Source organism: Herbaspirillum sp. alder98 (assembly GCF_020179755.1).
Taxonomy (GTDB): domain Bacteria; phylum Pseudomonadota; class Gammaproteobacteria; order Burkholderiales; family Burkholderiaceae_D; genus Herbaspirillum.
This window is the reverse complement of the sequence record NZ_JAIUCY010000004.1, coordinates 229750-286466: the sequence shown is the minus strand read 5'-3', so window position 1 is coordinate 286466 and position 56717 is coordinate 229750. Positions and strand designations below refer to the sequence as shown.

At 60.6% G+C, this 56717-nt stretch carries 52 protein-coding genes and 1 tRNA gene (2 of these 53 only partly in view); 27 read left to right on the top strand and 26 right to left on the bottom strand.

The genetic code is table 11. The annotated features are described in order from the left end of the window. From nadD to LBW87_RS11755, 5 genes are all read right to left on the bottom strand, one after another. A protein-coding gene (gene nadD / locus LBW87_RS11775; RefSeq protein WP_225201655.1) for a nicotinate (nicotinamide) nucleotide adenylyltransferase crosses the window boundary here: on the bottom strand, positions 1 to 215 show its start. 460 nt of this gene lie to the left of the window's left edge; 215 of the gene's 675 nt are visible here — the first part of the coding sequence; its start codon is at positions 213 to 215; its stop codon lies off the left edge, out of view. Next, on the bottom strand, positions 215 to 1135 hold the full coding sequence (hemF, locus tag LBW87_RS11770) for an oxygen-dependent coproporphyrinogen oxidase (protein WP_225201654.1): 921 nt from the start codon (positions 1133 to 1135) through the stop codon (positions 215 to 217). The genes nadD and hemF overlap by 1 nt, the downstream gene beginning before the upstream one ends. A 115-nt stretch (positions 1136 to 1250) precedes the next feature. After that, on the bottom strand, positions 1251 to 2081 hold the full coding sequence (locus LBW87_RS11765; RefSeq protein ID WP_225201653.1) for a mechanosensitive ion channel family protein: 831 nt from the start codon (positions 2079 to 2081) through the stop codon (positions 1251 to 1253). A 212-nt stretch (positions 2082 to 2293) separates the two neighbouring features. Next, positions 2294 to 3562: a phosphoribosylamine--glycine ligase gene (gene purD, locus LBW87_RS11760; RefSeq protein WP_225201652.1), complete on the bottom strand. Its 1269-nt coding sequence runs from the start codon at positions 3560 to 3562 to the stop codon at positions 2294 to 2296. 27 nt (positions 3563 to 3589) lie between these two features. Further along, positions 3590 to 4315, bottom strand: coding sequence for a YebC/PmpR family DNA-binding transcriptional regulator (locus tag LBW87_RS11755; RefSeq protein ID WP_225201651.1), 726 nt, complete (start codon positions 4313 to 4315; stop codon positions 3590 to 3592). A gap of 163 nt (positions 4316 to 4478) precedes the next feature. Here LBW87_RS11755 and LBW87_RS11750 point away from each other — a divergent pair, with 163 nt between their 5' ends. The 4 genes from LBW87_RS11750 to LBW87_RS23905 are packed head-to-tail and all read left to right on the top strand — an operon-like array spanning position 4479 to position 8180. Then, a complete protein-coding gene (locus tag LBW87_RS11750) occupies positions 4479 to 6074 on the top strand; it encodes a helicase HerA-like C-terminal domain-containing protein (RefSeq protein ID WP_225201650.1) in 1596 nt (531 codons plus the stop codon). Between the two features lie 50 nt (positions 6075 to 6124). Beyond that, positions 6125 to 7039 carry a DMT family transporter gene (locus tag LBW87_RS11745; RefSeq protein WP_225201649.1) on the top strand — a complete coding sequence of 305 codons (915 nt, stop codon included), beginning with the start codon at positions 6125 to 6127 and terminating at the stop codon, positions 7037 to 7039. Between the two features lie 40 nt (positions 7040 to 7079). Next, positions 7080 to 8054 (top strand): quinone oxidoreductase family protein, encoded by a 975-nt coding sequence (locus tag LBW87_RS11740; protein ID WP_225201648.1) that lies wholly within the window; start codon positions 7080 to 7082, stop codon positions 8052 to 8054. A gap of 3 nt (positions 8055 to 8057) precedes the next feature. Then, complete coding sequence (locus LBW87_RS23905) at positions 8058 to 8180, top strand: hypothetical protein (RefSeq protein WP_265112926.1); 123 nt, start codon at positions 8058 to 8060, stop codon at positions 8178 to 8180. A 7-nt stretch (positions 8181 to 8187) separates the two neighbouring features. Here LBW87_RS23905 and LBW87_RS11735 read toward each other — a convergent pair whose 3' ends face one another. After that, positions 8188 to 8850, bottom strand: a complete 663-nt coding sequence (locus tag LBW87_RS11735) for a DUF4136 domain-containing protein (RefSeq protein ID WP_225201647.1) — start codon at positions 8848 to 8850, stop codon at positions 8188 to 8190. Positions 8851 to 9136: 286 nt separating this feature from the next. Between LBW87_RS11735 and pepN the strand changes: the two genes are divergently transcribed. Beyond that, on the top strand, positions 9137 to 11830 hold the full coding sequence (gene pepN / locus LBW87_RS11730; protein ID WP_225201646.1) for an aminopeptidase N: 2694 nt from the start codon (positions 9137 to 9139) through the stop codon (positions 11828 to 11830). Positions 11831 to 11912: 82 nt separating this feature from the next. Continuing rightward, on the top strand, positions 11913 to 12914 hold the full coding sequence (locus tag LBW87_RS11725; RefSeq protein WP_225201645.1) for a class 1 fructose-bisphosphatase: 1002 nt from the start codon (positions 11913 to 11915) through the stop codon (positions 12912 to 12914). 84 nt (positions 12915 to 12998) lie between these two features. On the opposite strand, the gene LBW87_RS11720 is transcribed toward LBW87_RS11725, so the two are convergent. The 3 genes from LBW87_RS11720 to LBW87_RS11710 form a co-directional block, all read right to left on the bottom strand. After that, the gene (locus tag LBW87_RS11720; RefSeq protein WP_225201644.1) at positions 12999 to 14555 is read right to left on the bottom strand and encodes a GGDEF domain-containing protein; all 1557 of its coding nucleotides are present in this window, start codon (positions 14553 to 14555) and stop codon (positions 12999 to 13001) included. A gap of 130 nt (positions 14556 to 14685) precedes the next feature. Further along, complete coding sequence (gene rarD, locus LBW87_RS11715; protein ID WP_225201643.1) at positions 14686 to 15582, bottom strand: EamA family transporter RarD; 897 nt, start codon at positions 15580 to 15582, stop codon at positions 14686 to 14688. Positions 15583 to 15675: 93 nt separating this feature from the next. Next, positions 15676 to 17265 (bottom strand): diguanylate cyclase, encoded by a 1590-nt coding sequence (locus LBW87_RS11710; protein ID WP_225201642.1) that lies wholly within the window; start codon positions 17263 to 17265, stop codon positions 15676 to 15678. 218 nt (positions 17266 to 17483) lie between these two features. On the opposite strand from LBW87_RS11710, the gene LBW87_RS11705 reads away from it, so the two are divergent. After that, a complete protein-coding gene (locus LBW87_RS11705; RefSeq protein ID WP_225201641.1) occupies positions 17484 to 17816 on the top strand; it encodes a hypothetical protein in 333 nt (110 codons plus the stop codon). Between the two features lie 17 nt (positions 17817 to 17833). On the opposite strand, the gene LBW87_RS11700 is transcribed toward LBW87_RS11705, so the two are convergent. The 3 genes from LBW87_RS11700 to LBW87_RS11690 form a co-directional block, all read right to left on the bottom strand. Then, complete coding sequence (locus tag LBW87_RS11700; protein ID WP_225201640.1) at positions 17834 to 18130, bottom strand: hypothetical protein; 297 nt, start codon at positions 18128 to 18130, stop codon at positions 17834 to 17836. A 365-nt stretch (positions 18131 to 18495) separates the two neighbouring features. Further along, entirely contained in the window at positions 18496 to 19266 is a 771-nt protein-coding gene (locus tag LBW87_RS11695) for a molybdate ABC transporter substrate-binding protein (RefSeq protein ID WP_225201639.1), read from the bottom strand. Between the two features lie 156 nt (positions 19267 to 19422). Continuing rightward, on the bottom strand, positions 19423 to 19716 hold the full coding sequence (locus tag LBW87_RS11690; protein WP_225201638.1) for a hypothetical protein: 294 nt from the start codon (positions 19714 to 19716) through the stop codon (positions 19423 to 19425). A 222-nt stretch (positions 19717 to 19938) separates the two neighbouring features. On the opposite strand from LBW87_RS11690, the gene LBW87_RS11685 reads away from it, so the two are divergent. From LBW87_RS11685 to LBW87_RS11675, 3 genes are all read left to right on the top strand, one after another. Beyond that, on the top strand, positions 19939 to 20514 hold the full coding sequence (locus LBW87_RS11685) for a DUF3455 domain-containing protein (RefSeq protein ID WP_225201637.1): 576 nt from the start codon (positions 19939 to 19941) through the stop codon (positions 20512 to 20514). Between the two features lie 149 nt (positions 20515 to 20663). Further along, positions 20664 to 21224 carry a sigma-70 family RNA polymerase sigma factor gene (locus LBW87_RS11680; RefSeq protein WP_225201636.1) on the top strand — a complete coding sequence of 187 codons (561 nt, stop codon included), beginning with the start codon at positions 20664 to 20666 and terminating at the stop codon, positions 21222 to 21224. Continuing rightward, the gene (locus tag LBW87_RS11675; RefSeq protein WP_225201635.1) at positions 21221 to 21928 is read left to right on the top strand and encodes an anti-sigma factor domain-containing protein; all 708 of its coding nucleotides are present in this window, start codon (positions 21221 to 21223) and stop codon (positions 21926 to 21928) included. Before LBW87_RS11680 ends, LBW87_RS11675 begins: the two co-directional genes overlap by 4 nt. A 12-nt stretch (positions 21929 to 21940) precedes the next feature. Here LBW87_RS11675 and map read toward each other — a convergent pair whose 3' ends face one another. Together map and LBW87_RS11665 are read right to left on the bottom strand one after the other, a co-directional pair. Continuing rightward, positions 21941 to 22708, bottom strand: coding sequence for a type I methionyl aminopeptidase (gene map, locus LBW87_RS11670; protein ID WP_225201634.1), 768 nt, complete (start codon positions 22706 to 22708; stop codon positions 21941 to 21943). Beyond that, positions 22705 to 22917: a ParD-like family protein gene (locus LBW87_RS11665; RefSeq protein WP_225201633.1), complete on the bottom strand. Its 213-nt coding sequence runs from the start codon at positions 22915 to 22917 to the stop codon at positions 22705 to 22707. The genes map and LBW87_RS11665 overlap by 4 nt, the downstream gene beginning before the upstream one ends. A gap of 248 nt (positions 22918 to 23165) precedes the next feature. Here LBW87_RS11665 and LBW87_RS11660 point away from each other — a divergent pair, with 248 nt between their 5' ends. Together LBW87_RS11660 and LBW87_RS11655 are read left to right on the top strand one after the other, a co-directional pair. Beyond that, positions 23166 to 24626 carry a DUF1800 domain-containing protein gene (locus tag LBW87_RS11660; RefSeq protein WP_225201877.1) on the top strand — a complete coding sequence of 487 codons (1461 nt, stop codon included), beginning with the start codon at positions 23166 to 23168 and terminating at the stop codon, positions 24624 to 24626. A gap of 34 nt (positions 24627 to 24660) precedes the next feature. Next, a complete protein-coding gene (locus LBW87_RS11655) occupies positions 24661 to 25929 on the top strand; it encodes a DUF1501 domain-containing protein (RefSeq protein WP_225201632.1) in 1269 nt (422 codons plus the stop codon). 42 nt (positions 25930 to 25971) lie between these two features. On the opposite strand, the gene LBW87_RS11650 is transcribed toward LBW87_RS11655, so the two are convergent. After that, entirely contained in the window at positions 25972 to 26133 is a 162-nt protein-coding gene (locus LBW87_RS11650) for a hypothetical protein (RefSeq protein ID WP_225201631.1), read from the bottom strand. A 49-nt stretch (positions 26134 to 26182) separates the two neighbouring features. Between LBW87_RS11650 and LBW87_RS11645 the strand changes: the two genes are divergently transcribed. After that, positions 26183 to 26326 carry a hypothetical protein gene (locus tag LBW87_RS11645; protein ID WP_225201630.1) on the top strand — a complete coding sequence of 48 codons (144 nt, stop codon included), beginning with the start codon at positions 26183 to 26185 and terminating at the stop codon, positions 26324 to 26326. 826 nt (positions 26327 to 27152) lie between these two features. Here the strand turns inward: LBW87_RS11645 and LBW87_RS11640 are convergent. Both LBW87_RS11640 and LBW87_RS11635 read right to left on the bottom strand, forming a co-directional pair. Beyond that, on the bottom strand, positions 27153 to 27311 hold the full coding sequence (locus tag LBW87_RS11640; RefSeq protein WP_225201629.1) for a hypothetical protein: 159 nt from the start codon (positions 27309 to 27311) through the stop codon (positions 27153 to 27155). 133 nt (positions 27312 to 27444) lie between these two features. Further along, positions 27445 to 36189, bottom strand: a complete 8745-nt coding sequence (locus LBW87_RS11635; protein ID WP_320442725.1) for a GH36-type glycosyl hydrolase domain-containing protein — start codon at positions 36187 to 36189, stop codon at positions 27445 to 27447. A 427-nt stretch (positions 36190 to 36616) separates the two neighbouring features. On the opposite strand from LBW87_RS11635, the gene LBW87_RS11630 reads away from it, so the two are divergent. Both LBW87_RS11630 and LBW87_RS11625 read left to right on the top strand, forming a co-directional pair. After that, positions 36617 to 36910, top strand: coding sequence for a hypothetical protein (locus LBW87_RS11630; RefSeq protein WP_225201628.1), 294 nt, complete (start codon positions 36617 to 36619; stop codon positions 36908 to 36910). 48 nt (positions 36911 to 36958) lie between these two features. Next, positions 36959 to 37468 carry a ferritin-like domain-containing protein gene (locus LBW87_RS11625; protein ID WP_225201627.1) on the top strand — a complete coding sequence of 170 codons (510 nt, stop codon included), beginning with the start codon at positions 36959 to 36961 and terminating at the stop codon, positions 37466 to 37468. A gap of 120 nt (positions 37469 to 37588) precedes the next feature. Here LBW87_RS11625 and LBW87_RS11620 read toward each other — a convergent pair whose 3' ends face one another. After that, on the bottom strand, positions 37589 to 39850 hold the full coding sequence (locus LBW87_RS11620) for a phosphocholine-specific phospholipase C (RefSeq protein WP_225201875.1): 2262 nt from the start codon (positions 39848 to 39850) through the stop codon (positions 37589 to 37591). 553 nt (positions 39851 to 40403) lie between these two features. Here LBW87_RS11620 and LBW87_RS11615 point away from each other — a divergent pair. Together LBW87_RS11615 and LBW87_RS11610 are read left to right on the top strand one after the other, a co-directional pair. Further along, complete coding sequence (locus LBW87_RS11615) at positions 40404 to 40817, top strand: hypothetical protein (RefSeq protein ID WP_225201626.1); 414 nt, start codon at positions 40404 to 40406, stop codon at positions 40815 to 40817. Positions 40818 to 40825: 8 nt separating this feature from the next. Then, positions 40826 to 41032, top strand: coding sequence for a helix-turn-helix transcriptional regulator (locus tag LBW87_RS11610; RefSeq protein WP_225201625.1), 207 nt, complete (start codon positions 40826 to 40828; stop codon positions 41030 to 41032). A 121-nt stretch (positions 41033 to 41153) separates the two neighbouring features. Here LBW87_RS11610 and LBW87_RS11605 read toward each other — a convergent pair whose 3' ends face one another. The 3 genes from LBW87_RS11605 to LBW87_RS11595 all read right to left on the bottom strand — a co-directional run bounded on the left by LBW87_RS11605 (position 41154) and on the right by LBW87_RS11595 (position 43581). Further along, positions 41154 to 41384 carry a hypothetical protein gene (locus LBW87_RS11605; protein WP_225201624.1) on the bottom strand — a complete coding sequence of 77 codons (231 nt, stop codon included), beginning with the start codon at positions 41382 to 41384 and terminating at the stop codon, positions 41154 to 41156. Positions 41385 to 41948: 564 nt separating this feature from the next. Then, positions 41949 to 42539 carry a hypothetical protein gene (locus LBW87_RS11600; protein WP_225201623.1) on the bottom strand — a complete coding sequence of 197 codons (591 nt, stop codon included), beginning with the start codon at positions 42537 to 42539 and terminating at the stop codon, positions 41949 to 41951. A gap of 478 nt (positions 42540 to 43017) precedes the next feature. After that, positions 43018 to 43581 carry an FxDxF family PEP-CTERM protein gene (locus tag LBW87_RS11595; RefSeq protein ID WP_225201622.1) on the bottom strand — a complete coding sequence of 188 codons (564 nt, stop codon included), beginning with the start codon at positions 43579 to 43581 and terminating at the stop codon, positions 43018 to 43020. Between the two features lie 754 nt (positions 43582 to 44335). Between LBW87_RS11595 and LBW87_RS11590 the strand changes: the two genes are divergently transcribed. After that, positions 44336 to 45076: an OmpW/AlkL family protein gene (locus LBW87_RS11590; RefSeq protein WP_225201621.1), complete on the top strand. Its 741-nt coding sequence runs from the start codon at positions 44336 to 44338 to the stop codon at positions 45074 to 45076. A 205-nt stretch (positions 45077 to 45281) separates the two neighbouring features. On the opposite strand, the gene LBW87_RS11585 is transcribed toward LBW87_RS11590, so the two are convergent. Then, a tRNA-Thr gene (locus tag LBW87_RS11585) sits at positions 45282 to 45357 on the bottom strand. A 642-nt stretch (positions 45358 to 45999) separates the two neighbouring features. Here LBW87_RS11585 and LBW87_RS11580 point away from each other — a divergent pair. Beyond that, positions 46000 to 46920, top strand: a complete 921-nt coding sequence (locus LBW87_RS11580) for a site-specific integrase (protein WP_225201620.1) — start codon at positions 46000 to 46002, stop codon at positions 46918 to 46920. 104 nt (positions 46921 to 47024) lie between these two features. Next, positions 47025 to 47552 carry a GNAT family N-acetyltransferase gene (locus LBW87_RS11575; RefSeq protein ID WP_225201619.1) on the top strand — a complete coding sequence of 176 codons (528 nt, stop codon included), beginning with the start codon at positions 47025 to 47027 and terminating at the stop codon, positions 47550 to 47552. 404 nt (positions 47553 to 47956) lie between these two features. Here LBW87_RS11575 and LBW87_RS11570 read toward each other — a convergent pair whose 3' ends face one another. Continuing rightward, positions 47957 to 48295: a hypothetical protein gene (locus LBW87_RS11570; RefSeq protein ID WP_225201618.1), complete on the bottom strand. Its 339-nt coding sequence runs from the start codon at positions 48293 to 48295 to the stop codon at positions 47957 to 47959. A gap of 169 nt (positions 48296 to 48464) precedes the next feature. Here LBW87_RS11570 and LBW87_RS11565 point away from each other — a divergent pair, with 169 nt between their 5' ends. Further along, positions 48465 to 49652 carry a sensor histidine kinase gene (locus tag LBW87_RS11565; RefSeq protein WP_225201617.1) on the top strand — a complete coding sequence of 396 codons (1188 nt, stop codon included), beginning with the start codon at positions 48465 to 48467 and terminating at the stop codon, positions 49650 to 49652. Positions 49653 to 49673: 21 nt separating this feature from the next. Here the strand turns inward: LBW87_RS11565 and LBW87_RS11560 are convergent, their stop codons facing one another. After that, positions 49674 to 50186 carry a hypothetical protein gene (locus LBW87_RS11560; RefSeq protein ID WP_225201874.1) on the bottom strand — a complete coding sequence of 171 codons (513 nt, stop codon included), beginning with the start codon at positions 50184 to 50186 and terminating at the stop codon, positions 49674 to 49676. Between the two features lie 212 nt (positions 50187 to 50398). Here LBW87_RS11560 and LBW87_RS11555 point away from each other — a divergent pair, with 212 nt between their 5' ends. The 3 genes from LBW87_RS11555 to LBW87_RS11545 all read left to right on the top strand — a co-directional run bounded on the left by LBW87_RS11555 (position 50399) and on the right by LBW87_RS11545 (position 51393). Beyond that, complete coding sequence (locus tag LBW87_RS11555; RefSeq protein ID WP_225201616.1) at positions 50399 to 50659, top strand: hypothetical protein; 261 nt, start codon at positions 50399 to 50401, stop codon at positions 50657 to 50659. 24 nt (positions 50660 to 50683) lie between these two features. Next, complete coding sequence (locus LBW87_RS11550) at positions 50684 to 50917, top strand: hypothetical protein (protein ID WP_225201615.1); 234 nt, start codon at positions 50684 to 50686, stop codon at positions 50915 to 50917. Positions 50918 to 51066: 149 nt separating this feature from the next. Continuing rightward, positions 51067 to 51393, top strand: a complete 327-nt coding sequence (locus LBW87_RS11545; RefSeq protein ID WP_225201614.1) for a plasmid stabilization protein — start codon at positions 51067 to 51069, stop codon at positions 51391 to 51393. 259 nt (positions 51394 to 51652) lie between these two features. Here the strand turns inward: LBW87_RS11545 and LBW87_RS11540 are convergent, their stop codons facing one another. Further along, positions 51653 to 52795 (bottom strand): branched-chain amino acid ABC transporter substrate-binding protein, encoded by a 1143-nt coding sequence (locus LBW87_RS11540; RefSeq protein WP_225201613.1) that lies wholly within the window; start codon positions 52793 to 52795, stop codon positions 51653 to 51655. A 205-nt stretch (positions 52796 to 53000) separates the two neighbouring features. Here LBW87_RS11540 and LBW87_RS11535 point away from each other — a divergent pair, with 205 nt between their 5' ends. The 3 genes from LBW87_RS11535 (at position 53001) to rpiA (ending at position 56369) form a co-directional block, all read left to right on the top strand. Then, positions 53001 to 53513 carry an Lrp/AsnC family transcriptional regulator gene (locus tag LBW87_RS11535; protein ID WP_225201612.1) on the top strand — a complete coding sequence of 171 codons (513 nt, stop codon included), beginning with the start codon at positions 53001 to 53003 and terminating at the stop codon, positions 53511 to 53513. A 404-nt stretch (positions 53514 to 53917) separates the two neighbouring features. Beyond that, entirely contained in the window at positions 53918 to 55681 is a 1764-nt protein-coding gene (locus LBW87_RS11530; protein ID WP_225201611.1) for a cation:proton antiporter, read from the top strand. 16 nt (positions 55682 to 55697) lie between these two features. Then, positions 55698 to 56369: a ribose-5-phosphate isomerase RpiA gene (gene rpiA / locus LBW87_RS11525; RefSeq protein ID WP_225201610.1), complete on the top strand. Its 672-nt coding sequence runs from the start codon at positions 55698 to 55700 to the stop codon at positions 56367 to 56369. Between the two features lie 78 nt (positions 56370 to 56447). Here the strand turns inward: rpiA and LBW87_RS11520 are convergent, their stop codons facing one another. Next, positions 56448 to 56717 carry the end of a M16 family metallopeptidase gene (locus LBW87_RS11520; protein WP_225201609.1) on the bottom strand. It continues 2538 nt past the right edge of the window, so the window shows 270 of its 2808 coding nt (coding positions 2539-2808); its start codon lies beyond the right edge, outside the window — the gene reads right to left on this strand; the stop codon is at positions 56448 to 56450.

The window sequence follows — 56717 nt, the reverse complement described above, 5'->3', positions numbered from 1 at the left end:
TGCTGGGAATCGAAGGCACGGCGCACCATCTCGACCCGCTGTGCCGGTTCTGCCTGCAAACCGTGTTTCTGCCACGGGTTGCCGGCAGGAATCACGCGCAACTGGTCAGGCTGCAGCAGGCGAACGAAATGTTCTGCCAACTGGACATGGCCGCTATGCACCGGGTCGAAGCTGCCACCCAATACTGCCACGCAACGTTGTGCCGGCGCCGCCATTACAGCCAGTCCCGATGCACCAGGAAGTCGGAGTATAACCGCGCTTCGGCGCTGCCGGGCTCCGGATGCCAGTCATAGCGCCACTTTACCAGCGGCGGCATCGACATCAGGATCGATTCGGTACGACCACCCGACTGCAGCCCGAACAGGGTCCCGCGGTCGAACACCAGGTTGAATTCGACATAGCGACCGCGTCGATATGCCTGGAAATCACGTTCACGTTCGCCATAAGGCGTGTCGCGCCGCGCCGCCACGATCGGCAGGTAGGCCGCCAGGAAGGCGTCGCCCACGCTGCGCACCATGGCAAAGCTGTCGTCGAAGGGCAGGGCATTGAAGTCATCGAAGAAAATGCCGCCGGCGCCGCGCGGTTCCTGCCGGTGCTTCAGGTAGAAGTATTCGTCGCACCATTGCTTGAAGCGCGGATACAGGGTGTCGCCAAAGGGTTGCAGGGCGTCGCGGCAGGTGCGGTGAAAATGCACCACATCGTCCTGCTCGCCATAGTAGGGCGTCAGGTCGATGCCGCCGCCGAACCACCAGACCGGTTCTTCGCCTTGCGCATGGGTGGTGAAGAAGCGTACGTTCATGTGTACCGTGGGCACGTGCGGGTTGCGTGGATGCAGCACCAGCGATACGCCCATCGCCTCCCAGGCACGGCCGGCGATCTGCGGTCGGTTGGCGGCGGCCGACGGCGGCAGGTTCTGGCCCATCACATGCGAAAAGCCGACACCGGCGCGTTCGAACAGACCGCCTTCTTCGAGGATGCGCGAAGTGCCGCCGCCGCCTTCCGGGCGCTGCCACGAATCGGCGACAAACGACTTGCCATCGGCCGCCTCGAGGGCGGTCACGATACGCTGTTGCAGGTCCTGCAGGTAGGCTTTGACGGAGGTCGGTGCGCTGGGCGCGGCAGTAGTGGTGGTCACAAGGGTGTCGCTCGGGGCACAGTAACGGAATTCTTAACCCCGCGATTGTACCCTGCCAGCGCGCCACTGGGGCGCTGGCAGGGCCAACCCGGCGCGGGGCAGGCCGATGGGTGACTCAATTCTGCGGCGGCTGCGCCACGGGTACCGCCACCTGATAGGTCGCCGGCGCCGGCCAGCCTTCGTTCAGGCAGACTTCGGCGATGGCGCCGTTGACGTCGTTGTAGACCTGGCCGAAATTGGGCGTGGCGGCGTGCACGCGCAGCGCCAGCAGGGTGCCGGTGGCGTTGAATTCCTGGATCGCCACTGCCGGCGCCGGTGTCTCAAGCACGTTGGGGATCGCCTTGATGCGGGTCAGCAGCTTGGCGATCGCTTCCTGCGGGTCGACGCCGTAGGCGATCTGGCAACGCAAGTCGGTACGGCGGGTCGGATTGACGTTGTAGTTGATGATGTTGTCCGAGAACAGCTTGTTGTTGCCGACGATCACGCGCAGGTTGTTGTCGGTGGTGATGATGGTGGTCACCAGGCCGATATCGCTGACGGTGCCGGTCTGGCCGGCGGCGGTGATGTAGTCGCCCAGCTTGAACGGACGCAGCACCACCAGGAAGATGCCCGCCGCGAAGTTCGACAGCAGCCCCGACCAGGCCACGCCCAGCGCCACGCCGACGGCGCCTATCATGGCCGCAAAGGAAGTCGTGGGAATGCCGCACACCTCCAGAATACCCATCACCAGCATGATGCGCAGGATCACCTGGATGGCCGAGGTGGCGTAGTTGATCAGCGTCTTTTCCAGCTGGCGCGCGGTGAGTACGCGCCGCACCAGCTTGGCCAGCGTGTTGATGAACATGCCGCCGATGATCCAGATGGCGATCGCGGCGACTACCTTCAGGCCGAACGGCACCAAGTAGAGGTTGATCAGCGTCTCGAAATTGACCATGTGAATGTCCATGCAGAGAATCCTTTTCTTTAGTGCAACGTTGTTGTTTTGATAGCGTGACGGAAGCCGGGCAAAGTTAGTTTGCCGGAGACAGATTTTGTTGCAGGAAAGCCGCAATTTTATGGCCGAATCGATCCGGCCGGGCTTCGCTGAAAAAACAATCCCCCGCAAGACGCCAGGTTTTGCGGGGGATTCTCATCTCGCCTGCCGGCGAATGGCCAGGATCAACGCTTGAGCGCGCGCCAGCCGATGTCGCGCCGCATCTGCGAGCCGGCGAAGTGGATCAGGTCGGCCGCATCGTAGGCATGCTTCTGGGCAACCTTGACGCTGTCGCCCAGGCCCACCACGCACAACACGCGGCCACCGGTGGTGGTCAGCTTGTCGCCGGTGAGCGTGGTGCCGGCGTGGAAGGTCACGCAGTCGGGCGTCTCGGCCGGAATGTCGGTGATCAGGTCATCACGGCGTGGCGCATCCGGGTAGCCAAAGGCCGCCATCACCACGCCCAGCGCCGTGCGGCGATCCCATTCCAGTTCGACCTTGTCGAGCGTGCCGCTGACGGCGTGTTCCATCACCGTCAGCAGGTCGGTCTTGAGACGGGCCATGATCGGCTGGGTCTCGGGGTCGCCCATGCGGCAGTTGAATTCGAGGGTCTTGGGGGTGCCTTCTTCATCGATCATCAGGCCGGCGTACAGGAAACCCGAGAATGGAATGCCATCCTTGGCCATGCCCTGCACCGTCGGCACGATGATTTCACGCATCACGCGCGCATGCAGCGCCGGCGTCACGATAGGGGCCGGCGAGTAAGCGCCCATGCCGCCGGTGTTGGGGCCCTGGTCGTTGTCCTGCAGGCGCTTGTGGTCCTGGCTGGTGGCCAGCGGCAGGATGTTCTTGCCATCCACCATGACGATGAAGCTGGCTTCCTCGCCGGCCAGGAATTCTTCGATCACCACGCGTGCACCGGCATCGCCCAGCTTGTTGTCGGACAGCATCATGTCCACCGCCGCATGCGCCTCTTCCAGCGTCATCGCCACGACCACGCCCTTGCCGGCGGCCAGGCCATCGGCCTTGATCACGATCGGTGCGCCTTTTTGCGCGATGTAGTCATGCGCCGGTGCCGGTTCGGAGAAGGTCTGGTATTCGGCGGTCGGGATCGCGTGGCGCTTCATGAAGGCCTTGGCGAAATCCTTCGAGCTCTCCAGCTGCGCCGCTTCGCGGGTCGGGCCGAAGATCTTCAGGCCGCGGGCCCGGAACACGTTGACGATACCGGCTGCCAGTGGCGCCTCGGGGCCGACCACGGTCAGCGCCACGTGCTCCCGCTCGACAAAGTCGGCCAGTGCAGTCGGGTCGGTGATGTCGATGTTCGTGAGCCGCTCGTCGAGGGCGGTGCCGCCGTTGCCGGGGGCGACGTACACGGTCTGGATGCGGGGCGACTTGGCAATGGTCCAGGCCAGCGCATGTTCACGACCACCGGAGCCAACAACTAGGATTTTCATGGGGATTCGCAGTAAGAGTAGGGCGGATTATTCGTCGATGACGGCGTTGGTATAGAGCTGCTGGGTGTCGTCCAGGTTCTCCAGTGCATCCAGCAGTTTTTGCATGCGTACGCCATCTTCGCCTGCAAACACCGTCTCGGTGGACGGCTTCATGATGATGTCGGCCACTTCGGCCTTGAAACCGGCGGCTTCCATCGCGGTCTTGACGGCGCTGAAGTCATTGGGGCCGGTCAGCACCTCGATGCCACCTTCGTCGTCGGTCTGCACGTCTTCGGCGCCGGCTTCGAGCGCGGCTTCCATCACCGCATTCTCGTCGGTGCCTGGCGCATACATCAGTTGCCCACAGTGGGTAAACATGAACGCCACCGAGCCTTCGGTGCCCATGTTGCCGCCAAACTTGGAAAACGCATGGCGCACTTCGGCCACGGTGCGCACACGGTTGTCGGTGAGGCAGTCGACGATGATGGCCGCGCCATTGATGCCGTAACCTTCGTAGCGCACTTCTTCGTAGTTCACTCCGTCCAGGGCGCCGGTGCCGCGCTGGATGGCGCGGGTCACGTTGTCCTTGGGCATGTTGGCGTCGGAGGCGCGGTCAACCGCCAGGCGCAAGCGCGGGTTGGTGTCTGCATCGCCGCCGCCCATGCGGGCGGCCACCGTGATTTCCTTGATCAGCCGGGTCCAGATGCGGCCCCGTCTTTCATCCTGGCGGCCTTTACGGTGTTGGATATTGGCCCATTTGCTGTGTCCAGCCATGTCGGATCTTCCTGCTTGATTGGTTGATGTCAGAACGAAAGATGAGCCAGTGGGGCTCCGCTTCTGACTATAATCGGGCCAGAATTTTAGCATATCGCCCCGCACCAAATCGGATCGGCAGCCCCCATGCTGTCGCCCTCAATTGCCTTTTTTTCTGCCTGCCATGACCTCTCCACTTGCCATCGCCCAACATTCCGACGTGCAACTCTGCCTGTTGCCGCAACTGGTCAATCGCCACGGTTGCATCACCGGCGCCACCGGCACCGGCAAGACGGTGACCTTGCAGGTCATGGCGCAGGCGCTCTCCGACATCGGGGTGCCGGTGTTCATGGCCGACGTCAAGGGCGACCTGTCGGGCCTGGGCCAGGCCGGCAGCAGCAGCCCCAAGCTGGCCGAACGCCTCAAGCGCCTGGGCCTGGCCGAGCCGGCCTGGGCTGCCGCGCCCGTGGCGTTCTGGGATGTGTATGGCGAAAAGGGCCATCCGGTACGCGCCACGATTTCCGACATGGGGCCGCTGATGCTGGCGCGCATGCTCAACCTGAACGATACCCAGCAGGGCGTGCTGCAACTGGTGTTCAAGATTGCCGACGACAACGGCCTGCTGCTGCTCGACACCAAGGACCTGCGCGCCATGCTGCAGCACGTGGGCGAGCACGCGGCCGAGTTCAAGACCGAATACGGCAATATCTCGGCGGCCAGCATCGGCGCCATCCAGCGCGGCCTGATCGGCATCGAGGAGCAGGGCGGCGAGCAGTTCTTCGGCGAGCCCATGCTCAACATCGACGACTGGATGCAGACCGACGCCCGGGGGCGCGGAGTCATCAACATCCTGGCCGCCGACAAGTTGCTCAATGCGCCGCGCCTGTATTCGACCTTCCTGCTGTGGATGCTGTCCGAACTGTTCGAGCACCTGCCCGAAGTAGGCGACCTGGATCAGCCCAAGATGGTGTTCTTCTTCGACGAGGCCCATCTGCTGTTCAACGAAGCCCCCAAGCCGCTGCTGCAAAAGATCGAGCAGGTGGTGCGCCTGATCCGCTCCAAGGGCGTGGGCGTGTATTTCGTCACGCAGAATCCGCTGGATATTCCCGACACCGTGCTGGGCCAGCTCGGCAACCGCGTGCAGCACGCCTTGCGCGCCTACACCCCGCGCGACCAGAAGGCAGTGCAGGCGGCGGCCGAGACCTTCCGCGCCAACCCGGCGCTGGACACCGCCACGGCCATCACCGAGCTGGGCGTGGGCGAGGCGCTGGTCTCGTTCCTGGATGACAAGGGCCGGCCCAACGTGGTCGAGCGCGGTTATGTCCTGACCCCGGCCTCGCAGATCGGCCCGATCAGCGACGACCAGCGGCGCGCCCTGATGGCCACCTCGCTGGTGGCCGGCGTCTATGAACAGGCGATCGACCGCGAATCGGCCTATGAGCGCCTCAAGGGACGGGCAGCAGCGCCTGCGTCCGCACCCTCGCCGGTCGATGACAACGCCTGGGGTGCATCGGCCGGCCATGCGCCGCAAGCGCCTGCTCCGCGCAGCAGCCGGCCGTCGGGTGGGGTGACGCGACCCTCGCCGGCGCCTGAGCCACAGCAAGAGAGCGGTGGATTGGGCGACCTGATCGGCGGCGTGTTCGGCAACGGGAGCGGCGGCAGCCGTCGCAGCGATTCGCCGTTGCAGGCGATGGTCAAGTCGGCCGCCCGCAGTATCGGCTCGCAGGTGGGGCGTGAATTGATTCGCGGCGTGCTGGGATCGTTGCTCAAAAAGCGTTGAGTCGGGATGGGCGGCAGCGGCAAATGTAGACTAAGGTTTACAATCCCGCCATGACTGCAATTGCCCACCCATCTTCCAACCGCCAGGCTTTCCTCGGCGGTCTCCTGCTGGCCGTGGTCGGCGCCGTGTTCTTCTCGGCCAAGGCCATCGTTGCCAAATTGATGTACCGATACCAGGTCGACGCCGTGATGGTGATCACGCTGCGCATGGTGTTTGCCTTCCCGATGTTCCTGGCGGTGGCGATCTGGAAGGCCCGCAGCGAACCGGCGCTGGCGCGCGCCGACTGGGCGCGCATCGTGGTGCTGGGGTTGACCGGTTACTACCTGTCCAGTTTTCTCGATTTCCTGGGGCTGCAATACATCTCGGCCGGCCTGGAACGGTTGATCCTGTTCCTCACGCCTTCGTTCGTGATGCTGATCGCCTTTTTCGTCTTCAAGCGCCGCGTCGGCTGGGTCGAATGGATCGCGCTGCTGGTGTCCTACTCTGGCACCGTACTGGTGCTGATGCATGATCTCAATACCGGCGGCAGCAATGTGATCCTGGGCAGCGGCCTGGTGCTGGGGTCGGCCTTTTGCTATTCGATCTACCTGATCGGCTCGGGCGAGCTGGTGCGCCGGGTCGGCGCGATCCGGCTGGTGGCCTATGCGATGTGCGTCTCGACCGTGGCCTGCGTGATCCAGTTCCTGGTGCTGCGTCCGCCCGAGCTGCTGCTGGCGCAGGTCGCCAGCGTGTACCAGCTGTCGCTGTTCAATGCGGTCTTCTGTACCGTGCTGCCGGTGTTTCTGACGATGATCGCGGTGGCGCGCATCGGCGCGCCCACGGCAGCGCAGGCCGGGCTGATCGGGCCGGTATCGACGCTCTTCATGGGGGCGGCGCTGCTGGATGAGCCGATCACGGCGATTCAATTGATCGGCACGGCGCTGGTGCTGTCGGGTATCTGGCTGCTGTCGCGCAAGAAGGCTTGAGCAAGGTTCCAATTAAATTCCATCCAACCAGGAGACAGACATGGCAAGAGCAATTCGCGTAAGCAAGACCGGTGGCCCCGAGGTCATGGAGTATGTCGACGTCGAGGTTGGCGACCCGGGTCCGGGCGAGGTGCGCATTCGCCACGCAGCGGTAGGATTGAATTTCATCGATGTGTATTTTCGCACCGGGCTGTATCCGCAGCCGCTGCCCAACGGCCTGGGGCAGGAAGCCGCCGGCACCATCGAAGCAGTGGGGGACGGCGTGACCGCCTTCAAGGTGGGCGATCGGGTGGCCTATGCCGGGCGTCCCAACGGCGCCTACGCCGAAGAGCGCGTGATGCCGGCCGAGATCCTGGTCAAGCTGCCTGACAGCATTTCGTTCGATACCGCCGCGGCCATGATGTTGCAGGGCATGACGGTGCAATACCTGCTGCGCCAGACCTATCCGGTCAAGGCCGGCGACACCATCCTGCTGCACGCCGCCGCCGGCGGCATCGGCCTGATCGCCTGCCAATGGGCGCGAGCGCTGGGGGCGACCGTGATCGGCACCGTCAGCAGCGACGAGAAGGCGGCGCTGGCGGCGCGGCATGGCTGCACCCACGTCATCAATTACAAGACCGAGAATTTCGTCGAGCGCGTCAAGGAAATCACCGAAGGTCGCGGCGTGCAGGTGGTCTACGATGCCATCGGCCGTGACACCTTCATCGGCTCGCTGGATTGCCTGCGTCCACGCGGCATGATGGTCAGTTTCGGCAACGCATCCGGGCCGGTCGCGCCGTTCGGCGTGTCCGAGCTGGCCTCGCGCGGCTCGCTGTTCCTGACGCGTCCATCGCTGGGCAACTACACCGCCACCCGCGAAGACCTCGACGCCACCGCCGCCGACCTGTTTGCCATGGTCGAGAGCGGCCAGCTCAGTATCGAGATCAACCAGCGCTATGCGCTCAAGGACGTGGGCCAGGCGCATGCCGATCTGGAGGCGCGCAAGACCACCGGCTCGACCATCCTGATCCCCTGAGCCATGGGCGAACCCAAATCCCGTTCGTCGGATACGCCGCGTTTCGGCCGGCTGTTATTGGTGCTGGCGGCGGCGGTGTTGCTGATCGTCGCCATCACCTTCGCCAGCGAAGCGTTCTATTCGTGACGCGGCCTTACTTGGCCGGGGTGGCGGTGGCGTAGCCGCCATCCTTGTCGATCTTGATCGAGATATGCCGCGTCACCCCGCTGGGACCGGGAAAATCCTGGAATGCAGCGCGCACCATATACGGCATGGCGGCGGCCAGGCCGGCCTGGCGACCGTCGCTGTCGACCACCACATCATAGAGTTGCTTGCCGTCGGCGGCATTGGCGATGCCGATCTGCAGGCGTCGCAGGAACACCGGGTAGCTGGTGCTTTGCAGCGGGCCGCCATACCAGAACGGGTCGTAGGCAGGCCCGAACGGGCCATAGAAACCATATGGACCGAAACGACCCCAGCCGGGTGCCGGGCCATAGAAGAACGGATCATAGGCGGGGCGGGTCTCGACCACCTGTTCGGTATTCATGCCGTAGCGAAAGCTGACGGTCAGTTGCGCCGCCTGGCGCTCGGGCGCCTCTGTCAAGCCAACCCCCAGCAACTGGCGCCTGATCAACTGGGCATAGGCGCCGTACTCCAGACTGCCTTCCTGCTCCTTGGCCGGGACGAAGGCGAACGATTTGCCCGCGGTATCGGCTGGCCAAGCATGGAAGGCCGTCACATTGCTTTGCATGACCGACGCGCAGCCTGACAGCAGCAGGCTGCCAGCCGCGATCAATGAGGTAAGCCAGCGTTTCATGATTTCTCCAGTCAGGGGTGGGCCGGGCGTGGGGCTAGGCTGGTTGCAATAAGATAGATGGGCCGTGCCGCAGTGTCCTGGACCCCGTTGGGGTCACTATTTTAGTGCGTTTGGGCAGGCCCGGCGAACGTTCGACAGGGTTCTCTGTCATTAGTGCGGCAGCCTGTGGCCGCACAGCCCCGACGATTGGTAAAATCAGGTTTTCGCCCGGCAGTTTGGTTTTTAAAGCGAAATTCCGGGTTTGCCTTTGCATTTTTTCTTCACATCATCTTTTCCACAGGCATCCATGCGCACCGATACGCCCCAGACGATCTACCGTAAAGATTACGCCGCTCCCAATTACCTGGTCGACACCGTCGACATGGGCTTCGACCTCGATCCGGCCCTGACCCGTGTGGCTACCCGCATCGTCATGCGCCGCAATCCGGCCGCGGCCGGTCGCGATATCGTGCTGTACGGCGAAGAACTCGAACTGGTGGCCCTGCGCCTGAACGGCAAGACCCTCAAGAAGGGCGATTATCGCCTGGTCGGCGGCGTGCTCACCATCGCCGGCGCGCCGGCCAAGGTCGAACTGCAGATCGAGACCGTCACCCAGCCCGACCGCAATACCTCGCTGATGGGCCTGTATGTGTCGAACGGCAATTTTTTCACGCAGTGCGAGGCAGAGGGCTTTCGCAAGATCACCTTCTTCCCCGACCGTCCTGACGTGATGGCCCGCTACACCGTGATGCTGCGCGCCGACCGCGACCGCTATCCGGTGCTGCTGTCCAACGGCAACCTGATCGAACAGGGCGACCTACCCGATGGCCGTCACTACGCCAAGTGGGAAGACCCGTTCAAGAAGCCGTCCTACCTGTTTGCGCTGGTGGCCGGCGACCTGGTCTGCCAGGAAGAAAAATACACGCTGCGGTCCGGTCGCGAGGTGCTTCTGCAGGTGTGGGTCGAAGACGGCAACCTGGACAAGACCCAGCACGCCATGGATTCGCTCAAGAACAGCATCGCCTGGGACGTCGACCGTTTCGGCCTCGAACTCGATCTGGACCGTTTCATGATCGTCGCGGTGGGCGACTTCAACATGGGGGCCATGGAAAACAAGGGCCTCAACATCTTCAACACCAAGTATGTGCTGGCCAACCCGCGCATCGCCACCGACACCGACTTCGCCAATATCGAGGCAGTGGTCGGCCACGAATACTTCCACAACTGGACCGGCAACCGCGTGACCTGCCGCGACTGGTTCCAGTTGTCGCTCAAGGAAGGCCTGACCGTCTTCCGCGACCAGGAATTCTCGGCCGACATGATCGGCACCGACAGCGGTCGCGCCGTCAAGCGCATCGACGACGTGCGGGTGCTGCGCCAGGCGCAGTTCCCTGAAGACGCGGGGCCGATGGCGCACCCGGTGCGTCCCGACTCGTTTGTCGAGATCAACAACTTCTATACCGTCACGATCTACGAAAAGGGTGCCGAGGTGGTGCGCATGTACCAGACCTTGCTGGGGCGCGATGGCTTTCGCAAGGGCATGGACCTGTACTTCGAGCGGCATGACGGCCAGGCCGTCACCTGCGACGATTTTCGTGCCGCCATGGCCGACTCCAGTGGTCGCGACCTGGGCCAGTTCGAACGCTGGTACAGCCAGTCCGGCACGCCCGAGGTCGATGTCAGCGTGCAGTACGATGCCGCCGCCAGGACGCTTGAGCTGACGCTGGAGCAGAGCTGCCCGTCGACTCCCGGCCAGCGCAAGAAGCAGCCGTTTCACATTCCGGTCGCCATCGGCCTGCTCGACGCCAGCGGGCGCGACATGCCGTTGCGTCTCAAGGGCGAGAAGAAGGCCGGCGCCACCACCCGCGTGCTGGAGTTGACGGCCGCCCGCCAGACCTTCCGCTTCGTCGATGTCGCCGAAAAGCCGGTGCCTTCGCTGTTGCGCGGGTTCTCGGCGCCGGTGGTGCTGAAATACGACTACAGCGATGCCGAGCTGGCCTTCCTGATGGCCAACGACAGTGACGCCTTCAACCGCTGGGAAGCCGGACAACGGCTGGCCACCCGGCGCCTGCTCACCCTCACGGTGGCAGTGCAGGCGGCGCGCCAGTCGGGTCATGTGGTGTCGGTCGATACCGTGCTGGGCAATCTGGAACACGATGGCGCGCTGGCTGCAGCGCTGCGCGCAACCCTGGCCGACGATTCGCTCGACCCGGCGTTTCGCGAGCTGGTCCTGAGCCTGCCTTCGGAGACCATGATCGCCGAGCAGATGGAAGTGATCGATCCGCACGCTATCCACGTGGCGCGCCAGTTCCTGCGGCGCTCGCTGGCGGCTGAACTGCGCGACGAATTGCTGGCGGCCTATCGCGCCAATCACCATGAAGGCGCCTACAGCCCCGACGCCGCAGCTGCCGGCCGCCGCGGCCTCAAGAATGTGGCCCTGTCGTACCTAGTCGAGCTGGACGATCCCGAAGTGCTGGCGCTGGCCGAGCAACAGGACCTCAGTGCCAACAACATGACCGATCGCCTGGCCGCCCTGGCCGCATTGACCAATAGCGCGGCCACGGGCAAGAGCGATGCCTTGCAGCGTTTCTATGCCGAATTCGAAGACGAGGCATTGGTCATCGACAAATGGTTCACGCTGCAGGCCACGGCACGCCACGCCGACGTCAATACCGTGCGCACGCTGGTCGAGCATCCGGCATTCTCGTTGAAGAATCCCAATCGGGCGCGCAGCCTGATCTTCAGTTTCTGCAACGGCAATCCATCGGCGTTCCACGCCGGCGACGGCAACGGCTACGCGTTCTGGGCCGAGCAGGTGATCGCCCTCAACGGTACCAACGCCCAGGTCGCCGCGCGCCTGGCGCGCAGCCTCGATCGCTGGCGCAAGTACACGCCGGCGCTGCAGGAAAAGATGCGCCTGGCGCTGCAACAGGTGGCTGACTCGCCGAAGCTCTCGCGCGATGTGGCCGAAGTCATCACCAAGGCGCTGGCCGCCGATTGATACACCGCTGCGCCGCCGATAGCCGATAACGGCGGCGCACTGCGACCACCCGAATTCATTTTTAAACAGGGAAGACCACACCATGAAACGCATCAGCCTCACACAACACCTGATCGAGCAACAGCGCCTGCACAACAAGATTCCGTCCGAGCTGCGCCTGCTGATCGAAGTCGTCGGTCGCGCCTGCAAGAGCATTTCCCACGCCGTCGGCAAGGGCGCCCTGGGCGAGGTGCTGGGCACTGCCGGCAGTGAGAACGTGCAGGGCGAAGTCCAGAAGAAGCTGGACGTGATCTCCAACGAAATCCTGCTCGAAGCCAATGAGTGGGGCGGCCACCTGGCGGCCATGGCGTCGGAAGAAATGGAAACCATCCATCGCATTCCCAACCGCTACCCGCTGGGCGAGTACCTGTTGATGTTCGATCCGCTGGATGGCTCGTCGAACATCGACGTCAACGTCTCGATCGGCACCATCTTTTCGGTACTGAAGGCGCCCGAGGGCATGAGCGAACCCAGCGAGAAGGACTTCATGCAGCCAGGCACCCAGCAGGTCGCTGCCGGTTACGCCGTCTATGGCCCGCAAACCGTGCTGGTGCTGACGACCGGCGACGGCGTGCACTGCTTCACGCTGGACCGCGAGATGGGCGCCTGGGTGCTCACCCAGAAAGATATCCAGATTCCGGCCGATACCAAGGAGTTCGCCATCAATGCGTCCAACCAGCGCCACTGGTTCCCGCCCGTGAAGCGCTATGTGGATGAAATGCTGGCCGGCGCCACAGGGCCGCTGGGCAAGGATTTCAACATGCGCTGGATCGCCTCGATGGTGGCCGACGTGCATCGCATCCTCAATCGCGGCGGCATCTTCATGTATCCGGCCGACGCGCGCGAGCCGGGCAAGCCGGGCAAGCTGCGCCTGATGTACGAAGCCAACCCGATGGCCTTCATCGTCGAGCAGGCTGGTGGCGCCGCCACCGATGGCCAGCAACGCATCCTCGACATCCAACCTGAAAAACTGCACCAGCGGGTGGCGGTGTTCCTGGGCTCGAAGAATGAAGTCGAGCGCGTGACCTCGTATCACAAAGAGTAAAAACACGCCGGCAACAAGCCAGGCGCTGCGTCATGCCGCGCCTGGTCGGATTCGCAAGAAAGGCGCTACGGCGCCTTTTTTTCGTCAGTCCGGGCTATCCGGCGCTACACGTACCTGGTTGCGCCCGCCATGCTTGGCTTCGTACAGCGCCGCATCGGCACGGCCGACCAGGTCGCTCATCGGCGGACGATCCTGCAGGTTCGGGCGGATACTGTTGACGCCGGCGCTGACGGTCACCACGCCGGCCGGATTGCCGCTGTGCGGCAGCGCCAGCGCCTCGATGCCGGCGCGGATCTTTTCTGCCACCAGCGCAGCACCCTGCAGGTCCGTCTCGGGGAGCAGGACCAGCATCTCTTCACCACCGTAGCGCACTGCCAGGTCGGCGGGGCGCCGCTGCATCTGCCTGAGCACCCGTCCGATGCAGCGCAGGCATTCGTCGCCTGCCTGGTGACCATAGGTATCGTTGTACAGCTTGAAGAAATCGACATCGATCAGCACCAGCGACAACGCGCCATCGCTGCGCGCGGCACGCCGGTATTCCTTGTCCAGCGTTTCATCGAAGTGGCGGCGATTGGCTAGTCCGGTCAAGCCGTCCTGGTGAGCCAGCAGTTCCAGGCGGGCGTTGAGTTCGCGCAGTTCGTTCATGGCGTGCACCGCCTTGTGTTCGGCCACGACGCGCAGTTCGATCTGGCGCACCAGGCGCCAGCCGAAGCTGGCGATCATCATCAGCAGCAGCAACACGCCCGCCGTATAGACCAGGGTTTCCTGCCGCCAGTCGGCCAGTGCATCTTCGCTCGCCAATGCCACCACGGCCAGCAGCGGGTACTTGTCGACAGCCTGGTAGCTGACATACCGATGTACGCCGTCGAGCGGCGACCTGAGCTCGAAGGCGCCGCTCTGGCTGTTAGGCAGCAAATCGGTAAAGATCACGCCATCGGCAAGATTGCGGTTGATGAAGCGCTGTTCGAAAGGGTAGCGTGTCAGTAGCGTACCGTCACGCAGCAGCAAGGCGATCGAGCCGTTGTGCCCGATGTCGAAGGTGCGATACAGGTCGATGAAATAGTTGATATCGATGGTCGCCAGCGCCACACCGGCAAAGCTGCCGTCGCGGTGGTTGATGCGGCGCGATACCGGGATGACCCATTGATCGGTGGTGCGGCTGCGCAGCACTGCACCGACCAGTGGCTTTTGATCATCGTGATCGCGATGATGAATGAAGTAGGGGCGGTCGACATTGTTGGCATGCTCCGGATTCTTGCCGGCTGAATTGACCACCCAGTTGCCCAGCTCGTCGTAGATGAACAGGCCGTCCAGTTGTGGTATCTCTTTGGTAAGGCGCCGCAGCACCGGCCCCATCTCGCTCACCAGCGGGCTGCCCATGCCGAGCATGGCGATGCGATCGGTGACGTCCAGCAAGATGCCGTCGGAGGCCTGCACTGCGTCATTGGCGTGCTGCGCCAGTGCTCGCGCCATGTTGCCGGCATAGGTCTGGGCATTTTTTACGTCGCTCAGGCGCGCGCTCCAGCTCTGCCAGATATGGGTCCCGCCAATGGCCAGGCACACCAGAACGACGAACAGGCGAGCGCGTTGCGAGATGGCGTGATGCTTGCGGTCCGAGTCGGACCGTCCTGCTGAATCCATGCGCTTCACCTTTCCCCCCGAAATGGTAAGCAGCCGCCAGCCTTGCTGGCAGCGATCGTGCGACTCAGTATAGACAGGCCGACAATGTTGCAACGACTGAACTAAGGGTCAAAAGCACTGCAATTCGGTTTCACCCGGCTGCGCGACGCATCAGCCTTCTGCTATGCAACATGGTCAGGCCCACTGCCACCCAGATCGGCACATAGGTCCCCAGCTGTCCCGGCGAAAGCGTTTCGCCCAGCACCGCCATGGCCACCAGCACCAGCAGCACCGGTTCGACATAGCCGAGGATGCCGAACAAGCCCATCGGCAACAGTTGCCCGGCTGCCAGGAAGGAGGCCAGCGCGACCATGCTGGCCAGGCCCAGCAGCGGCAGCAGCACGGTGGCCAGCATTGGCTGGCTGGCCGCTTGCGCAAAGGCGTCTGCCTGCCAGAGCATGAGCAGCGCCACCGGCGACAGCAACAGCAACTCGACCGCAAACAGCATCAGCGAATCGATGCGAATGCGGCGGCGCAGGATGAAATACGGTGGATAGCCCAGCGCCACCACCAGGGTGGTCCACGAAAATGCGCGCGTCATCCACAGCTCGTGCGCCACGCCCAGCAGGGCGCAGGTCACCGCCAGCTTCTCCAGCGGCGCCAGGCGCTCGTGATAATAGAAGCGCCCCACCAGCACCATCGACAGCGGCAGCAGGAAGTAGCCGAGCGATACCTCCAGTGCCCGGGCATTGACCGAGGCCCACAGGAAAAGCCATTGCTGCAATCCCAGCAGCACTGCCATCACCAGCAGGCACAACAGCTTTTGCGGGGTGTCCAGCATGGTGATAAAGGCAGACGGCAGCTCGCGGGCGCGACCGCGCCACATCAGCAGCAGCAACACTGCGACCAGGGTCCACAGGATGCGCCAGGCGAAGATGGTGGTGCCGTCCAGCGGCGCCAGCAAACGGGTATAGCCTGACAGGAAGGCGAACAGGGCCGAGGCCAGCACCGATAGGCCGATGCCACGTGCGATGTCTGGATGATTCATCGAAGGCGAAGTGAAGAAGCGCGGCTGCCGCATCGTGCGGCATGGCGAAAGTCGGCGATTGTACGCCACAGTCGCCACACGCTGCACTTTGCTTCAGGAACCCTGGCCGCTGCGCGAAGAGTGGGGACGCTTCAGTTCGTCGCGTGCAATCACTTTCAGGCTCTGGGGCGAAGTGACGATACGGTCGCGCCCGCCTTCCTTGGCCTGGTACAACGCCTGGTCAGCGCTTTCGATCAGCGCCAGCGGGCTGTCCTGGGCCTGCACCGGGTCGAGTGCGGCCACGCCAATGCTCACGCTCACATGGCCGCGTCGTCCGCCCGAATGCGGCAGGCGCAGGTCGGCAATGCTCTGGCGCAGGGTGTGGGCCATGGTGGTGGCACCCCGCACGTCGCAGTCCGGCAGCACGATCGCGAATTCCTCGCCGCCGTAGCGCGCCGCCAGGTCACGTCCGCGCCGTTTGCTGCGGCCGATGACGGCGGCGATCTGCTTGAGGCAATCGTCGCCCTTGGTATGGCCATAGACATCGTTGTACAACTTGAAGTAATCGACATCGATCAGAATCAGCGCCAGCGGCCCCCCTTCATTGGCCAGACGCGTCAATTCGGTACTGAGGGTGCGGTCGAAGTGGCGCCGATTGGCCAGTCCCGTGAGGCCATCGTGCATGGCCAGCTGCACCAGGGTCGCATTGAGCTGATCGGTTCTGGCGCGGGCTTTCACGGCCTCCACCTCGGAACGCGCCTGATGCTTGATCTGTCGCACCAGCCTTCGCCCCATGGTGGCCAGAACACCCACCAGGAACAGTATCCCGATGGTGCGCACATAGGCATCGTGGCGCCAGCTGGTCAGTAATTCATCGCTCGAGACGGCAACCGTCATGAACATCGGGTAACGGGGCAGGCGCACGAAGCTGTTGATGCGCAGCTCGCCATCCGTACGCGCGGTCAGTTCGGCGCTGCCACGGTCCCGCTTGGCGGCATGGTCGCGGAAGATCGGCGTATTGCGCATGTCCTGGCCGGTGGTGACTTCGTCGCGGGTACTGCGAATGAGCAGCATCCCGGTGTCGAGCATGAACATGATCACACCACGACGGCCAACATCGAAGTTCTCGTAATACTTCTTGAAGTAATCGAATGAGATGGTCGCCAGCACCACGCCGCCAAACGAACCATCGGCGCGCGTGATGCGGCGGCTGACGGTGAATATCCACAGGCCGGTCGATTTACTTTGTACCGGCGGCCCGAGATAGGGCAGGTCGTCGGCGTGATCGCGATGATGGATGAAATAACTGCGATCGGCATTGTTGTGCGTCGTCTCCAGCGTCTGCTGTGAATTGACGATCCAGCGACCATATTGGTCGTACACGAAGATGCCATTGAGCTGCGGCAGTTCGTTGACCTGTTTCACCAGCTGGCGGTGAATGCGCTGCAGCGATTTTGGGTCCAGCCCATCTTCTGCAATGTGTTCCTGCAACACCTGCAGCACCAGATCGGCTTCCTTGTAGACATCATCGGCATGGCGGGCCAGCGCCTGCGCCATGTTGCCGGTGTCCACCGCGGCCTGGGATAACAATCGCTCGCGCGCCTGCCAGGTGCGCCAGCCGTCGACGCCGATCAGGGCGGCACAGGCCAGTACCACGAACAAGGTCGCCAGGCAGACCGATGAATGCCGTCGATTCAAGGCCACAGCCGGCTCCATCGCTTAGTGTTGTTCATGCGGCCCCCATGCCCGTATATAGATTCTGCGAACAAGGGTAGAGGAGCGGGGCATATTTTCACATCAGGCAATGCCTTAGCCGCAGTGCCGGGCGGCAAGTATGCGGCGGGTCAGGTAATTCCTGATGCGCAGCAGCAGGCCTTACCGACTAAGCTAGGCGACGGAAAACGATATTGCAAAGGAATCAAATGGGACATGCCGATGGCCATCACGGCAAACGTGCATTGAAGGAGGTGACGGTGCAGCAACTGGAGACGGCGATTGCCGCCGCCTTGTACAAGATCACTGCACACAAATATCACGTCGATATCAAGCGCTTCGACCTGGATCTCGACCACGACAGTTCGCTGCGCGATGGCGCCGTGATCGAGATGCGGGTGGTCGATTCGGGCATGGCGATGGTGCCGTCACCCAACCGCTTCTGCATTGACGTGCAGCAGGCGGCCTGCCTGCAGACAACAAAAGAGCCCGGTCTTGCGGACCAGGCTCCCGGATTGATGCAGGTTGACGCGAAGAGTTAATTTTCGCCCTGATGCTCTTATGCGCCAGGGGAAGTACCCATCGGGCCGTCCTTCATCTCACGGGCATACGGATTGGCCTTGTTAGAACCGGTGTCGCGGCCGGTATGGTCGATATATTGACCGTTCTGTTCCTGGTAGTTCGAAGGCGAACTCGACTGGTTGCCCTGATAATCGTAGTACTGCGCGGTCGACGACGAATCCTGGTATTGCTGGGGAGAAGACGAATCATTGCCACCCTGATAGGACTGGGCATAAGCACCGGTGCTGAATGCGGCGGCGGCCAACAAAGCTACGCTGATGATTTTCTTGGACATGGCAGTTCTCCTTGGTTGGTCGTTCCGCTGATGTGCGGAAACGTGGAGTCATCATAAGAAATTCAGCGCGGCGCAACAGTCGGAGAGGCTGGCGACTTCGTGTCGGACGATTCGCGCGGGTCTGACAGCTTCAGTGCCGACGCCACGCCATGTTCGCCTGGGCGAGTCGATATTCGCGCCCGCACCGGGGCCTGCCTATGGACTAACTCATCGGCAGCGAAGCCACGCCAGTCAAGGCGTCGTCGCCGAAGCTATCCCGCTGATCAGAATGGCCGCTTGGCCTACGCAGAGCAATCGCGTCATTCCTGACGAAATCCGTCAATCCGTTACAAGATATTACGGTGCGATAAAAACACCGTTGGGCATCAATCGTCTTTAGGCGTCAATCCGTGTTCTCGCATGGCTGCCTTGGCCTGTTCGGCCGAAAACATCGTCATGAAAGCGCGCGCCGCTGTGGTCGAGTTCGATTGCGACGAGATGGCTGCGGCGTAGACGGTATAACTCTGGATTGTTGCCGGCAGCGGTCCCACCAGCTGCGCGCCCTTGACCGCCAGAATTTCACTTTGCTGGTGCAGGGCCAGAGCGGCGCTGCCGTCGAGCAGCTTTTCGGCGACCAGGCCACCTGGAACCAATACTTCCTTCGCGTGCATTTGTGCGGCGATGCCCAGCTTCTCGAACAGTTTTTCAAGGTAGATGCCGCTGGAGCCGCCTGCCTTTGGATCAATGACTGCCACCGAAGGCGCGGCCAGCAGCGCGGCCTTGAACTGCGCAACGGTGGCGATGGCCGGATGCGGTGTGCCAGCCTTGACCGCCACGCCGATACCGACCTGCGCCAGTTCACGCGCGCTACGGGCATCGATGTAGCGATCTGCTGCCAGGGTGTGAAGCAGGTTGGTCGGCACCACCGTCAGGTCGAACCGCTCGCCGCTGCGGATGCGTCGTTCGGTCACGCCGCCGGTGGCATTCTGGACATCGACATGGATGCCGCTGCGCCGTTCGAAGTCAGCCGCGACCGTGCGCACGACCGGCGCGATGGCGCCAGCGGCCAGCACTTTCAGCTCATCTGCCAAGGCAGCCAGCGGCAGCGTCGTCATGACCACGATAGGGAAAGCGGACAGCAATGCACGCACGCGCATGAGGACTCCGGATATCGGCAAGGTGGATGAACGAGAGGGGGGATGCGAGCGAGATTCTACGACATGCCGGCGCGCCCGTCATGGGCATGCATGCTGGCACGCGCCCGGGGGGCGAATGCAAGTCGCGACAAGTCGCGATTCTTTAGATTGCGGGTGTCAGCAGACGACCTCGAAGTCTCGTCCTTCCATCAGATAGCTGACATACGCCATCTTCAGATATTTCATTCCACCCATGGTGCGCGCCAGGCGAACCGCGCGCTCTGCCAGATCGGCATCAATGCCCATCGGTTCAGAGGCGACGACGAACGGCCAGGGCTGCTGCGGATCGATATGCCGGCTCAGGGAGCTCAGGACGATATCGCAGTGAACCTTTCCCTGCTCGGCATCGAATTCGATTTGCTGGGGGGCCGCTTGCCCCTCGACCTGATAGGTCACGCGAAATTTAGGCATGATGTTTCTGTCCGGAATGGATCGGGAGATTTTCTTGACCTCATTCTATAAATAAAGTTGTCATTTAGATATCGGGAAATTCCTGAGAGTCCGGCGCCGGTCGGGGTATTGGCAGGCGCTAAAAAAAATAAATGAAATCGCTGCATCCAATCTGCCTCCTGGTGGGTAGTACCTGTATCAGCGCAGATCGCTGATACCCACAACACTTATCAAGGAGCCAACATGAACCATTCCGTCGCGTCGCGCCCAGAACGTAGCATTTCCCTGGCCACCGTCATTTCTTCGGTGCTGGCCGTGGCCGCATTATCGGCTTGCGGATCCATGGAGCGGATGTATTCGCAGGACAGCCTGCCCGATAGCGTGAAAGTCCCGAGCGGCAACCGGGTTGCCTGGCAGACCGTTGGCGTGGGTGAAATCCTCTATGAATGCCGCGCCAAGAAAGACGCGGCAGGTCAGTTCGAATGGACCTTCGTCGGTCCGGATGCCGCCCTCAATGACCGCAGCGGCAAGAAGGTGGGCAAGTACTACGGTCCACCGGCCACCTGGGAAAGCCTGGATGGCTCCAAGCTGACCGCGACGCAGGTGGCGGTAGCCCCGGCCGGCGCCGGTAATATTCCTTATCAACTGGTGAAGGCCAATCCCGCCAGCGGCAGCGGCGCGCTGACCGGCACCACCTATATCCAGCGCGTGGCCACGGCAGGTGGCGTCGCTCCCTCGGCTGCGTGCGATGCCGGCAAGCTGGGCGCCAAGCAGACCGTGCGTTATCAAGCCGATTATATTTTCTGGAAAGCTTCCTGAGACTGACAGCGCCGTTCGCCCGCACCAATCTGCACCCGCGGGCGAGCGGCGTTGCGCAATAGCAGAATGGACGCGTGACTTGGATATAATCGGGACGGTTTTTCAGATTTCCCCTTGATCGATGCACACGTCACTCAACTTCCAACAGCGTGCCTGACGACACTCCACCTTTCGATTACGAAGCAGCGCTCTACGCATGTGCCGGCGGCGACCGGCAAGCACTGCGACGCCTGTACCAGAACGACGGTCGCTATCTGCTGGGTGTTGCGCTGCGTATCGTGCGACACCGGGCGCAGGCCGAAGACGTGCTGCATGACGCATTCGTCAGCATCTGGACCCGTGCTGCCAGTTTCGATCCGCAGCGGGGTGCGGCCAAGGGCTGGATCTATTCGGTGGTCAGGCATTGCGCACTCAACAACGTGCGCGCGTCGCAGCACGAGAGCGCAGTGGGCGACCAGCTGGACGACATCGCCGACGAGCAGGGGGGCGACGAGCACGCCGGCAGCCATGCCATGGAGTTGAATGCATCGCTGGGCAAGCTCGATGACTGCCTGGCGCATCTCAGCGACGTCAAGCGCGCAAGCATTGTCTACGCTTATGTCGACGGCTGTACGCATAGTGAAATTGCAGCACGGTTGCAGGCGCCGCTGGGGTCCGTCAAGGCATGGATCAAGCGCGGCCTGGCGGCCTTGCGGGAGTGCATGACATGAACGAGTCGCAAGCCGAACTGCAATCCCTGGCCGGCGAATATGTGCTGGGCACGCTCAGCCAGCAGCGCCGCCGGGAAGTCGAACAGCGCATGCTGGTCGAGCCGGATCTGCGCGCCCAGGTCGACGCCTGGGAGCAACGCCTGCATCCATTGACCAGGCTGGCCGAGCCGCAAGAGGTTCCAGCGGGATTGTGGCCGCGGATCGAACGCAGCCTGCCGATGCCGCCACCGGTGAAGCGGGCAGGGGGCTGGCAATCATGGTGGAACAACCTGAATTTCTGGCGCTGGACATCCGCCGGCGGCCTGGTCTGTTCGGCGTTGCTGGTCGCCGTGATGCTGCAAGGCGGCCAGGCCCGTCGCAGCGCTAACTTCATGGTGGTGCTGGTGGCGCCGCAGGATACGGTGCCGGCCTGGGTCGTCCAGGCCAGCAATCGCGGTCAACTGAGCCTGATACCGCTGACATCGGCCAGCGTGCCCGAGCAGAAGGCGTTGCAGTTCTGGACCAAGGGACAGGACTGGAACGGTCCGGTATCGCTGGGCATCGTCAAGCCGGGCCGCACCCAGAGCATCGGCCTCGACAAACTGCCGCCGCTGCAGCCCAACCAGCTTTTCGAGATTACGCTCGAGCCCAGCACCGGGTCGCTGACCGGCAAACCGAGCGGCCCGATCCTGTACATCGGACGTGCGGTGAAGGTGACCTCCTGACGGCTGTGTGATTCAGGCAGGCACCTTTTCTTCGTGTCGCAGCGTCAGCACCTGGGCGCCGTTGCTGGTGACGGCGATGGTGTGCTCGAATTGTGCCGACAGTTTTCCATCGCAGGTGACCACCGTCCAGCCATCGTCCTCGGTCTCGACATCGTGCTTGCCCTGGTTGATCATCGGCTCGATGGTAAATACCATGCCTGGCTTCAGCAGCATGCCGGTTCTTGCCCGGCCCCAATGCAGCACCTCGGGCGGCTCGTGCATTTCACGGCCGATGCCATGGCCGCAATATTCCCTGACCACGCTGTAGCCATTCTTGCGCGCATGCTGTTCGATGGCATAGCCGATATCGCCAAGCCTGGCTCCCGGACGCACCGCCTTGATGCCTTTCCACATCGCTTCGTAAGTCACCTGGACCAGACGCCTGGCCTGTGCCGACACCTCGCCCACCAGATAGGTCTTGCTGGAGTCGGCGATATAGCCGTGCTTTTCCAGCGTGATATCGAAATTGACGATGTCGCCGCTTTGCAATACATCGCCAGTGGCTGGCACACCATGGCAAACCACGTTATTGCGCGACGCATTGAGTGCGTAGGCATAGCCGTACTGGCCTTTGCTGGCCGGACGCGCCTTGAGTTCGTTGACGATGAAACCGTCAACCAGGTCATTGACCTGCATGGTCGACATGCCGATCAGGTTCAATTTGTCGAGGTACGCGAATACGCTGGCCAGCAATTTCCCCGCTTCCGCCATCAGGCTGATTTCTTCCGGTCGCTTGGTCATCTTGAGCCAACCCTGATGGCCGGTGTCACCAACCCTGCGGCGCGCAGTTCTGTGGCCATGATGTCGTTGAAACTCTGTGTCGGATTCATCTCGCTCAGCATCCCGACCTTGATCCAGAAAGCCGCCTGCGCGTTGATTGAGCGGCACGACACGGCGCTGGCCTTGCGCAATTGATCGTGCAGCTCGTCGTCGATGTTGACGATGCCCATGGGTAACTCCATATATGAAACGTATACGAATCATACATTAAAAGTTAGTCGTGTTGCTTTTACACTTTATTACAGCAGCCGCGGCAGGCCATGACGATACTAAGTCGCACCGAATAGCCAATAATCGGAAAACCGCCAACCTGTTATCGCCGGGCATATTCAACATGAGTCATCCACAGCGCGACCCCATCACCTTGATCACGGGCAGGACCAGTTCTTTGCCTGCGTTAGCGTTGTTGTCGCTGGTCATGGCACTCAACGCCTTGCCAGCCCGGGCGCAGGCGCTCACCGAGCAAGAGAAATCCCTGCATGTGCTGAACCGCCTGGCCTATGGCCCAAGGCCAGGCGATTTGCAGCAGGTCGAACGCATGGGCGTCAGGCGTTATATCGATCAACAGCTCAATCCAGAGCGCATCGCCATGCCTGCCCAGTTGCAGGCGCGGCTGGCGGCGCTGCCGGCCTATCGCATGAGCGCCACGCAGTTGTTCAACGAATACGGTCCGCCTTCCTTCGACAAGAGCGCCTCCCGTGAGGATCAGCAGGCAGCGCGCCAGCGCGCGGCGCGCGAACTGACGCCGCAGTTCCACCAGGAAAGGCTTTGGCTGGCCACCGAAAGCCCGCGCCAGCTGCAAGAGGTGATGACCGAATTCTGGCTCAATCATTTCAATGTATTCGAAGGCCGTGACTGGGTGCGTTATTGGGTGGGCGACTATGAGCAGAACGCCATCCGCCCGCACGCCCTGGGAAATTTCAGGCAGTTGCTGGGCGCGGTCGCGCATCATCCGGCCATGCTGGTCTACCTCGATAACTGGCTCAGCAGTGGCGTCAATACGCCGGGCGCCAAGGGCCGCTTCAAGGGGCTCAATGAAAACTATGCGCGCGAACTGATGGAGTTGCATACCCTGGGCGTGGATGGCGGCTATCAGCAAGCCGACGTGATGACGCTGGCGCGCATCCTGAGCGGCTGGACCATCGACCTCCAGGCCATGAAAGAGGGCGCCGCCCCCGCCAGTTTCAATGCGCAGCGGCATGACAACGGCCCCAAGATCTTTCTTGGTCACCCCCTGCCCGCAGGCGGCGAGCAGGAAGGCGAAGCGGCGCTCGATATACTGGCCAGTCATCCGGCCACCGCACGCTTCATATCGACCCGGCTGGCGCAGTATTTTGTCGCGGACAAGCCAGATCCGGCATTGGTGCAAAAGTTGTCGCAGACCTTCCTTGCCAGTCACGGCGATATCAGGGCGGTGCTGCAAGTGTTATTCGACAGCCCGCAATTCTGGGCGCGTGACAACTATCAGGTGCAGTTCAAGACGCCGTACCAGTTCGTGATTTCCTCGCTGCGCGCCAGCGCCACACCGGTGGTCAATCACAAGCCGGTCGACGGTGCCTTGAGCCAGTTCGGCATGCCGCTGTATGGCTGGTTGACGCCGGAAGGTTACAAATATTCGCAAGCAGCCTGGCTCAACGCCGATGCGCTGCTGCGCCGGATCAATTTTGCCGGTGGCCTGGCCAGCGGAAGATCGACCATTGCGCGACCGGACAATACGCCCGCGCCGCCCGCTGCCGAGTCGCCCCCGCTCGATCCCCGTCAGTTGCAGCAAACGCTTGGGCCGACCATCACGCCCGATGCCGCCGCCATCATTGCAGCGAGCGCGCCCAATCTGCAAGCCGCGCTGATGCTGGGTGGCCCATCCTTCATGAAACGTTAGAGCTGATGATTGCCATCGACTCGCAGGAGCAAACATGAACCGTCGAGAATTCATCCGTCATGTGGGCCTGGCCGGCAGCGGCGCGGTCTTGCTGCCGATCGGCTTGAGTGGTTGCGCGGTGGTCGCCTCCGATGCAACGCTGCAGGCGGCAGGAAAGGGCGACCGTGCGCCGCGCATGGTGGTGGTGTTCATGCGGGGCGCGGTCGATGGCCTGAGCGTGGTGGTGCCGCATGGCGACCAGGAATATTATCGGGCGCGACCCACGATTGCGGTGGCGCGCCCGGGGCAGGTCAACGGCGCGATTGACCTCGATGGCTACTTCGGGCTGCATCCGGCGTTGCACCCCTTGATGCCTTATTGGCGCGGCGGCAAGCTGGCGTTCGTGCACGCATCCGGTTCACCCGACGGTTCACGCTCACACTTCGAGGCGCAGGATTACATGGAGACCGGCACCCCCGGCCAGCACAGCACCCGCGACGGCTGGATGAACCGCCTGCTCGGCTATCTGCCCCGTTCCGAGCAGACGCCGTTGCAGGCATTGACGCTGGGCGAGGCCACGCCGCGCATCATGAGCGGCAGGCAAGTCGTGGCCAATATGCCCAGCGGTCGAACGGCGGCCCGGCCCGGCATGATCGACCAGCCGCGCGTGAGCCAGGCATTTGCTGCGCTCTATGGCGGCGACGATGCGCTCGCCATGGCGTTTCGCGATGGCCTGGCCGCGCGCCGCGAGTTGCTGGCCGAGATCAACAGCCAGGAGCAGCAGATGGCCAATAACGGCGCGCCGCTGCCCACCGGGTTGTCGCTGGATACCGCGCGGCTGGGGCGGCTGATGCGCGGCGACGCGCGCATACGCCTGGGTTTTCTGGCCGTGGGTGGCTGGGATACCCACATCAACCAGGGCAACGGCGCGGGCCAACTGGCCGCTCGCCTGGCGCCGCTGGCCAACGGCCTGGCGACCCTGGCGCAAGAACTGGGTCCGGCCTTCGACGACACCGTGATCGTCGTCATGTCGGAATTCGGACGTACCTTCCGCGAGAACGGCAACGGCGGCACCGATCACGGCCACGGCAATGCCATGTGGCTGCTGGGTGGTGGTCTGCGCGGCGGGAAGATCCACGGGCAGTGGCCGGGCCTGGACCAGCGTGCCCTCAATGAGGGGCGGGACCTGGCGATCACCACCGATTTTCGTCGCGTGCTGTCGGCCCTCGCCGAAAAACACATGCGGGTGTCCGATGGCGCATTGGCAGATATCTTTCCAAGGTATGCGTCAGGGGCCGGCGGACGCGACGCGATCTTCATCTGAATCATCGCTGGCCACTCGCCAGCGGTGGAAAGAGCGCTGCGCTCAGATGCTGAACATCCATTGGATTCTCTGGATCATCCCATCGAACGCCTGCTGCATCGTCACCGGGCGCACCACGAGGTTGGCCCTGGTGCCCTTGGCTTGCGCTGCGTTGAACGACACGGCACTGATGGCGATGACAAGACCGAAGACGACGTTGCGCATGATGTTCTCCTTGCTATGCGGGTGGGTTTGTAACTGGGTTGGAGACATCATGCGCGGCGACGGTTACCAGCAGGTTTCAGCCGCCGCTTTCCTTATTTCATCTGAAACATTGGGTAACGTCGCCACCGACCGTCTCGGCCTTGATGGAAATTTACTTTTTGGACGACGCAATGTGTCCGAGAGCAAGGCGTGACTTGTTGAGTTACACCGATCGTCGCCATAGGACTAAGTGCGGTAGCGAACATAGGCATTCTTTGTTTTGCGGTTCAGGCCTCGGCGGCGCTCAGTATATTTGACTAATACTCACGCGGCCATTCGTCCAAGGACGATGTGGGCTTCCCAGTAAGCAATTTCCTGTGATGACAGCAGGATTTCAATGGCGATCCATCTGTTGCGCCTCCAGGATGGCGGCTGGATATGCGTCAGCCTGTCGGTTTGTACCGGTAGCCCGGTCTGCCCAGAGCGGCTCCTCACAAAATATATTTCATTAGAGCGTGGGCCAATGGCCATCGCTCGCTTGCAAACCGCCAGAGCTCTGCTATAGTCATTTCGCTGGGTGTTCCCCCCAGTTGTACGCACCCAGCGTCATACCAGCGCAATGCTGGGAAAAGTCCCCGGTCCTCTTCCCCCCATAACGAGGACCGGGGGATTTTTCATTTCAAGGCCCCCCTACTGCAGAGCACCCTGGCACCGAGCCAGCCCGTTGTTGCGAACTTGCAACCTGACGCGGCGATCGGTGAAATCTGGTTTTCTATCGTGCCGCGCCGCAGGTCATTGCAAAAAAATAACATTTCCTTGTTTTATCGCAGCGGCATGCATTGGCCTGGAACTGGCTCTCGGGCGTAATTTTTTTCGTTATCTGTTCGGTAACGCACCGCGCCTGATCGGATTTCAACTTATATTGACTCCAAGGTGGCGGTTTCGGGCCCGGGACTTCACCTACAATCCGCTCCCCCCGGATTGTGGCCCCTGACCTTCCTCCCCCGTCGGTCGGGGGTGCTTTCGTTTACGCGCCTTGTTTAGAATTGCGATGAAAAACTGGCCGCGCGCTTTTGCGACACCTTGGCCAGTGGGTGCTTGTTCCAGCGCGATTCAGCGACACAATGGGCAACGCCGAGGAAAGTGACAATGACCACCGAGGTACAGCCAAATGTGGTCAACAAGTAAGTGCCGATCATGGTGTTCTCCCGGAAAGTGTGCTGTTTTCGATGTTTTTATGATAACGATCCTTCCCGGCGTTGCCTTTAGTACCTTTCCTGATGACATGCGGTTTCCCCCTCAGGCAAAACCTGAAGGCCCACTTGCCAGCCTTCACACGACCGACAAGGCCGCCTGGCGATACAGCGTGATCTCTGCGTGGTGCACTTGTGCGTCGGCGACCAGCGTGAGGCAGTCGTGCTGCTGGCGTTCTCCATCCAGCGTGTAGCGCGCGGGGCGGGCTGGTTCCAGGTCCGTCGTCTCCTGACGGATGGTGATGCGGTAGGGCGTGCCGCGATAGCAATAGTCCAGTCGATAACTTTCCCAGTCAGCCGGCAGGCAGGGGTTAATGCGAAGCTGGTTCGCCTTGACTTCCAGTCCCAGCAGCGACTCGGTCAACAGGCGATACATCCAGCCGGCCGAACCGGTGTACCAGGTCCAGCCGCCACGGCCTGTATGAGGGAGCACGGCATAGACATCGGCCGCCACCACATAAGGCTCGACCTTGTAGGTCGCGACCTCTTGCCGGGTGCGGGCATGGTTGATCGGATTGATCATCTGCATCAGTTGCCAGGCCGATGTGGCATCGCCCATCCGGGCAAACGCCATCACCGCCCAGATGGCTGCGTGCGTATACTGGCCGCCGTTCTCGCGCACGCCAGGGACGTAGCCGCGAATATAGCCAGGGTTCTGACCGGCATGGTCGAACGGTGGGTCCAGCAACTGGATCAGTTTTGCATCGCTGCGCACCAGATGCGTCTTGACCGCCGCCATCGCCCGCTGGCATCGATCCGGTTCGCCCGCGCCCGACAGCACGGCCCAGCTTTGCGACAACGAATCGATCCGGCATTCGCTGTTGGCCGCTGCGCCCAGCGGGCTGCCGTCATCGAAATAGGCGCGCAGGTACCAGTCGCCATCCCAGCCATTGGCGCTGATGTTCTGCTGCAGCAATATGGCCTGTTCGCCACAGGTCGCAGCGAATCCGGTGTCGCCCCGCTGAATCGCCAGCGCGGCGAAGCGCTGCAATACTTCATAGAGGAAGAAGCTGAGCCAGACGCTCTCGCCCTGGCCGCGATCGCCCACCTTGTCCATGCCATCGTTCCAGTCACACGAGCCCATCAGCGACAGTCCGTGGCGGCCGAATGTGAGGCCATGCCGGATGGCTGCAACGCAGTGCTCGTAGAGCGAGGCCGAGCGCGTCGAAGGAGAGGGCAGGTCGTAATAGGAATCTTCGTCCGCGCCGACCAGGCGGCCCTCGATGAAGGGGGCGATTTCGTCCAGCACCGCGCTGTCGCCGGTGACGCTGACGTAGCGGCATACCGCCAGCGGCAGCCACAGGTAATCATCCGAGCAACGCGTCCTGACGCCGCGCCCGGTCGGCGGGTGCCACCAGTGCTGGACATCGCCCTCGACGAACTGGTGCGCGGCGCACAGTAGCAGGTGGGCGCGTGCCAGTGGCGGCTCGGCATGCACCAGCGCCAGGGCATCCTGCAGCTGGTCGCGGAAACCGAAGGCGCCGCCGGACTGGTAATAGCCGCTGCGCGCCCACATGCGACAGGCCAGCGTCTGGTAGAGCAGCCAGCCGTTGGCCAGCAGGTCGATGGCCGGATCGGGGCTGCTGACCTGGATCACGCCCAGCGTTTTGCGCCAATATGCGTGCACGGCCTGCAAGGCCGCGGCCGCCGTGCTGCTGTTGCGATGATGCGATACCTGCGATGAAGGATTGCCGTCGCGGCTATCGACCACCCCCATCACGAACACCAGCGTGCGCTCCTGCTGCGGCGCCAGGTCGATCATCACCCGCATCGCAGCGCAAGGATCCAGGCCGGCGCCGGTGCGCCCGGAGAGGCGCTGGCGCGACATCGCGACGGGGTCGGCCAGCGACCGGTTTCGGCCGATGAATTCGCAGCGGTCGCCGGTGACGCTCTTGTCGGCGTCGACGTCAAAGAAGGCGACGCGATCGGGAAACTCGGTGTTGTAGCGATTGCTGGCAAACAGCGCGCCGGTGAGCGGGTCGAGCTCGCTGGTGATGTGCATCGCGGTCTTGCCGCGCAGGTCGCCCAGCACCCATTCGACATAGGCGGTGGCCGACAGGCGGCGCGCCATCGGCGCGTCATTGCGCAGTCGCAGCACCGAATATTTCACGGCCGCTTCCAGGTCCACGTAGACCGTCAACTCCGAGAAGATGCCGGCTTCGCTGTGCTCGAACGCGCTGTAGCCGAAGCCATGGCGGGTGAGGTAGTCGCCGCTGCCGGCACAGGGCAATGGCGTGGGCGACCAGAACTGGCCGCTGTGCTCGTCGCGCAGATAGAAGGTCTCGCCACTCTGGTCGCTGACCGGATCGTTGGCCCAGGGCGTGAGGCGAAACTCGTGCGCATTGCCGCTCCAGCTATAGGCCGCTCCGCTCTCCGACACGACCGTGCCGAAGTCTGCGTTGGCGATCACATTGCACCAGGGCGCCGGTGTCGGATGGTCGGCGTTGGTCACGATGTGATACTCGGTGCCGTCCGCGCTGAAGCCGCCGATGCCGTTATTGAACAAGGGCGCAGCGGCCGCGTGCGCGGCGGGGCCGGGCAGCAGCAGCGCATCGCGTTGGGGGGCGACGAGGTCCACCGGAAGCGCCTGGGGCAATAGCATCGGCAGTCTCGGCTCGGGGGCATCGCGGCGGTTGACCTGGTCGGCCAGGGTGCCGTTCAGGTCGTTCAGGACCACCCGCGCCACCGACAGAAACAGGATCCGGTCCTCCTCCGGAATCTGCTCGACCATGCGCAGGAAAATCCCGCCAGGGCGGTCGATTGCATGGGCGCCCGTCACCAGCGAGATCAGGCCCAGGATCTGGTCCTGCAACACCTGCCGATAACCGGCATGGTCTTCGTTCCAGATCACCAGGTCGACCGCCAGGCCCTTGGAGCGCCAATAGGCGTGGGCCTGCACCAGCTGGCGCACCAGTTCCAGGTTGGCCAGGTCATGGATCTGCACCAGCACGATGGGCAGGTCGCCCGAGATGGCGTGGCTCCAGAGTGCCGACTGGCCGCGACGATTGCGCGCCAGGATGCTGGCGTCGGCGCGCAGCAGCGGGTTGGCATAGATCACCGAGTTGGCCAGACGCCCGTACAACTGGGCGTCGGCCTCGCTGGCGTTGAGCTGGCGCAGCACCACCTGGTTATGGGTCCAGGCCAGTTCCACCACGCGGTCTGCCAGATGACGGTCCTGGTATTTGTCGATCAGGCCGAGGCAGCTTTCACGCGTGGACGCCACGCCCATCACCAGGTCGCAGATCACGGATTGCTCGGGCGCCAGGGTGATGCGATGCCGGATCGACATGATCGGGTCCAGCACCGAACCTGACGCGCCCGAAAGCGCTCCGCGGCGGTGCATGGCAGCAGGATCCGACAGCGTGTTGCGGCGACCCAGAAAGGCCATTCGATCGGTCTCATAAGACGTCGAGTTGACGGCGGCGCCGTGGACCGCCATCAACTGGAACATCCACGGCACGCTTTCAAGGGCCGAGCGCGGGCGACGCGTACACAGGATGGCGCCGCGCTGGCGATCGATCTCGGTCTGCACGAACAGGTTGCTGAAGGCCTGGTGCATGGCGTCGGCCGCCGCCGGCGCCAGCACCACTTCGGCATAAGTGGTCAGTTCCAGGGTGCGGGTGACGGTGGAACGGTTAGCTATCTTGGTCCGGCGCAATTCGATGTCGTCTTCCGGCGAGACCATGATCTCGGTATGCATCTCGAAGTCATGATCGTGTCGGCGAAATTCGGCACGCCCCTCTGAAAAAATAACTTCGTAGTGCGTCGGCACGGCCTGCACCGGCTGACAGGTGGTAGACCAGAAGCCTGCATGGCCGGGTTCCTGGACGTAGCAGAAGCTGCCCCAGTGGTCACGTGTGCCATCTTCCCGCCAACGCGTCAGCGCCAGGTCGCCCCGGCGACTGTAGCCGCTGCCGGCGCTGGTCAGCATGACGTGGTAGCGGCCGTTGGACAGCAACTGGACTTCGGGCACCGCGGGATCGGGGCGCGAGATGATCCGGATCGGAAGATTCTGGTTGTCCGGCGCGGCACGCACATCCGACAGGATGGACGCAGAGAAATGGCTGCCGGCCTTGGGAACCCGTTCATGCAGCAAGGACATCGTGGCCTGGAACATCGGCAGCGACGCGAAATACTTTTGCATCGGGCGCTCCAGCAGGACGTAGGCCAGCGACAGCAGGCTCATGCCCTGGTGGTGGGCCATGAACGAGCGCACCACCACGCTGTCCTGGCCGCGCGGCAGGCGCGCCGAAGTGTAGTCGATGGCTTCGTAGAAACCGTATTTTCCTTCCAGTCCGGCGGCCTGCATTTTTTGCAGGTTGAGGCAGGCAGCCTGGGGCGAGACCATCAGCGCCATCACCGACGCATAGGGCGCCACCACCAGATCATCGGCCAGCCCGCGCTTGAAGCCCAGCCCCGGAATGCCGAAGGTGCGGTACTGGTAATTGAGGCTGGCATCGAAGGCGTGGTAGCCGGACTCCGACATGCCCCAGAACACGCCGTGCTGCGCACCATAGGCGATCTGGGCATCGACCACCGAGTGATAGGTCTGGTTGAGCAGGGTGTCCTCGAAGGTAGGCATCACCAGCAGCGGCATCAGGTACTCGAACATGGAACCGCTCCACGACACCAGGACCGGCTTGCCGCCGGCCTGCGTCAGCTGCCGTCCCAGGGCGAACCAGCTGTCTTGCGGCAACTGGCCCTGGGCGATGGCCACGAAGGTGGCCAGACGCGCCTCGGAGGCCAGCAAGTCATACGAGCCGGCGTCGCGGCGATGCTGCGTGACGTCATATCCGATCGCCAGCAGATGGGTAGTCGGATCGTGCAGGAAGCGGTATTCCATGCGGGCGAATTCGGCGGCCTGCAGCATCAGCATCTCGATCTGCCGGAGGTGGCCGGTGGCCAGCGCGCTGGCGCTCCTGATCTGTGCCAGCAGCGGCTGCAGGTGCTGCGATTGCAGCTCACCTGGCTGCGGTGGACTGGCGGCCAATACGGAATGGGCGGCGCGCTCGAGTTGCGCAATGTGGCGCAAGGTGAGGGGGGCTAGCAGCAGCGGCTTGAGCGGCAGGATGTGCGCCGGCCAATCGCCTTCAACTAACATCGGTATCCATGGCGCCAGGCTGTCGAGCTGCTCCAGTGCATCATGGCATTGCGTCTCCAGCGCGTGTGCGAGATCTGATACTGCATCGGGGGCGCTCGCCAGCTGCTGCCATTGCGCACGGAAATCGACCGCCTGCCAGCACAGGTGCGTCAGCGCTTCCCGTCGTCCGGCCGCATCGTCCGGCGCCAGGGCCAGCGCCGCTTGCAATGCCTGATGCAGGGACGTCGGCACTGGTCGGGCCGAGTCGGTGGCCCATTCATCGAGCACGGCAACGGTGTCGCGCAGGCCATCGAACAGCCGTGGCTGCAGCAGCTTAGCGTCGATCACTGCCTCCAGCGCCGGGATCAGCGTGAGTAAATGGCCTGCGAGATTGCCGCTGTCGACGGTGGAGACGTAGGTCGGTTGCAGCGGCCGCAGGTCCTGGGTGTCATACCAGTTATAGAAATGTCCCTGGTAGCGTTCCAGCGTCGCCATCGTCTGGAAGGTCTGGCGGGTGCGCTCGATCAGCCTCGCCTGCGTGATGTAGCCGAAGTCGTACGCACTCACATTGGCCAGCAGCGCCAGCCCGATATTGGTCGGCGAGGTGCGATGGGCAAGCGCTTCGACCGGATGCTCCTGCAGGTTGTCGGGCGGGAGCCAGTTATCCGCAGGGCCGACATGGGTCTCGAAGAAAAACCATATCTTGCGGGACAAGGTGCCAAGATAACTTTTTTGATCATCATCCAGTTCGGTCTGCGGCCGCGCGACCGGCTGGCTGAGCTGGCAGACGGTGTAGGGCGCCAGCCACCATAGCAGCAGGATCGGCGCAGCATAGACCAGCAGCGCCGGATGCATCAGGACCAGTGCAATGGCGACCGAGAACGCCATTAGCGGCGACGCCCACATCGCCCCGTAATAGGCCCGCAGATGATTGGGCGAGCGCAAGTGGATATCGGTCGATCCCACCCATTCCAGCAGCCTGCGATGCGACACGTGCAAACGCCAATGGGTACGGGCAATCGCATCCATGTGATACCAGGCCTCGTAAGGCAACAGGCTGATCGCCAGCAGGCCATGCAGCAACTGGGTGACGATGCTGGCGCGCAGCGCCGCCAGATGCTGCGCCACGCTGGTCTCCGGCGGCCAGCGGCACAGGTCCAGCAGGAATGACAGAAACGGCTGCAGGAACATCACCGCCAGTACTGCCGATGTCCATTGCCAGGCCTGATCGAGCAGGCACCAGCCGACCAGCGCCATGGCAGTGGTGGCCGGGGCGACCAGGCTGCGGCGAAGATTGTCGAACAGCTTCCAGCGGGACAGGAGCGACAGCGGGTTCTTCTCCTGCGGCGAGCGCATCGCACCGGGTGCCGATTGTCGCGGCACCCGCCCCATCATCCAGGCCGCGATCTGCCAGTCGCCGCGAATCCAGCGATGGCGCCGGCTGACATCGGCGCTGTAACGAAAGGGATATTGTTCATTGACGTGTATATCGCTGATCAGTGCGCAGCGGGCGTAGCAACCCTCCAGCAGATCATGGCTGAGAATCCGGTTGTCGGGCATACGGCCGGCCAGAACCTGTTCAAAGACCTGGACGTCATAGATACCCTTGCCGATGAAAGAGCCCTCGCCGAACAGGTCCTGGTAGATGTCGGACACTGCGCGGGTATAGGGATCGATGCCGACTTCGCCGCCGTACAGCATTTCGAAGCGGGACGCTTCGACACTGGGGGCGCTGACGGTAATGCGTGGCTGCAGCATGCCGTAGCCGGCCACCACGACATTGCGGCGGGCGTCGCGCACCGGGCGGTTCAGCGGATGTGCCATGGTCGCCACCAGTTGCCGCCCGGCGTCGCGCGGCAAACTGGTATCCGTATCGAGGGTGATGACATAACGCGTGCCGGCCAGGCCCTCGATGTTGCCGCCGATATAGGAAAATCCCGACGTGACGCCGTCCAGTAAAAAAGCGTTCAGTGCGCCGAGCTTGCCGCGTTTTCGTTCGTGTCCCATCCAGCAGTTCTGAACTGGATTCCAGCTTCGCGGACGATGCAGCAACAGAAAATAATCCCCGCCCCGGCGCGGGTATTTCTTGTTAAGCCGTTCGATGTTCCGGGTCGCGGCGGTCAGCAGCGCGGCATCGGTGGACAGATGCTGCGTGTCGGCGTCGCCCAGGTCGGTCAACAGGCAAAAGCGCAGGCAGTGGTCCTGATTGGCCAGAAATCGTACTTCCAGCGCCTCGACCAGATGCTCGGCACCCATCACGCTTTGAAGCAACGACGGCACCGCCACCAGGGTGGACGCCGCCGCCGGGATGCCGGCCGAGAAATCCATCCTCGGCAACAGCTGGGGCGTGACCAGCAGCGTGGCGCCCCAGTTGACGAGCGCCTGCGCCAGTTGGCTGCAGGGCAGCGCCAGCACTAAGCCGAACAGGGCGATCAGTGCGAGTGGCCACTGGGCGGCGCCGCCCTGTAGCGCCATCAACATCAGGCCGGCAGCCAGCGCCAGCGTCAGCGCCGATATGCTGGCGAGATACACCCCCAGCGGTCGCCTGGCCAGTGTCTGGCGAATCGTCGCGATCCAGCTTCTGCCGTGGCCGAGGAAGGCATTCAGTGATGCTCGTCCGGCGCCGACCAGGTAGTACCCCACATGGGAGCGGCGGTCGTCGGCGCCCAGGTCATTGAAGGCGTAGCGGGCCAATGCGATGGCGTCTGCCGCCACCTCCCGTTCATCACGCTGCGCGGCGCGCGCGATTTTTTCCACCGCATGGCGATAGCGGTCGCGGGTAGCAAAATCCATGCGTGCATAGGCGCCCGCCGGATCCTCCCGCAGCGTACGTTCAACCAGGCTCATGGTTTCGACGAAGTCACGCCAATCCATTTCCCCGAGAAACCGCAGCGAACCGATGCTGTTGCTGATGGAGACCTGGTCTGCCGCCTGTCGCTGGCTTTCGTCCTGGATCAATTGATCGATGCTGCGGCCCGACTCCGTCAGGCGTTGCGACAGCCAGGTCAGCGGCAGGCTCAATGCCGAACTTTTTCCCTGCAGGCGTCGCACCAGTTCGGCCACGAAGGAGCTCTCCAGGAGCGGTTTGGAGCGCGCCATGTCGGCCACGATCAGGATCAGTTCTGCCGGGTTCTTCTCGGCCACATCCAGCATGGCATCGGCCCAGTCATGGGCCAGATTGCGGTGCCGTCTGGTTTCTGCCAGCCGTGCTGCCACGCGTCGCAGGTTTTCGATCAGCGCCAGTCGCAGCATGATCGGGATTGCCCACAACTCACCGATCTTCAAGGTCGCAAGTTGCTGGTAGGCGCTGACGAAGCGACTCAGGATTTCAGGATCGACCCGGCCGTCGCCGTGCGCGATGGTCTCCAGCGCAATGTCATAGACGCGCGGCTTGCCTGCCGCGCCGCGCTCTTCCAGGCGGGGAAGCGCCCGGCTGTAGTTCTTGGGCAGATGGCGCTTGGCAATGCGGATCTGCTCGTCTACCAGATAAATGTTATCCAGCAGCCATTCGGCCGCAGGGGTCACTTGTCGTCCGACCTTGATGGCCTCCGTTAGCAGCCGGCAGGTCGCATTGATCAATGCCTGGTTTTCCGCCAGGCGCGGCAACAGCTTGTCGCTGCCGGCCTGCGCGCTGAGCCGGTGGGTTATCGCCAGGGTCAGCCCATGTTGTTCCATCTGCTGGGCACTGAATAGTTCGGCGCGCAGGGGGGCTTCTTCTTCGATAGAAGAATTCTCTGAATTCACGGTGCAGGTCTTTCAGTTGGCCATTGCAAACGTCCAGGGCCGGATGGCCGACGGTTGATGGCAGATGTGGGGTGGATCGGACGAGCGGATTTCGCCGGGAGCGTTGGGCGCTTGCAGGTGTGCTGCGCGTCTGCGGTGATCGGCTGACTATATCCCGTGCTGGCCGATTCATCTGTTGGCTAGCCCACTTATGACTGGTCTTATTTTCCCCTCGCGATATTCGCTGGCGACCAGGTGTCGGTTGCACCTGATGATGACGGGCCTATAGTCGTTGCACCTACATCTAAGCGTCGCCGGAAGGCGCAGCATTCGTCATCGCCTCCGACGCTACTCGACGTTTATGACGTGGCCGGGAAAGAGGCGTAAGACGCAATGGACACCGTTGCCCGTCACTGGCACGCCAACTATCGGCGTATTGAGGAAAGAAATGTTTGATCCCCCAAAGCATGATGGCGAACTCAACCTCAAGCGCGAACGGCGTCGCGCGTCAGCGGCCGGTGCGCACGAGGGCAACGCACGCAGCCAGGTCAGCGTTGTGGCCGGCCCGCTTCGGCGAGATACGGCAGACACGGGCGTCGAACTCTACGAAGTCCGGCCGATCGAGGCCGAGGTGCAGCGCGACACTGTGGCAGAACCGGATCGGCAGGAACCAGAACGCAATCGTCCCGTGCTTCACCTGAGAAAGAAGGACGGCGTGGATGCGCCGCTGAAAAAACCGTGACTATCGAATGACTTAGTCAATTACGTTTAACCATCAAGGGAGTTTGGCATGACCATAAAATCCATCGAAGACCTGTTTGTCCATTCGCTGTCGGATATTTCCAACGCCGAAAAGCAACTGACCAAGGCGCTCCCAAGGTTATTGCGTGCCGCATCCGAGCCTGAACTGAAAGCCGCATTCGAGGCCAACCTGGATGCGACCCAAGGCAGGATCGAGCGTATCGACCAGGCTGTAGAAGAGACCGGCCTGCGTTTGCGACGCGTCAAATGCGCTGCCATGGAAGGCTTGGTCGAGGAAGGCAAGGAACAGATCGAGGAAGTCGAAAAAGGCGCTGTTCTTGATAGCGCCCTGATCGCCGCCGCGCAAAAGATCGCCCATTACGAGATCGCAACCTATGGCACCTTGTGCGCCCTGGCCAAGCACCTGGATTACTCGGAGGCGAGCAAGCAGCTTCATGTTTCGCTGGAAGAATCCAAGGCGATCGATGCGGAGCTGACCATTCTTGCCCAGCGCGGTAGTTCTGGAAAGCAGATGAATGCCAGGAGCGTGGGTGGCTAGAAACAAAAAAGCAAGCTGCGTGGAGGCGCGTCGGGCAGCTTCAATTTGACAGCTAAATACACGTTCTGATCAGACTGTTGCAGGAAGGCAGGCCGCTCATTCGGCCTGCCGCCGTGCCTTTTACAAATCCGCCATCCCCATGGCCGGATCGCTAACAGAATCCCGGCCGTTCTCCACCCGTCCGGAAAAACGTCGATAGAAAATCATGTCTGTATCGCATGTGACCGCGAAGTCGTACCAGTGTCCGCTGCCTTGCAGGTCCCATGGCTGTTCTGCTGTCGCACCGCTGAAGACAGTCGCGGTCCATGGTCCATCCGCACGGTAGGCATTGGCCTTGACCGTGAATGTGCAAGCGTTATGACCGCTATTGAGCATCTCCAGGTAAGCATTGCCGTTGGCGATGTCATAGCACACACGTATCTCCGGGTTGGCTGCATTACTGCGGCGCAGGCTGCTGAGATCGCCCCTGAACTGGCGATGGAATCCATTGGGGCCGAGCACCCACAGGTCGTAGTGTCCGTCGTTATTACCGATTGCGTCCCATTCATCTTCCAGGTTCTTGCCCGGCTCGACCATGTAGCGGCGCGGCAGCCTGTACAGGTTGTATTTGTCGTAGACGTGGAACACTGCCGCGGCCTTGCCGCTATTGGCAAAAAGAAGCTGCACGATGCCTTTGTCCAGATCGGCGCGTGCGCTCGTGTGCAGCTCATAGGGCAACGCCCGCGAGGGACGCGCGCCGGTAGCCTGGCGTGGAAGCGTGGCGTCGGCAGGTGGCACGATCGTGGGTACCCCTGGCGCCTCCTGTGCGGCCCTGTGGGCATCGGCTTCTTTCTTGGATCGGGGGCCGGCAAGCGCTGGCAATATTTCCGCGTTGGGCGTCTTGAAGTTGAAGGCGCTGGTCAGGTCGCCACAGACTGCCCGACGAAACGGGCTGATGTTGGTTTCCCTGACGCCGAAGCGAGCCTCCAGGAAACGCAGTACCGAGGTATGGTCGAACACTTGCGAATTGACCCAGCCGCCGCGACTCCATGGTGAAACGATATACATGGGAACGCGCGGACCCGGGCCATAGACACGGCCATCGGTGGGCAGGGTGGAGGAGCCGATGAGAGGGAAGTCATGACGTTCCAGGTCGACCGCGCTGTCGGGCAGGGTGGTCTTTCCGGCCGGTGTGCCGTCGGGATTGATCGACGGCGCGCAAGGAGGCGGAACATGGTCGAAGTAACCATCATTCTCATCGAAGTTGACGATCAACACCGTCTTGCTCCAGACCTCATCGACCGCAGTCAGCGCGTCCAGCACTTGTTGTATGTACCAGCCTCCCTGCACCGGGCTTGAGGGACCGGGATGTTCTGAATAGGTGGAGGATGCCACTATCCAGGAGACCTGAGGGAGCTTGCGGGTTTTCACATCCTCCTGGAATTTCTTCAGGAAACCAACCTCGGGGCCGTCCGGCATCGTGTTGGAAATCCCCTTGTAGAGCGGATTGGGTACGCCGCTGCTGGTCACGTCGTCGGTAGCCGGATCATAGGCGGGTACGGTCACGCCCGGGGGCGGTGCATTGACGCCGTCGTACAGCACCTGCTTGACGCCGGCAGCTTCATTCGCCCGGCGATATTGCCTAAATCCCCCCAAGGGATTGTCGCCATAGTTCTCCGGCAGATTCTGATACACGATCCAGCTGACCTTGGCCTCTTCCAGCCGTTCCGGATAGGTTTTCCAGTTGGGGCCGACATTGGAAGGACCGACCACGCTCTCCCATGTATTGTCGATCGAGGCGACGCCGGCCGGGCCGCTCGGCGTTTCTCCGGAAGGACCGTTGGTGCCGCTCCAGTGGAACATGCGGTTCGAATTGGTGCCGGTGTGCATGCTGCAGTGATAGCTGTCGCAGACGGTGAAGGCATTGGCCAGCGCAAACTGGAACGGCAGTTCGGCTTGCTTGTAGTAGCTCATCGAGGCGGTCGTCTTGTAGCGTACCCACTGGTTCATCCGCCCACCGTCCCACGCGCTCTGGCCATCCGGCCAGGTATGCGGTGTGCCGCTTACGCGTTGCGCATTTCCCTTGGTGTGATCGAGGTGGTAAGGCATGAGAGCTACGTCCTCGGCAGCGGTACCCTGTTGCCAGACGAGACGATCCTTTGCCAGGGGAATCGTGAAGCGGTCACCAAAGCCGCGTACGCCCATCAGGGTGCCGAAGTAATGGTCGAACGAGCGGTTTTCCTGCATCAGGATGACGACATGTTCGACATCCATGATCGTGCCGGTAGCGTTATGTGCCGGAATGGCCAGGGCGCGCCGGATGCTGGGAGGCAAGGCCGAGAGCGCCAGGGCGCTGGCGCCGACGGTGGCGGTGCCGGTGATGAATTTTCGGCGTGAGGTCATGGGTTTTTTTGGGGTATTCATTGTGGGCGGCTCCATCAAGGGGCGCATTTTTTTACGGGAACGAGACCTTCGGCTGGGAGTGCGGTTACCAGGGGAATGCCTGTTTCCTGGTTGCCACCACAGGCAACCAGGAAACAGGCAAGCAACAACACTGCGAGCAGTCGTGATCCGGGACGAAACGCTGGCATGGAATTCCTTGCGACGAAACATTCGGTAAGAAGGAGAACTGCTTGAAGGAACTCTTCCTTCCGGAAGGAGCAGTAATGGCTGATGGAGAAGATCAGATCGAGAGGCGAGGACACGCGGAACTATAGTGGGCTCACGCGGGCTTATTGATATAAGCAAAGTCCGAAAACGCAATTCGCCGCAAACAGATGTTGCGCACGTAGCCTGATGACGAATCGAGCTGGTTTTTTTTCGAGAGCATCGTCATGGTTCTGCGCAGGGCGGGAATATCAGCAGCACGACGCCGATCAGGAGTGACGAATGTCTGACGATTTGACAGGTTTACCTGACATTGTTAAAGTAAGGTAAACCTTACATGGAGTATCTGATGTCGCTATCCGCCCTGTCACACGTCCCCATTGTTTCGCCTTTGCGGCGCTACGTCTTACGAACCGTGCTGTTCATGGCGATCTACTCGCTGATCAACATCGCCGCGATCTTTGGTGTATTCGACTTATGGATCGGGACACCGGCAGGGTGGATGCTGGCGTTGGTCGTCGCGATGCCGATCGCAGGCCAGATCTGGGCGCTGCTGCGACTGATTGTCGATAGCGACGAATACATGCGTGTGCTTTGGGCCAAGCGCGTCATCCTGAGCGCGGGTATCGTCATGGTGGTGTCGACCGCATGGGGTTTTGGCGAGAGTTATGCAGGCGCTCCCAGCATGAGGGCCTGGCTGATCTATCCATTGTTCTGGACAGTATCTGCCCTGGTCTGGCCCTTCATCCGCTCAAGTCGCTGAGATCATTGATGAAGAACCACTTACGTGTGCTGCGCGCCGAGGCTGGCTGGACGCAGGCCCAACTTGCTGAACGGCTGGGCGTTTCGCGTCAGGCGGTCAATGCCCTCGAGGTCGAGAAGCACGACCCCTCGCTGGACCTGGCCTATCGCATCAGTGCGTTGTTCGAGCGGCGGGTAGAGGAGATTTTCGAGAATCCATATGCTGGCAAAGCCTGACTCTGGCTGCCTTAGCACTTTCAGGCGAAACGGGAATCGATCTGATTGAGTGACGGGGGGGGGCGTATTTTAGAAGATCTAAGATCATTGATCTCGGTATTGCTCCACTATTCCCCTGCCATCATGGGAAGGACAGGTCCAAACCGAGCGTCTTTACAAGAACGAAGGTGACGAGCCCCACGCTCAGGAGCAATAGCACGAAGACGGCTGCTACCGTGCCGCTCGCGCGTAGCACCGTACGCGTTCCCTTCGCCTTGCCTTGATCGTAATGCCACTTGATGGCGAAGAACATGCCCGTGCAGAGCACGATGGCCTTGAACGTAACGAAGACGATAGGGACCCAGTCCATCATTTTGAGTATTCCATTTGTTGCGAGAGACAAAAAATCCGATAAGACTCTAGTTGCCTGAGGATTATCGAATACAGCCACAGTCTGACCCTTTTTGAACATGGCTGCTAACAATGTAGCTAGCGCCAGTGCTATCAGTCTGAAAGTAGCAGGGGTGTGTCACTGTCCCAATGACACTTGATTGTGGATTCTAATTGACAAGTTTGTTATAGGTCTAGAAGACAAAATCCATACAAACTTGCCTACGACCCAGACTGGACCACCCAGCCTTCAGAAGGCACTCACAGGTCATCCAGCGCTACATGCGCATAAAGCTGCTTACTGGGGTTTCAAAGAGGATGGTATCCATGTGCAGCGACGCAGAGAATATTGAACAGGCTCGAGCATTTCTGGCGCACGCCGACGCCCGCACGACCAGGCGAATCTCTCGGCGCAAGCCGGAGCTTGGGCCGCCGCTGAAAGGCCGGTTTTGATAGAACCGCGTCCAGAGAAAATACGTCCGCGACTGCGGATTTTTCGTTTGGCAACTCTGGACATGAAAATCCGCCGGATCATCCCGCATGCGTACTAGGTCCTGACGGCCCTGACGGTCTTGGCCGGCGGAGGAGTTTGTTCTTCTTCGATATTGGAGAAAGACGCTGCTCCCCAAGGGGACATAAAGCGCGCCATGTGGCTATTCCACGATTCCGCCATGTGTTTGCCATTCTCGATCATCTGCCCAAAGACGCTTGGCAAGCCGTTGGATGGAAACATGGCTAGCTGGTTATCCGCTCCAGTTCCAGATGGATTGGAGCCAAGACATGCGGTGAACTGCTTGTTCATATCGATTGCATGCTGCTGCATCGAACTAATCAGGAGCGCATTCGTTTTGTTGATGAGCGCCATTTTCTGCTGTGCGAATGCGAAACTTTCTTGCACTCGAGAAGGTAGCTGTTTGGTGGCCAATGTGCCCAGTTCTGCTGACGAAAGGGAAGAGATGGAATGTTGCGCCGCCTGTACCAGGTGTGCTGTCTCTCGCCGATACATCGCCATGTTGAGGTCACATAATTTGCTTAAAAAATCCAGGCTGTTGGCGGTGAAATCGGCACCGGATTCGAGTTGGTGACTGATGTAGACCGAGAGAAGCCTCGAGATCTGATCTGGTGTGATTGTGGGCATGATGTGATTCCCTATGTGTGGAGCAAGTGTTCAGTCAGTCGGTCTTAAGGAAAACTGCGGCGAGAGATTTTCTGTTGGGAGAGATAAGGAGCATCGTGTGATCATGCGCTTGACAAGATTTGATGTCGGTTCGCTATCTAACATTGGTGATTCGGGCACGTTGGCAGGATCGGTAGCTTGCTGATTTCTCCGACATTGAGCGTTATCCGTCGGAACAAAGAAAAGAGCCCCTCAGCCCGAGGTGGGAGGTGAGAGGCTTGAATCCAGCCGTCGCTGGAAGGTACGAGGTTCTCCGTACATGCAACTTAGCCTATTCGCCAGTCGACGCCCGTTCGATATCGAACATATAGAGAAAGATATCCTGTCTCGATATCCGCCATGCTTGCTGATAGACGCATCTGGCGATTGTCGTCGCAAAAAAAAACGCCTGTCAAACAGGCGTTTTTTATCCGGCAGAAGCAGAAGAAGATGCAGCAGTTTACGCGGCCATCAGGTTGCCAGGCATCCCAACGTTGTTTACTGATTTGCGGCGACGTGCCGCAAAAAATCCAACCAACGCCAGACCGCCAAGCATCATTGCAGTAGTTGAGGCTTCAGGCACTGCCGCAATGTTCACGTTACCGCCAAAGCTGCCGCCTCCCGTACCCGTGACGTTGCCCACTGCTGCCAGGGTGTAATTGCCAAGGCTGAGGTTTGGCGCGATCAGCGTCCATGTTTGCAGACCTGCGCTGGAGGTCAACGAACCCGTGGATGTGATGCCGTTACCGGTTAAGGTAAAGGCGCTCAGGTTGACGCCCGACAGGGTCCCGAGTGTGATGGAGATGATCGCTCCAGTAAAGCCGAACATTCCGGTCGTATTGAAAGTGAAGTTCTCCGTGAAGGTCTTGCTTACGTCAGCAAGTCCATAGGTGGCCCCGAGGGACGTGGTGTTGTTGTTGAAGATAAGGGCCGATGTGTTGTTGATATCGGTAGCCGCATTTGCTGCGGCACAAGAGGCAAGCGAGGATGCGAGGAAGATAGATTTAAGGATGTGCTTTTTCACGGAGGGACCTTTTGAAAGTTGATTTGAACAGTTGAATAGGAAATTCACTTAAACCATTTAATGCGGCGCGGCATTTTCAAACGGTTACTTCCGAAATTTGCACCTATGCTGGATCGATTTACGTTAAAGCTAATCTTCTGCAATGCCGTAATTACGCGCCCGAATGAAGATTGCCTTATTAATCACGAATGAACAGTGCGGTAACCCACATCGAAGGAATAATCGGGTATGTAGCGCCACAGACAGGTGCTGAGGCGGACGATGAAGTGCGTCGTACAAATTCTGTAATCGGCGACAAGCCGGCATTGAAAAGACAAAAAACGCCCGCATGCCGCGAGCGTTTTTATGTTGATCATTTGAAGTGGAAACCTGGCCGGGAGAGCCAAAATTTTTCGGGAATAACCCAATTGGCCTCGAATAAGCCCAAAGGGGGGGGCAGCATAAGCCGGAACCCCTTATAGACTGGTGCGATGTGAAGAATCGAAGCGTCGACCTACTGATGACGAATCTGCGGGAAAAATAATAAAAATCAAATGGTTAGCGTTTTTTTTTCTCCGCAATTCAGAAATTTAGTCGCCCGCAACGCCAATTAGGACGCGGCTCGATTTGGAATGGCGGAGCGGAATTTTCGTTGTTGAATGCGAATGCCGCCGCCGATCCTGATACAGTTCGCGATGTCCTTAATCGGCCAATAGTCGAGTCGGGACAATTTATATAACGGGGGGGCGTAGCCCTTTACATTTTGAGGCGACACATGAAACAACAATTTTCCCTTTTGTCTAAAATCGCTGTGCTGTCCATCGGTGCTGCTTTTGCCGCACCGGCCATGGCGCAAACAGCTGGCAGCAACATTGTCAATCTGGGCTGGTTCCATCTGGCTCCTCAGGATTCGAGCGAAACGCTGCGTATCAATAGCCCTGCAGCGTTCGCCGGCCCTGTCGCCGGCACCGGCGCCAGCGTTGGTAATGCAGATACCCTGGGTCTCGCATTCACGCACTTCTTTACCGATAACTTTGCTGTAACTACCGACGTCGGTATTCCCCCGACCTTCAAGTTGACCGGTACTGGTACGCTGGCGGGTGTTGGTGAAGTTGGCAAGGCCAAACAATGGAGTCCTGCGGTTATCGCGAAGTGGTATTTCGGCGATGGCAACAGCCAGTTCCGTCCGTTCGTTGGCGCTGGTGTGTCGTATGTTTGGTACTCTGATGTTGAGCTGAGCAGCCAATTCCAGCGCACCTTGTCGACCAGGTTTGCCGGCGTTCCGGGAGCCAAGTCGACTGCGGATCTGAACTCCTCGTGGGCGCCAGTCCTGAACGTTGGTGCAACCTACAACTTCGACAAGAACTGGTCCCTGGGTTTTTCGGTTGCGTACATTCCTCTGAAGACCAAGGCTGACATCACGACGACTTTGCCAAACAATGTACAAGTCAAGTCCTCAACCAGCCTGACGTTGAATCCTATCGTGACCTTCCTGTCGGTCGGTTACAAATTCTGATTAGGTGATTGGAGAGGTAGAAACAGTGTCACGAGGCGTTTCAGAGTGCTGACAAAGCCTTGGCGACTCCTTTGTTCAAGAAAACGCCCGTGGGTTGAACTGCGGGCGTTTTCATTTGGGGCGTAGAGATTTTGCTTTCGTGAGAGCCGAAAGGCGATTTGAATAGCACAAAGGCTTCCAGGCGTAAGCCTGGAAGCCTTATAAATGGTGCTGATGGGCGGAATCGAACCGTCGACCTACTGATTACGAATCAGTTGCTCTACCAACTGAGCTACATCAGCTGAAGGAGCGGAATTATAGCGCTTTCTTTTTTCTTCTTCTAGAGCAAGTACCTCGAACATTTCCCCATAGCTAACGCCGGCTTCATCAGCCATTTTCTTGGCTGTCATGTAGTCGGGCAGGCGCTGACCTTTGGTGTAACGGTCAAGAGTCGCTTGAGGCAATCCCCATTTCCGTAGCAGCCGGGTCGGTAGACCTGCGCGTAGCGCACTGCGTAGCCGGAAAACAAGCATGCGGCGATATGACGCCGGTGGTGCTGGATGCTTTGGAGGAAGGGCGCTGCTGAGCGCGCCGCCCGCAGCTTGCGAGGACGGCGCGAGCGAAGCGAGCGCCTAGACTTGTACCTAGAACACTTAAGGAAAATGAGAAAAAAGACCGTTTTTGCGGCAGCTGGTGGCGTGTGGTAATCGACTTTATCCAGTGGTTTTAAACAGGGTTTCGATGGACGTAAAAATACCCGGATCAGCGCGCCAACGCTGCCGGGCTCACACAACCAATCTTTAGGGGAAATTGTACTTACGACGAGTATAGACAAGGCTACCGCCAATGCAAATCTTCAAGGGGCTCTTGGCTCCTATTTCGCAGGGACAGACGCAATCCGTTGGAAGACGCTGACAGTAACGGAATTTCCGAAGGGCGTAGAAGTGTTCCTAGATGAGAGCTACGAAACATATAGCGACGGGCAGATATTCGGTCACGCAACAGAAGCGGCGGAAACTACCAAACGTGGCGAAGGTGATCATGAGAAGGCACGCATTGCCGCAGCTCGTCGCGCAAAGACAAAAGTGCGCAGGCTGGCGAAGATGCTGGAGGCTGATTGTTCGCTCACTCTGACCTATCGGGAATGCATGACCGACTATGCCCGCGTCAAGGCTGACTTTAAGGCATTCAGGGAACGTCTGCGCAGCCTGGGCGAGTTCCACTATGTCGCCACCTTGGAAGTCCACCAGCGAGGCGCGTTACATGTGCATATCGCATGTCAGCAATTTCCTGCATGGCTCAAGAATGAACACGGAATGCGTGTAAGAAGCTGGAACTTGATTCGCTCTATGTGGCGTCGAGTCGTTGGAAAGGACAATGGCAATGCTGATTTCACTAGGCCACGTGGCCGCAACACCGCTCACCGCATCGCCAGCTACATCAGCAAGTATGTCTCTAAGAACTTGGAGGAGGCCCGTTTTAACAGGAAAAGCTATTGGGCCTCACGTGGCATCCCCAATCCTCAAACTATCCCCTTGAATGAGGACGCGATGCGCGTGCTGTTGGCTCGACACGGTGCACACCCAGTCTACGTTTTTACTTGCAGAGGAAACAAGATCATCCAGGCTAGTACGGCTGCTTGGTACCAAGCATTGGAGCGCGCCGGGATTCAGGATTTTCGGTGGCACGATTTACGCCATACTTGGGCGAGTTGGCATGTGCAGAGCGGCACGCCGCTTCTGGCTTTGCAGGAACTTGGTGGGTGGGAATCCTTCGATATGGTGCGACGCTACGCTCATTTTTCGCAACATTACCTTTCTGTATTTGCCGCAAATTTGCCTTCGATGATATTGCCTTCCAGTTGAGGGCTGAGTTCGCTACTCAATTGAGATGGAACTGATAAGCATGCGTTGTCACACAAGATCAATGCGCTTCAAGCGCGATGGGAAAAGTTCGCATAGGCCCGGAAATGATCAAGACAACATACTTAAAGATAAATCAAAGTGACTATTTGTTAAGGCGAGCTGCTTTGACAACGAAGCTATTAATTATCCCTCTACGGAACGCGCAATTGTGTGCGGCCTTATACGCGGAAGTCGGTGAGCCACACTACTGGAATATTTATCGGGTTTGCTGGAACCAGCATGCATGGGAAGCATACCTAGGCCAACCTAATATCCGAATTTCGCAGATTCAGTTAGGTTCAACTACAGTGGGGTATTTGGAGTTAAAGCGTACCGATGATGCAATAGAGATCGTTAATTTCGGTCTACTACCGCAGTTTCAGGGAAGAGGTATGGGCCGAGCGGCGCTGGAGTCGGTGCTGGCATATGGGTTTTCTTTCGGCGTTACCGAAATTTGGCTGCACACTTGTAGCTTGGATCATCCAGCAGCTTTGTCAAATTACTACGCTCGCGGTTTTCAGCTTGTCAAAGAGGTCGGTGATAATTTTCTGCCACTTGACCCAGTACCGGGCTCAGTGCAGCTAGCCGCATAATCGTAATAAATAAAGCCGCTTACGCGAGCTTTGTTTATCGAAATCTGGATGGCCGGAAGTCGCAAAAAAGCCCGCTTGCGCGGGCTTTTTCATTGAAATCGGGATTGTCGTAACCGCCGAACTCGTTGCCGGGCTTCACTGAAGCGCGACACCTGATTACGAATCAGTTGCTCTACCAACTGAGCTACATCAGCTGAAGGAGCGGAATTATAGCGCTTTCTTTTTTCTTCTTCCAGCGCAAGACACTGGCGAGTTCAAGGCAGGCACCTTGCCCATCAACCAGTGCGCATATAAAGCCGGATCACACCGCGCAATCCCACGAAGCATCACCCAAAAGCACAAGATCCCCGCCTGATCCATGTCAGATCAGGCGGAGCTTACGCTGGCGAGCCGATACTTATTGCTTATCGGATGTCGTCTGAATCGTGACCCGCTGTCGCACTCGGCTGTAACAGCTGCTGCAGGCGCTGGGCGCCATCGGGCGAGATGTCGCCCTTCTTCATGCTGTCGAGCAGCTTCTGCACTTCTTCCTTTTCGTCCGGGGACAGGTTCTGGCCGATTTCACCGCTATCAAGACGGCGCTGCAGCTCTTCACCCGCCATCGCTTTCCCCCCCTCTGATACGCGACCGCTGGCGATGTCGTTGAGGATGTCGTTGGTGCCCTTGTTCTTCAAAGCGGAATCGTCAATGACAGCGGCGGCGATCCCACCGGGAAGTCCGTTTGCTGCGATGTAATTGGCCATGGAATCTCCTACGGTTATGGAAAATGAACCTATAGGTGTATGCCGATGAAGAGCAGTTCCGTGCTGTGTCCAGTTAGGAGAGTCGATCCGAAAGGGCCGGCACGGACGGGCGCGGTAAAAACCGCCGCAGGATGCTACGATAAACACTGTTGAGCCAGCCCGAAATTCCATGTCCTCCATTCCCGACCCAGCCATCAGTGCCGATATCCGTAACATCCAGCAGATCGGCGCCGTTCCAACCATTCTCGAGGCGGTGGCCGCCATGACGGGCCTGGGCTTCGTCTGCGTTGCGCGGGTGACGGCCAATTCCTGGACAACGTGCGCCGTGCTCGACAAACTGTCGTTCGGACTCCAGATCGGCGACCAGCTCGATGTCACGACCACACTGTGCGAACAGGTGCGAGATACCCAGGCTGCTATCGTGATCGATCACGTGGCCGAGAATGAACAATACCGGAATCACCACACGCCCCGGATCTACGGGTTTCAAAGTTATTTTTCGGTGCCGCTATTTCGCCCCGATGGTGAATACTTTGGCACCCTGTGTGGCCTGGATCCGCGACCCTTGCCGTTATCTGCATCGGGCATCACCGCCAGTCTGAACCTGTTTGCCGAATTGATTTCACGCCAGCTCCATAGCGAGGCCGAATTGCTCGCCGCGCGTGATGCCTTGCTGGGAGAGCGTGAAACCGCGGAACTGCGCGAACAGTTCGTGGCCATTCTCGGTCACGATGTGCGCAACCCCCTCACTGCCATCGTATTGGGTACCTCGGCGCTGCTGCGGCAAGAGCTGCCAGAGGCCGTGCGGGCGACCGTGCAACGAATTCGCCGCAGCGCTCATCGTATCGATGCCTTGATGGAGGACGTCGGAGATTTCGCCCGCGGACGCATGGGGGAGGGCATGCTCGTGACACTGGAACCGTGCGTTGATTTGCCCGAGCGCTTCGAACAGGTGGTCGGCGAACTGCGCATGGCTTATCCCCAATGCATCATTACGCTCGACGTCAAGAATCCAGGGAGCCTGCTCTGCGAGCCTCGTCGCATTGAGCAGGTGCTGTCCAACTTGCTGAAAAATGCACTGACGCACGGCGACGTCAGCCTGCCGGTACACGTCAACGTCGAGTGGGGAGACGGCCAGTTCCACCTGGCAGTATCCAACGGCGGGCCAGCCATTGCGGAACACAAGCTGGGCCAGCTTTTCAAGCCTTTCTGGCGTGGCAATGGCAATGACAGGCACCGCGGCCTGGGGCTGGGCCTGTTCATCGTGGCGGAAATCGCCCGCTCTCACGGTGCCCGGCTGGACGTGCGTTCCACCGATCAGGAAACCGTCTTCGAGTTCGCCATGGCAGCAACCTGATCGCTGGCCGTGCTGGTACGTTCAATCCTGTTTGTCGATCTTCTTGTCTTCGCGCTTGGCCTCGGCCATGGCGTCAGGTTCCAGCTCTTCGGCCGAGCGATTGAGGTGAACGAACAAGCCCCATCCAGTGAGCAACACGCCCGTGCCGGCCAGCAGCGCACCGGCATATAACAGCTGCTCAAGGTCTTCGTGCACCGCGCGGAAAGTGGCCACCAGCCCTTCAATGGCCAAGGCCACGATCACCACCACAAAAAAACGCGAGAGAAAGCGGCGTACCCGGGTCGGCGCGCTGATGTTGGCGTCGCGCACGACTTCTTCTTCTGTAATGGTCTCGGCGATCTGAAACGCCACCACGGCTGCTGCCAGGATGCCGATGGCTTCGATCAGGGCCTGGGCCTGCGGCAAGCCGAGACCATCCATCACCGCCATGAAGCCCATGCGTGCGGCAATGACGATGAGGGCGATCGCGCCCAGGGCAAACAGGATGGCGATCACGCTGTGCACGATGCCGAAGGCATGCATCATTTTTTTCATGGTGTCAGGGCTTTCGGTCGATTTGATGTTGAGCATTGGACCCGCACCTTCGCTAAAGGTTTGGTGCTCCTCCGGTTAACCTATTTGAAGATTGTTTCCGTGTGGAATCGAATTTCATGGCATCTTCATGGTCATACCCACCTATGACGCCGAAATGTTAATTTAATAATAATTATCAGGGGCGTGCTTATTCAATAAGAAATGGAGCAGACATGCCGCACAACACCGAACAATTCAGGAGCTTCAGTGCCGACTACACCCGCGAAGTCGGTGGCGAGAAATATAGCTATGTCGCCCGGTTTACCCTGGGCGATACCATCAACTGGAACGCCGACATCAGTCGCGATGACTCGCCCAAGGGCCATCTGGCCGGAAGTTTTCAGCGCGCCGGCTTTGGCGAGCCGGAGGTCGTGGGCGCGGTCAAGACTCTCATCGAAGAAGAGATCGAAGCGCAAAATGGTATCGATGAATAAGTCGGGACTGACAGGGAGCCAGCCATGACCAGGAAAAAAGTAAGTGAAGACGGCTACATCGTGGAGATGAACCGCCGCTTGCAAGCGCATCCCCAGTACGCGGGGGGCATGGAGTTCCTGCCCCATCCGCCGGGCGCCGCTGGCGAGAGCATCCTCGGCATCGCCTGGGCCGGCATTGTCTTTCATCAGGCTTACCGCGAAGTGCTGGAGTCGATGGAGCGTGATTTCGAGGTGGAATACCCGCGGCGGCGTTTCTAATTTATTAACAGTGCGTCTGGGTGAGATGTAGGTCTTTGCTGGCAACGCCTGCGCCTGGCTCCTACATCAACATCAGCGACCGTCGGATAGTGCCGGGCGGCATCGCCGGCTAACATGATGTCTCCGATCACCAGAAAGCGGAGGCCATCATGCCGCAGGCAGCCTGGAGCAGCAAGCGAGAGCGCCAGTTTGAACATGTCAAGGCTGGCGTGCTCAAGCGAACCGGTAACGAGAAGCAGGCTGAGGAAATCGCAGCGCGTACCGTCAACAAGGAGCGGGCGCGCAACGGCGAGTCTAAGACGGCCAGCAAGACTTCGCTGGATGATATTTCGTCGTCCAGGCGAGGCGGCTTAAGGTCCCACAAAGGGGCCGGAGGCCGGACTTATACGCAGTTGTACGCAGAGGCACGCTTTCGAAATCTGCGTGGTCGCTCAGGGATGAACAAGGCAGCGCTGGAAAAGGCGCTCTCCCGCTGACGACTATCGACGATCAGTGATCAGCCAGTTGGATCGAAGAAACCAGTCGGGGAAGTTGAACACGAGGCCGTGAGTTCAACTTCGCTCGCAAGAAAACCAGCCAGCAGTACCCTGTCTTTGACAGGTCCCCATGCAAAACGCCCGATGAGCAATCATCGGGCGTTTTCTTTTGCAATCACTAATCACTACACGGCAGCAACTGCAGCGTTTCCCGGCTTCGCCTGCCGTTGGCAGACCAAGCCGGGCCGTTACTGATTGATTACTTGGTCACAGCCAGCAGCGTGCGTTGACCGCCCTTGTACGTGTACAGGGTCAGCGAACCGTCCTTGATGTCGCCCTTGGCGTCAAAGGCGATGGTGCCGGTCACGCCCTTGTGGCTGATCTTGGCCAGCGAGGACAGGTACTTCTTCGGATCGGCCGAACCGGCCTTGGCCATGGCGTCAGCCACGGTCATGGTGGCGTCGTAGGCGTAGGCGGCGTTATAGACCACGTCGATGCCGAACTTCTTCTTGTACTCGGCACGGAAATCGTCCATGCCCTTCTTGCCGGATTCGTCCACACCACCGGCTTCGGCGCAGACCACCTGGTCTTCGCCCAGGCCGTCACCAGCCAGGCCCGGCAGCGAGCCGGTACAGATGCCGTCGCCGCCCATGAACTTGGCAGTGATGCCCAGTTGCTTCATCTGGCGCAGCATCGGGCCGCCAACCGCGTCCATGCCGCCGAAGAACACGACTTCAGGCTTCTTGGATTTGATCGAGGTCAGGATGGCGTTGAAGTCGGTCGCCTTGTCGTTGGTGAACTGCTTGCCAACGATCTTGCCGCCGGCAGCTTGTGCGCCCTTGGCGAATTCTTCAGCCACGCCCTGGCCGTAGGCGGTGCGGTCGTCGATCACGGCGATCTGCTTGGTGCCCAGCTTCTGCACGGCGTACTTGCCCAGCACGGCGCCCAGCTGCGCATCGTTGGCCACCACGCGGAAGGCTGTCTTGAAGCCTTGCTGGGTGTACTTGGGGTTGGTCGCCGAAGGCGAGACCTGAGGGATGCCGGCGTCGCTGTAGATCTTGGAGGCAGGGATGGTAGTGCCCGAATTCAGGTGGCCGATCACGGCAGACACCTTCTGGTCGACCAGCTTGGTGGCGACGGCAGTGGCCTGCTTCGGATCCGAGGCGTCATCTTCGCCGATCAGTTCGAACTTGACCTTCTTGCCGCCGATGGTGAAACCCTTGGCGTTCAATTCGTCGACGGCCATGCGGGCGCCGTTTTCATTATCTTTGCCCATGTGGGCGTTGGGGCCGGAGAGGGGGCCGACGTGAGCGATCTTGATCACTTCCTGCGAGAACGCGGAACCTGCGAAGGCCATTCCGATGGCAGCGGTTAATGGAATAATTGCGCTCTTGAGTTTCATAAAATTCCTCTGTAGATTGAATTGACCACTTTTAATGTTTTGTCTCACTACGCTAGCCTTATTCAGATGCGCTTCGGGCGGCTGGGCGTCCCGCTTTGCTTTCGTCCCCGACTTTCTGAATAATGCAGACGGTACAACATAAGATTCGGCTTCGCCAAGTTTTTTTTGACAGTGCTGCCGAAAAATTTCACCCCCTCTTTTGACCATGGCCGCTAAACACCATACGCTCGACAAGGTTGATCGCAAACTGCTCAACATGCTGCAGAAAGACAATCAGATATCGACCCGCGTGCTGGCCGAAAAACTGCATATTTCGCAGCCTACCTGCCTGCGCCGCATCCGAGACCTGCGCGAGGCCGGCATCATCAGCGCCGAGGTGGCGATGGTCGATCCGTTCGCGCTCGGCTATGGCATGCTGGCCTTCCTCGAGATCTCGCTCAACAACCAGTCCGACCAGCACATGCAGGACTTCGAGCAGCGCATGGCCAAGGAGGCCGAGGTCATGCAGTGCTACTTTGTCTCGGGCGAATACGATTATTTCCTGGCAGTCCATGTCATCGATATGGATGCTTACTACCAATTCGTACGCCGGGTCATTTCCGGCTCCGGCAACGTACGGCACTTCCAGTCACGCTTTCCGATGAAGCGCGCCAAGTTCACCACCCGCATCGCCTTCGACGAGAAAGCCGTCGAGGTGCAGGTCCGGGTGCCGCTTTGAGCGACTAACTCAATTAGTGCCAGCCACCGCAGGCTGATTAGCAGTTTTCGTGCCTGCGAGGGGATTTCGCGTTGCGGCGCGGCCGGCAATTGTGTTATTTTCGGTTCATCCAGATGACGCCAGGCGCAGCCTTGTTGTCATTGCGGCGATAACAAGTGAACCAGAGCGACACGAGCCACCACAGAGTGGCAGCACCGGCGGCCACGCCGGCATCAGTCAGACTACCCCGGATCATCCTATTGTGCGGCGCAACAGCCGTCTTGCCCGCGGCCTGCGCAGCAGGCAGGGTGCAATGCCTGCCTACTACGCAAGAGGCAGTGTGCGTCGTGGTGCAGTGGCGCTGCAAAATGGCGCATGGCCGGTATCAACATTTTTTACCCCTTACCCGAAAGGAAACAGCGCGGATGCACGAAGTCGAATTATTCATCCAGGACATGGCGATCATCATGGCAATTGCCGGTATCGTCACGGTGGTCTTCAACAAGCTCAAGCAGCCGGTGGTGCTGGGCTATATCGTAGCCGGCGTGATCATCGGCCCGCATACGCCACCCTATGACCTGATCCAGGATGAAAAGACCGTGCACATCCTCTCGGAGCTGGGGGTGATCTTCCTGCTGTTTTCGCTGGGGCTTGAATTCAGCCTGAAGAAGCTGGCCAAGGTGGGCGCCACGGCGGTCATCGGCGCGGCCGCCGAGATCCTGCTGATGATCTGGATCGGCTACGAGATCGGCCTGTACTTCGGCTGGAAGCGGATGGACGCGATCTTCCTCGGCGCCATGCTGGCGGTGTCGTCCACCACCATCATCGTCAAGGCCCTGCAAGAGCTGGGCATGAAGAACGAGAAGTTCGCCCAGATCATCTTCGGCATCCTGATCGTGGAGGATATCCTGGCCATCGGCATGATCGCGCTGCTGTCGGGCATTGCCACCAGTGGGTCGGTCAATTCGGGTGATGTCTTCACCACTGTCGGCAAGCTGGTGCTGTTCATGATCGTGTCGCTGGTGGTGGGGATCCTGGCGGTGCCGCGCCTGCTCGGCTTCATCTCTCGCTTCAAGAGCAACGAGATGCTGCTGGTGGCGGTGCTGGGCGTGCTGTTCGGTTTCTGCCTGCTGGTCATGAAGCTGCAATACAGCGTGGCGCTGGGCGCGTTCCTGGTGGGTGCGGTGATGGCCGAATCGCGCCAGCTGCATCGCATCGAACGCCTGGTCGAACCTATCCGCGACATGTTCTCGGCGATCTTCTTCGTGGCCATCGGCCTCCTGTTCGACCCCAACGTGCTGGTGCAATACTGGCAACCGATCACCGTCATCGTGCTGGCGGTGGTGTTCGGCAAGCTGATCAGTTGCGGCCTCGGTACCTTCGTGGCGGGTGAAAGCGGCCGCACGCCGATGCGGGTCGGCATGGGGCTGGCGCAGATCGGCGAGTTCTCGTTCATCATCGCCGCGCTGGGAGTGAGCCTGAAGGTGACCAGCGAATTTCTGTACCCGATCGTGGTGGCGGTGTCGGCCATCACGGCCCTGCTTACGCCTTACCTGATCAAGGCCGCCGATCCGCTCTCGGCGCAGGCGGTCAAGCTGGTGCCGCGCAAGGTGTCGAGCCTGCTGGGGATGTATTCGAGCTGGCTGGCCAGCCTGCAGCCGCAGGGCGACCGGGCCGAACTGAGCAAGATCATCCGCCGCATCCTGATGCAGGTGATGGTCAATATCGCGCTGGTGATTGCGATCTTCCTGGCCGGCGCCTTCTTCGTGGAGGGCCTGAGCAAGCAATTGTCGGCCTGGACCCCGGATGCCGACGTGCAGAAGGCCATCATCTGGGGCTGCGCGCTGCTGTTGTCGCTGCCTTTCCTGATCGCCACTTACCGCAAGCTGCAGGCGCTGTCCATGCTGCTGGCCGAGGTCGGGGTCAAGCCCGAGTTCGCCGGGGCTTATACTTCGGGCGTGCGGCGTATCATCTCGGAAATCGTGCCGATCATGTCGATCGTTGGCATCATGCTGCTGATCTTCGTGCTCAGCGCCAGCATCCTGCCGCCGCTCAACTTGCTGGCCTTCGTGCTGGCGGGCGCGGCAGGGCTGTTGTGGCTGCTGTGGAGCAGGCTGGTCAAGTTGCATTCGCGATTGCAGATTGCGCTGTTCGAGACGCTGGACGAGCAACCGGAAGATGTGCATTAACCTTTAACTGAAAATCATGACGCAAGACGAACTCAAGCAGGCGGTCGCCAGGGCCGCCATCGAATACGTGGTCGATGGCCAGATCATCGGCGTGGGCACCGGCTCCACTGCCAATTTCTTCATCGATGAGCTGGGCAAGATCAAGGGCCGCATCAAGGGCGCCGTGGCCTCGTCCGAAGCCACGGCCGAGCGCCTGCGCTCGCATGGCATCACCGTGTTCGACCTCAATGAAGTCGAGACCATGCCGGTCTATATCGACGGCGCCGACGAGATCAATGGCGCCGGCGCCATGATCAAGGGCGGCGGCGCGGCATTGACCCGCGAGAAGATCGTGGCGTCGGTGGCGCAGAAGTTCGTCTGCATCGCCGACGGCTCCAAGCTGGTCGAGGTGCTGGGCAAGTTCCCGCTGCCGGTGGAAGTGATCCCGATGTCGCATTCGGTGGTGGCCCGCAAGCTGGCCGCACTGGGCGGTGAACCGCGCCTGCGCGTCAAGGACGGCCAGCCGGTGGTGACCGACAATGGCGGCTATATCCTCGACGTGCTCGGCCTGGCCATCACCGATCCGGCGGCCATCGAGGACCAGATCAACAATATCGTCGGTGTGATCACCAACGGCCTGTTCGCCCGCAAGGGCGCTACCGTGTGCCTGCTGGGCACGGCGGAAGGCGTGCGCAAGCTGGAGTTCTGACGACGTTGTCGTTGCACTAATTAAAAAAGGCGGTATCCGGTGATCGGATACCGCCTTTTTTGTCATTCGGGCAACGTGTTATTTCTGCGCCGCCTTGCTGCTGTCACGCGCCACCACTACGCTCATCCTGGCCGGATCGAAATACTTGCGGGCCGCGGCGTTGACCTGAGCCAGCGTCAGGTCGGCAATTTTGAGGTCCAGTTGCTGCTGCCAGGTGTAGGTGCGGCCCAGGTTGAGCAGCGACGTCCAGCCGCTGGCAATGCCGCTGTCCTGCGCGCGCTGCTGGTTGCGCTGCTGCAGGATGCCCGATTTGGCGCGCAGCAGCTCATCCTGGGTAAAGCCGTCCTT

Excerpts from the sequence above, each read along its gene's own strand:
- LBW87_RS23905 (WP_265112926.1), top strand. The coding sequence starts at position 8,058 with ATGGGCGAACCCAAATCCCGTTCGTCGGATACGCCGCGTTTCGGCCGG.
- LBW87_RS11630 (WP_225201628.1), top strand. The coding sequence starts at position 36,617 with ATGTTTGATCCCCCAAAGCATGATGGCGAACTCAACCTCAAGCGCGAA.
- LBW87_RS11755 (WP_225201651.1), bottom strand. The coding sequence starts at position 4,315 with ATGGCTGGACACAGCAAATGGGCCAATATCCAACACCGTAAAGGCCGC.
- LBW87_RS11735 (WP_225201647.1), bottom strand. The coding sequence starts at position 8,850 with ATGAAACGCTGGCTTACCTCATTGATCGCGGCTGGCAGCCTGCTGCTG.
- LBW87_RS11605 (WP_225201624.1), bottom strand. The coding sequence starts at position 41,384 with ATGATGGACTGGGTCCCTATCGTCTTCGTTACGTTCAAGGCCATCGTG.
- LBW87_RS11565 (WP_225201617.1), top strand. The coding sequence starts at position 48,465 with ATGTCCTCCATTCCCGACCCAGCCATCAGTGCCGATATCCGTAACATC.
- rpiA (WP_225201610.1), top strand. The coding sequence starts at position 55,698 with ATGACGCAAGACGAACTCAAGCAGGCGGTCGCCAGGGCCGCCATCGAA.
- LBW87_RS11575 (WP_225201619.1), top strand. The coding sequence starts at position 47,025 with ATGATCAAGACAACATACTTAAAGATAAATCAAAGTGACTATTTGTTA.
- LBW87_RS11535 (WP_225201612.1), top strand. The coding sequence starts at position 53,001 with ATGGCCGCTAAACACCATACGCTCGACAAGGTTGATCGCAAACTGCTC.
- LBW87_RS11625 (WP_225201627.1), top strand. The coding sequence starts at position 36,959 with ATGACCATAAAATCCATCGAAGACCTGTTTGTCCATTCGCTGTCGGAT.
- purD (WP_225201652.1), bottom strand. The coding sequence starts at position 3,562 with ATGAAAATCCTAGTTGTTGGCTCCGGTGGTCGTGAACATGCGCTGGCC.
- LBW87_RS11655 (WP_225201632.1), top strand. The coding sequence starts at position 24,661 with ATGAACCGTCGAGAATTCATCCGTCATGTGGGCCTGGCCGGCAGCGGC.
- LBW87_RS11650 (WP_225201631.1), bottom strand. The coding sequence starts at position 26,133 with ATGCGCAACGTCGTCTTCGGTCTTGTCATCGCCATCAGTGCCGTGTCG.
- LBW87_RS11600 (WP_225201623.1), bottom strand. The coding sequence starts at position 42,539 with ATGCCCACAATCACACCAGATCAGATCTCGAGGCTTCTCTCGGTCTAC.
- LBW87_RS11530 (WP_225201611.1), top strand. The coding sequence starts at position 53,918 with ATGCACGAAGTCGAATTATTCATCCAGGACATGGCGATCATCATGGCA.
- LBW87_RS11660 (WP_225201877.1), top strand. The coding sequence starts at position 23,166 with ATGGCACTCAACGCCTTGCCAGCCCGGGCGCAGGCGCTCACCGAGCAA.
- LBW87_RS11750 (WP_225201650.1), top strand. The coding sequence starts at position 4,479 with ATGACCTCTCCACTTGCCATCGCCCAACATTCCGACGTGCAACTCTGC.
- rarD (WP_225201643.1), bottom strand. The coding sequence starts at position 15,582 with ATGAATCATCCAGACATCGCACGTGGCATCGGCCTATCGGTGCTGGCC.
- LBW87_RS11745 (WP_225201649.1), top strand. The coding sequence starts at position 6,125 with ATGACTGCAATTGCCCACCCATCTTCCAACCGCCAGGCTTTCCTCGGC.
- LBW87_RS11620 (WP_225201875.1), bottom strand. The coding sequence starts at position 39,850 with ATGACCTCACGCCGAAAATTCATCACCGGCACCGCCACCGTCGGCGCC.
- LBW87_RS11610 (WP_225201625.1), top strand. The coding sequence starts at position 40,826 with ATGAAGAACCACTTACGTGTGCTGCGCGCCGAGGCTGGCTGGACGCAG.
- LBW87_RS11705 (WP_225201641.1), top strand. The coding sequence starts at position 17,484 with ATGGGACATGCCGATGGCCATCACGGCAAACGTGCATTGAAGGAGGTG.
- LBW87_RS11640 (WP_225201629.1), bottom strand. The coding sequence starts at position 27,311 with ATGATCGGCACTTACTTGTTGACCACATTTGGCTGTACCTCGGTGGTC.
- LBW87_RS11560 (WP_225201874.1), bottom strand. The coding sequence starts at position 50,186 with ATGAAAAAAATGATGCATGCCTTCGGCATCGTGCACAGCGTGATCGCC.
- LBW87_RS11720 (WP_225201644.1), bottom strand. The coding sequence starts at position 14,555 with ATGGATTCAGCAGGACGGTCCGACTCGGACCGCAAGCATCACGCCATC.
- LBW87_RS11615 (WP_225201626.1), top strand. The coding sequence starts at position 40,404 with ATGTCGCTATCCGCCCTGTCACACGTCCCCATTGTTTCGCCTTTGCGG.
- LBW87_RS11695 (WP_225201639.1), bottom strand. The coding sequence starts at position 19,266 with ATGCGCGTGCGTGCATTGCTGTCCGCTTTCCCTATCGTGGTCATGACG.
- LBW87_RS11545 (WP_225201614.1), top strand. The coding sequence starts at position 51,067 with ATGCCGCAGGCAGCCTGGAGCAGCAAGCGAGAGCGCCAGTTTGAACAT.
- LBW87_RS11645 (WP_225201630.1), top strand. The coding sequence starts at position 26,183 with ATGCGCGGCGACGGTTACCAGCAGGTTTCAGCCGCCGCTTTCCTTATT.
- LBW87_RS11765 (WP_225201653.1), bottom strand. The coding sequence starts at position 2,081 with ATGGACATTCACATGGTCAATTTCGAGACGCTGATCAACCTCTACTTG.
- LBW87_RS11555 (WP_225201616.1), top strand. The coding sequence starts at position 50,399 with ATGCCGCACAACACCGAACAATTCAGGAGCTTCAGTGCCGACTACACC.
- LBW87_RS11675 (WP_225201635.1), top strand. The coding sequence starts at position 21,221 with ATGAACGAGTCGCAAGCCGAACTGCAATCCCTGGCCGGCGAATATGTG.
- LBW87_RS11540 (WP_225201613.1), bottom strand. The coding sequence starts at position 52,795 with ATGAAACTCAAGAGCGCAATTATTCCATTAACCGCTGCCATCGGAATG.
- LBW87_RS11590 (WP_225201621.1), top strand. The coding sequence starts at position 44,336 with ATGAAACAACAATTTTCCCTTTTGTCTAAAATCGCTGTGCTGTCCATC.
- pepN (WP_225201646.1), top strand. The coding sequence starts at position 9,137 with ATGCGCACCGATACGCCCCAGACGATCTACCGTAAAGATTACGCCGCT.
- LBW87_RS11685 (WP_225201637.1), top strand. The coding sequence starts at position 19,939 with ATGAACCATTCCGTCGCGTCGCGCCCAGAACGTAGCATTTCCCTGGCC.
- LBW87_RS11570 (WP_225201618.1), bottom strand. The coding sequence starts at position 48,295 with ATGGCCAATTACATCGCAGCAAACGGACTTCCCGGTGGGATCGCCGCC.
- LBW87_RS11665 (WP_225201633.1), bottom strand. The coding sequence starts at position 22,917 with ATGGGCATCGTCAACATCGACGACGAGCTGCACGATCAATTGCGCAAG.
- LBW87_RS11740 (WP_225201648.1), top strand. The coding sequence starts at position 7,080 with ATGGCAAGAGCAATTCGCGTAAGCAAGACCGGTGGCCCCGAGGTCATG.
- LBW87_RS11550 (WP_225201615.1), top strand. The coding sequence starts at position 50,684 with ATGACCAGGAAAAAAGTAAGTGAAGACGGCTACATCGTGGAGATGAAC.
- LBW87_RS11700 (WP_225201640.1), bottom strand. The coding sequence starts at position 18,130 with ATGTCCAAGAAAATCATCAGCGTAGCTTTGTTGGCCGCCGCCGCATTC.
- map (WP_225201634.1), bottom strand. The coding sequence starts at position 22,708 with ATGACCAAGCGACCGGAAGAAATCAGCCTGATGGCGGAAGCGGGGAAA.
- LBW87_RS11690 (WP_225201638.1), bottom strand. The coding sequence starts at position 19,716 with ATGCCTAAATTTCGCGTGACCTATCAGGTCGAGGGGCAAGCGGCCCCC.
- LBW87_RS11725 (WP_225201645.1), top strand. The coding sequence starts at position 11,913 with ATGAAACGCATCAGCCTCACACAACACCTGATCGAGCAACAGCGCCTG.